At 67.5% G+C, this 55,333-nt stretch carries 56 protein-coding genes (2 of these 56 cut by a window edge); 36 read left to right on the top strand and 20 right to left on the bottom strand.

From position 1 onward, the window contains the following. Nucleotides 1–301: the final stretch of a sigma-70 family RNA polymerase sigma factor gene (locus C1932_RS05775; protein ID WP_108761505.1), read on the top strand. 917 nt of this gene lie to the left of the window's left edge; 301 of the gene's 1,218 nt are visible here — the last part of the coding sequence; the start codon falls outside the window, past its left edge; its stop codon occupies nt 299–301. 59 nt (nt 302–360) lie between these two features. On the opposite strand, the gene C1932_RS05770 is transcribed toward C1932_RS05775, so the two are convergent. Further along, nucleotides 361–930 (bottom strand): EF-hand domain-containing protein, encoded by a 570-nt coding sequence (locus tag C1932_RS05770; protein ID WP_108761504.1) that lies wholly within the window; start codon nt 928–930, stop codon nt 361–363. A gap of 153 nt (nt 931–1,083) precedes the next feature. Between C1932_RS05770 and C1932_RS05765 the strand changes: the two genes are divergently transcribed. The 3 genes from C1932_RS05765 (at nt 1,084) to C1932_RS05755 (ending at nt 3,471) form a co-directional block, all read left to right on the top strand. Beyond that, nucleotides 1,084–1,839: an arginyltransferase gene (locus tag C1932_RS05765; protein ID WP_108761503.1), complete on the top strand. Its 756-nt coding sequence runs from the start codon at nt 1,084–1,086 to the stop codon at nt 1,837–1,839. 38 nt (nt 1,840–1,877) lie between these two features. After that, the gene (locus C1932_RS05760) at nt 1,878–3,092 is read left to right on the top strand and encodes an endonuclease/exonuclease/phosphatase family protein (RefSeq protein WP_108761502.1); all 1,215 of its coding nucleotides are present in this window, start codon (nt 1,878–1,880) and stop codon (nt 3,090–3,092) included. Between the two features lie 139 nt (nt 3,093–3,231). Continuing rightward, nucleotides 3,232–3,471, top strand: a complete 240-nt coding sequence (locus tag C1932_RS05755) for a hypothetical protein (RefSeq protein ID WP_108761501.1) — start codon at nt 3,232–3,234, stop codon at nt 3,469–3,471. 45 nt (nt 3,472–3,516) lie between these two features. Here C1932_RS05755 and purT read toward each other — a convergent pair whose 3' ends face one another. Then, nucleotides 3,517–4,704 (bottom strand): formate-dependent phosphoribosylglycinamide formyltransferase, encoded by a 1,188-nt coding sequence (gene purT, locus C1932_RS05750; RefSeq protein WP_108761500.1) that lies wholly within the window; start codon nt 4,702–4,704, stop codon nt 3,517–3,519. A 129-nt stretch (nt 4,705–4,833) separates the two neighbouring features. On the opposite strand from purT, the gene C1932_RS05745 reads away from it, so the two are divergent. The 5 genes from C1932_RS05745 to C1932_RS05725 are packed head-to-tail and all read left to right on the top strand — an operon-like array spanning nt 4,834 to nt 7,558. Continuing rightward, on the top strand, nt 4,834–5,715 hold the full coding sequence (locus C1932_RS05745) for an SPFH domain-containing protein (RefSeq protein ID WP_108761499.1): 882 nt from the start codon (nt 4,834–4,836) through the stop codon (nt 5,713–5,715). A gap of 45 nt (nt 5,716–5,760) precedes the next feature. Further along, nucleotides 5,761–5,940, top strand: a complete 180-nt coding sequence (locus C1932_RS05740; protein ID WP_100439285.1) for an Arc family DNA binding domain-containing protein — start codon at nt 5,761–5,763, stop codon at nt 5,938–5,940. Beyond that, nucleotides 5,937–6,116 (top strand): DUF4177 domain-containing protein, encoded by a 180-nt coding sequence (locus C1932_RS05735; RefSeq protein ID WP_108761498.1) that lies wholly within the window; start codon nt 5,937–5,939, stop codon nt 6,114–6,116. The genes C1932_RS05740 and C1932_RS05735 overlap by 4 nt, the downstream gene beginning before the upstream one ends. Before the next feature lie 29 nt (nt 6,117–6,145). After that, a complete protein-coding gene (locus tag C1932_RS05730; RefSeq protein ID WP_108761497.1) occupies nt 6,146–6,739 on the top strand; it encodes a PH domain-containing protein in 594 nt (197 codons plus the stop codon). Nucleotides 6,740–6,748: 9 nt separating this feature from the next. After that, nucleotides 6,749–7,558, top strand: coding sequence for a M15 family metallopeptidase (locus C1932_RS05725; protein ID WP_108761496.1), 810 nt, complete (start codon nt 6,749–6,751; stop codon nt 7,556–7,558). A gap of 153 nt (nt 7,559–7,711) precedes the next feature. On the opposite strand, the gene C1932_RS05720 is transcribed toward C1932_RS05725, so the two are convergent. The 4 genes from C1932_RS05720 to C1932_RS05705 form a co-directional block, all read right to left on the bottom strand. Further along, a complete protein-coding gene (locus C1932_RS05720; RefSeq protein WP_108748927.1) occupies nt 7,712–8,083 on the bottom strand; it encodes a DUF423 domain-containing protein in 372 nt (123 codons plus the stop codon). Between the two features lie 105 nt (nt 8,084–8,188). Further along, nucleotides 8,189–9,262, bottom strand: coding sequence for an SRPBCC family protein (locus C1932_RS05715; protein WP_108761495.1), 1,074 nt, complete (start codon nt 9,260–9,262; stop codon nt 8,189–8,191). A gap of 233 nt (nt 9,263–9,495) precedes the next feature. Continuing rightward, nucleotides 9,496–10,137, bottom strand: coding sequence for a response regulator transcription factor (locus C1932_RS05710; RefSeq protein WP_108748925.1), 642 nt, complete (start codon nt 10,135–10,137; stop codon nt 9,496–9,498). Next, the gene (locus C1932_RS05705; RefSeq protein ID WP_108752472.1) at nt 10,137–11,342 is read right to left on the bottom strand and encodes a sensor histidine kinase; all 1,206 of its coding nucleotides are present in this window, start codon (nt 11,340–11,342) and stop codon (nt 10,137–10,139) included. The genes C1932_RS05710 and C1932_RS05705 overlap by 1 nt, the downstream gene beginning before the upstream one ends. Before the next feature lie 150 nt (nt 11,343–11,492). Between C1932_RS05705 and C1932_RS05700 the strand changes: the two genes are divergently transcribed. From C1932_RS05700 to C1932_RS05680, 5 genes are read left to right on the top strand one after another with little or no spacing between them, the layout of a single operon-like run. Further along, a complete protein-coding gene (locus C1932_RS05700) occupies nt 11,493–12,089 on the top strand; it encodes a GNAT family N-acetyltransferase (RefSeq protein WP_108748923.1) in 597 nt (198 codons plus the stop codon). Between the two features lie 2 nt (nt 12,090–12,091). Further along, the gene (gene minC, locus C1932_RS05695; protein ID WP_108748922.1) at nt 12,092–12,880 is read left to right on the top strand and encodes a septum site-determining protein MinC; all 789 of its coding nucleotides are present in this window, start codon (nt 12,092–12,094) and stop codon (nt 12,878–12,880) included. A 35-nt stretch (nt 12,881–12,915) separates the two neighbouring features. Further along, complete coding sequence (gene minD / locus C1932_RS05690; RefSeq protein ID WP_108748921.1) at nt 12,916–13,725, top strand: septum site-determining protein MinD; 810 nt, start codon at nt 12,916–12,918, stop codon at nt 13,723–13,725. Nucleotides 13,726–13,727: 2 nt separating this feature from the next. Then, the gene (gene minE / locus C1932_RS05685) at nt 13,728–13,988 is read left to right on the top strand and encodes a cell division topological specificity factor MinE (protein ID WP_005408532.1); all 261 of its coding nucleotides are present in this window, start codon (nt 13,728–13,730) and stop codon (nt 13,986–13,988) included. A 47-nt stretch (nt 13,989–14,035) separates the two neighbouring features. After that, nucleotides 14,036–14,515 carry a hypothetical protein gene (locus C1932_RS05680; protein WP_108761494.1) on the top strand — a complete coding sequence of 160 codons (480 nt, stop codon included), beginning with the start codon at nt 14,036–14,038 and terminating at the stop codon, nt 14,513–14,515. Between the two features lie 83 nt (nt 14,516–14,598). On the opposite strand, the gene C1932_RS05675 is transcribed toward C1932_RS05680, so the two are convergent. From C1932_RS05675 to C1932_RS05665, 3 genes are all read right to left on the bottom strand, one after another. Further along, nucleotides 14,599–15,822 carry a DUF819 family protein gene (locus C1932_RS05675; protein WP_108761493.1) on the bottom strand — a complete coding sequence of 408 codons (1,224 nt, stop codon included), beginning with the start codon at nt 15,820–15,822 and terminating at the stop codon, nt 14,599–14,601. Nucleotides 15,823–15,954: 132 nt separating this feature from the next. Further along, a complete protein-coding gene (locus C1932_RS05670; protein WP_108761492.1) occupies nt 15,955–18,033 on the bottom strand; it encodes a S9 family peptidase in 2,079 nt (692 codons plus the stop codon). Nucleotides 18,034–18,275: 242 nt separating this feature from the next. Beyond that, entirely contained in the window at nt 18,276–20,240 is a 1,965-nt protein-coding gene (locus tag C1932_RS05665; RefSeq protein ID WP_108761491.1) for an oligopeptide transporter, OPT family, read from the bottom strand. Nucleotides 20,241–20,440: 200 nt separating this feature from the next. Here C1932_RS05665 and C1932_RS05660 point away from each other — a divergent pair, with 200 nt between their 5' ends. Both C1932_RS05660 and C1932_RS05655 read left to right on the top strand, forming a co-directional pair. After that, nucleotides 20,441–21,589, top strand: a complete 1,149-nt coding sequence (locus C1932_RS05660) for a heparan-alpha-glucosaminide N-acetyltransferase domain-containing protein (RefSeq protein WP_108761490.1) — start codon at nt 20,441–20,443, stop codon at nt 21,587–21,589. A 110-nt stretch (nt 21,590–21,699) separates the two neighbouring features. Next, a complete protein-coding gene (locus C1932_RS05655; protein WP_108761489.1) occupies nt 21,700–23,454 on the top strand; it encodes an oligopeptide:H+ symporter in 1,755 nt (584 codons plus the stop codon). Between the two features lie 23 nt (nt 23,455–23,477). Here the strand turns inward: C1932_RS05655 and C1932_RS05650 are convergent, their stop codons facing one another. Both C1932_RS05650 and C1932_RS05645 read right to left on the bottom strand, forming a co-directional pair. After that, on the bottom strand, nt 23,478–25,463 hold the full coding sequence (locus tag C1932_RS05650; RefSeq protein WP_108761488.1) for a prolyl oligopeptidase family serine peptidase: 1,986 nt from the start codon (nt 25,461–25,463) through the stop codon (nt 23,478–23,480). Between the two features lie 171 nt (nt 25,464–25,634). After that, nucleotides 25,635–26,270 (bottom strand): LysE family transporter, encoded by a 636-nt coding sequence (locus C1932_RS05645; protein WP_108748912.1) that lies wholly within the window; start codon nt 26,268–26,270, stop codon nt 25,635–25,637. Between the two features lie 137 nt (nt 26,271–26,407). Here C1932_RS05645 and C1932_RS05640 point away from each other — a divergent pair, with 137 nt between their 5' ends. From C1932_RS05640 to C1932_RS05575, 14 genes are all read left to right on the top strand, one after another. Next, nucleotides 26,408–27,313 (top strand): LysR family transcriptional regulator ArgP, encoded by a 906-nt coding sequence (locus C1932_RS05640; protein WP_108748911.1) that lies wholly within the window; start codon nt 26,408–26,410, stop codon nt 27,311–27,313. Between the two features lie 106 nt (nt 27,314–27,419). Beyond that, entirely contained in the window at nt 27,420–28,004 is a 585-nt protein-coding gene (locus tag C1932_RS05635; RefSeq protein WP_108752463.1) for a hypothetical protein, read from the top strand. 85 nt (nt 28,005–28,089) lie between these two features. Beyond that, on the top strand, nt 28,090–28,536 hold the full coding sequence (locus C1932_RS05630) for a GNAT family N-acetyltransferase (RefSeq protein ID WP_108761487.1): 447 nt from the start codon (nt 28,090–28,092) through the stop codon (nt 28,534–28,536). Nucleotides 28,537–28,708: 172 nt separating this feature from the next. Then, a complete protein-coding gene (gene mqo / locus C1932_RS05625) occupies nt 28,709–30,406 on the top strand; it encodes a malate dehydrogenase (quinone) (RefSeq protein ID WP_108761486.1) in 1,698 nt (565 codons plus the stop codon). A 287-nt stretch (nt 30,407–30,693) separates the two neighbouring features. After that, nucleotides 30,694–32,883 (top strand): TonB-dependent siderophore receptor, encoded by a 2,190-nt coding sequence (locus C1932_RS05620; protein ID WP_108761485.1) that lies wholly within the window; start codon nt 30,694–30,696, stop codon nt 32,881–32,883. Nucleotides 32,884–33,107: 224 nt separating this feature from the next. Further along, nucleotides 33,108–34,751, top strand: coding sequence for a malonate decarboxylase subunit alpha (gene mdcA / locus C1932_RS05615; RefSeq protein ID WP_108761484.1), 1,644 nt, complete (start codon nt 33,108–33,110; stop codon nt 34,749–34,751). Nucleotides 34,752–34,761: 10 nt separating this feature from the next. After that, nucleotides 34,762–35,082, top strand: a complete 321-nt coding sequence (gene mdcC, locus C1932_RS05610) for a malonate decarboxylase acyl carrier protein (protein WP_108761483.1) — start codon at nt 34,762–34,764, stop codon at nt 35,080–35,082. Then, nucleotides 35,079–35,987, top strand: a complete 909-nt coding sequence (locus C1932_RS05605) for a biotin-independent malonate decarboxylase subunit beta (RefSeq protein WP_108761482.1) — start codon at nt 35,079–35,081, stop codon at nt 35,985–35,987. Before mdcC ends, C1932_RS05605 begins: the two co-directional genes overlap by 4 nt. Beyond that, complete coding sequence (gene mdcE, locus C1932_RS05600; RefSeq protein WP_108761481.1) at nt 35,984–36,694, top strand: biotin-independent malonate decarboxylase subunit gamma; 711 nt, start codon at nt 35,984–35,986, stop codon at nt 36,692–36,694. The genes C1932_RS05605 and mdcE overlap by 4 nt, the downstream gene beginning before the upstream one ends. After that, a complete protein-coding gene (gene mdcG / locus C1932_RS05595) occupies nt 36,687–37,328 on the top strand; it encodes a malonate decarboxylase holo-[acyl-carrier-protein] synthase (protein ID WP_108761480.1) in 642 nt (213 codons plus the stop codon). Before mdcE ends, mdcG begins: the two co-directional genes overlap by 8 nt. Then, a complete protein-coding gene (mdcB, locus tag C1932_RS05590) occupies nt 37,325–38,182 on the top strand; it encodes a triphosphoribosyl-dephospho-CoA synthase MdcB (protein WP_108761479.1) in 858 nt (285 codons plus the stop codon). The genes mdcG and mdcB overlap by 4 nt, the downstream gene beginning before the upstream one ends. Further along, on the top strand, nt 38,179–39,099 hold the full coding sequence (gene mdcH, locus C1932_RS05585) for a malonate decarboxylase subunit epsilon (protein ID WP_108761478.1): 921 nt from the start codon (nt 38,179–38,181) through the stop codon (nt 39,097–39,099). The genes mdcB and mdcH overlap by 4 nt, the downstream gene beginning before the upstream one ends. Nucleotides 39,100–39,197: 98 nt before the next feature. After that, the gene (locus tag C1932_RS05580; protein ID WP_108752453.1) at nt 39,198–40,565 is read left to right on the top strand and encodes an SLC13 family permease; all 1,368 of its coding nucleotides are present in this window, start codon (nt 39,198–39,200) and stop codon (nt 40,563–40,565) included. 246 nt (nt 40,566–40,811) lie between these two features. Further along, the gene (locus C1932_RS05575) at nt 40,812–41,531 is read left to right on the top strand and encodes a GntR family transcriptional regulator (protein WP_108752452.1); all 720 of its coding nucleotides are present in this window, start codon (nt 40,812–40,814) and stop codon (nt 41,529–41,531) included. A 165-nt stretch (nt 41,532–41,696) separates the two neighbouring features. On the opposite strand, the gene C1932_RS05570 is transcribed toward C1932_RS05575, so the two are convergent. Together C1932_RS05570 and C1932_RS05565 are read right to left on the bottom strand one after the other, a co-directional pair. Beyond that, nucleotides 41,697–42,011: a hypothetical protein gene (locus C1932_RS05570; RefSeq protein WP_108761477.1), complete on the bottom strand. Its 315-nt coding sequence runs from the start codon at nt 42,009–42,011 to the stop codon at nt 41,697–41,699. A gap of 31 nt (nt 42,012–42,042) precedes the next feature. Next, the gene (locus tag C1932_RS05565; RefSeq protein WP_108761476.1) at nt 42,043–42,498 is read right to left on the bottom strand and encodes a hypothetical protein; all 456 of its coding nucleotides are present in this window, start codon (nt 42,496–42,498) and stop codon (nt 42,043–42,045) included. Nucleotides 42,499–42,651: 153 nt separating this feature from the next. Between C1932_RS05565 and C1932_RS05560 the strand changes: the two genes are divergently transcribed. Further along, on the top strand, nt 42,652–43,599 hold the full coding sequence (locus C1932_RS05560; RefSeq protein WP_108761475.1) for a nucleoside hydrolase: 948 nt from the start codon (nt 42,652–42,654) through the stop codon (nt 43,597–43,599). 4 nt (nt 43,600–43,603) lie between these two features. On the opposite strand, the gene C1932_RS05555 is transcribed toward C1932_RS05560, so the two are convergent. From C1932_RS05555 to C1932_RS05535, 5 genes are all read right to left on the bottom strand, one after another. After that, entirely contained in the window at nt 43,604–44,863 is a 1,260-nt protein-coding gene (locus C1932_RS05555) for an MFS transporter (protein WP_108761474.1), read from the bottom strand. Between the two features lie 150 nt (nt 44,864–45,013). After that, a complete protein-coding gene (locus C1932_RS05550; protein ID WP_108761473.1) occupies nt 45,014–46,327 on the bottom strand; it encodes a HAMP domain-containing sensor histidine kinase in 1,314 nt (437 codons plus the stop codon). Further along, a complete protein-coding gene (locus C1932_RS05545; RefSeq protein WP_108748893.1) occupies nt 46,324–47,064 on the bottom strand; it encodes a response regulator in 741 nt (246 codons plus the stop codon). The genes C1932_RS05550 and C1932_RS05545 overlap by 4 nt, the downstream gene beginning before the upstream one ends. A 55-nt stretch (nt 47,065–47,119) precedes the next feature. After that, nucleotides 47,120–47,665, bottom strand: coding sequence for a redoxin family protein (locus C1932_RS05540; protein ID WP_108761472.1), 546 nt, complete (start codon nt 47,663–47,665; stop codon nt 47,120–47,122). Between the two features lie 3 nt (nt 47,666–47,668). Then, nucleotides 47,669–48,463, bottom strand: coding sequence for an alpha/beta hydrolase (locus C1932_RS05535; protein ID WP_108761471.1), 795 nt, complete (start codon nt 48,461–48,463; stop codon nt 47,669–47,671). Between the two features lie 342 nt (nt 48,464–48,805). Between C1932_RS05535 and C1932_RS05530 the strand changes: the two genes are divergently transcribed. The 5 genes from C1932_RS05530 to C1932_RS05510 all read left to right on the top strand — a co-directional run bounded on the left by C1932_RS05530 (nt 48,806) and on the right by C1932_RS05510 (nt 52,336). Further along, nucleotides 48,806–49,450: a DoxX family protein gene (locus tag C1932_RS05530; protein WP_108761470.1), complete on the top strand. Its 645-nt coding sequence runs from the start codon at nt 48,806–48,808 to the stop codon at nt 49,448–49,450. Nucleotides 49,451–49,544: 94 nt separating this feature from the next. Continuing rightward, on the top strand, nt 49,545–50,021 hold the full coding sequence (locus tag C1932_RS05525) for an EF-hand domain-containing protein (RefSeq protein WP_108755650.1): 477 nt from the start codon (nt 49,545–49,547) through the stop codon (nt 50,019–50,021). Between the two features lie 55 nt (nt 50,022–50,076). Then, on the top strand, nt 50,077–50,922 hold the full coding sequence (locus C1932_RS05520) for a DUF692 domain-containing protein (protein ID WP_108761469.1): 846 nt from the start codon (nt 50,077–50,079) through the stop codon (nt 50,920–50,922). After that, nucleotides 50,915–51,649, top strand: coding sequence for a putative DNA-binding domain-containing protein (locus C1932_RS05515; RefSeq protein WP_108761468.1), 735 nt, complete (start codon nt 50,915–50,917; stop codon nt 51,647–51,649). Before C1932_RS05520 ends, C1932_RS05515 begins: the two co-directional genes overlap by 8 nt. 51 nt (nt 51,650–51,700) lie before the next feature. Further along, complete coding sequence (locus tag C1932_RS05510) at nt 51,701–52,336, top strand: ferric reductase-like transmembrane domain-containing protein (protein WP_108761467.1); 636 nt, start codon at nt 51,701–51,703, stop codon at nt 52,334–52,336. Between the two features lie 236 nt (nt 52,337–52,572). On the opposite strand, the gene C1932_RS05505 is transcribed toward C1932_RS05510, so the two are convergent. Beyond that, nucleotides 52,573–53,736, bottom strand: coding sequence for a metallophosphoesterase (locus tag C1932_RS05505; protein ID WP_108763360.1), 1,164 nt, complete (start codon nt 53,734–53,736; stop codon nt 52,573–52,575). Nucleotides 53,737–53,918: 182 nt separating this feature from the next. Next, on the bottom strand, nt 53,919–55,333 hold the 3' portion of the coding sequence (locus C1932_RS05500; protein ID WP_108755645.1) for a TerC family protein. Its footprint extends 121 nt past the window's final position; the window shows 1,415 of its 1,536 coding nt (coding positions 122–1,536); the start codon falls outside the window, past its right edge; the stop codon is at nt 53,919–53,921.

Below are 55,333 nucleotides of genomic sequence, written 5' to 3'. Positions count from 1 at the left end.
CATGAACACCTGGACCGCCATGGCCTGCTGCCTGTCGGTGCTGGCAGTGGTGCTGCTGCAGACCCCGACCTGGGTGCATCTGCTGGTGCTGGTGCTCGGCTTGGGCCTGGTGAACTACCAGTGCCTGGGGCCGCTGCAGCGGATCATGGCGCCGCTGATCGCCCGCGATTCGGCGCGGCGTGGGCGCACCGGCACCAACTGGGTGTATGAATCGATGTATGGGCGTACCGGCGTCATCGCCATGAACATCATGGTGCTGGGCGTGGTGCTGTATGCGGTGGCCCATACCGGCGGCCGCTAGGCCCGCAACGCACGACGCCGGCAGTGCGCCGGCGTCGTGGTCGATCAGAACGCGCTGATTTAGCGCTGCGGCTTCGGCGGCATGCCGTCACGCGGGCCACCCGGGCGCGGGCCGCCGTGCATCGGGCCCTTGGCCGCATCGAATTCGGCCTTGCTCAACTGGCCGTCCTTGTTGGTGTCGGCCGCGGCGAACCAGGCGTCACGATGCTGCTTCATACGCAGCTCGCGGTCGGCCTTGTCCAGATAGCCATCCTTGTTGACGTCCATCTGGTCGAAGCGCGCGGCCAGGCGCGGATCGGCCTTGGCTTCCTCGCGGCTGATGCGGCCATCCTTGTTCACGTCCAGCTTGGCCATCCACGCATCGGGACCGCCATGGCCACCGCGACGGCCATGCTTCCAGCGCGGCAGCTCATCACGCGACAGCTTGCCGTCCTTGTTCTTGTCCAGTTCGTCGAACTTCGCCGCCAGGCGCGGGTTGGCCGCCGCTTCGCTGCGGTCGATCACGCCGTCGCCGTTGGTGTCCAGCTTCACCGGGCGCGGTGCCGGCGGGGCCGGGGTGTCGGCGGCCAGCGCGATACCGGTGGCGGAGGTGCCCAGCAGCAGGGCCAGCAACAGGGGGGTACGGATCATCGGGTCACTCCTGGTAGGGGTTGCGTCGGGGTGATCAGTTCACCCTCGGGGGACAACAACGCCTGTGCGGAGCGTCGGTTGACGCGCCACCCGGTTCCGTTCATCCGGCGGACAGTCGCGGCCGATGCGACACACTGGGGCTATGCTGTGCCCATGGCGATACATGGCGACAGAGACGACGAACTGCGGCTGTTCCAGACCGGCGAGCACCCGTGTGGGTACTGGCCGGACCGGGTGGCGCGCGATCTGGTGCTCGATCCGCAGGACCGCCGCCTGGGTGGGCTGTACCCGCTGGCGCTGAGCTGGGGCTTCCGCCGCAGTGGCGATCTGGTCTACCGCCCGCATTGCGCCCAGTGCCACGCCTGCGTGGCCGTGCGCATTCCGGTGGCCCGCTTCGCCGCAGACCGCAGCCAACGCCGCTGCGCGGCGCGCAATGCCGATCTGGAAGTGCGCATCACCGCAGCCATGCCGCGCCAGGACCTGTTCGATCTGTACCACCGCTACCTGGTACACCGGCATGCCAATGGCGGCATGGATGACCATGGCCCGCACGAGTTCGAGCAGTTCCTGATCGGCACCTGGTCGCATACCCGCTTCATGGAAATGCGCCTTCCCGCCCACGACGGCCAGCCCAGCCAGTTGCTGGGCGTGGCGGTGACCGATGTGACCGAGCACGGGCTGTCGGCGGTCTATACCTTCTTCGACCCCGCGCACGCCGCGCGCGGGCTGGGCACCTTCGCCATCCTGCAGCAGATCGAATGGGCCCGCCGCGAAGGCCTGCCCCATGTGTACCTGGGCTACTGGATACGCGAGCACCAGAAGATGGACTACAAGCGCCGGTTCCGCCCGCTGGAGGCCTACGACGGCCGCCGCTGGCACGATTTCGACAAGGAACTGGACGGCCGCTGACAAACCGCTGACACCGGGCCGGGTGCACAATACGGCCCATGAATATGACCCGCCGCCATCCCCTGATCCTCGCCCTGGCCCTGCTCTGCGGCGCCAGCGCCCCCGCCTTCGCCAAGCCCCCCGCGATGACCGAAACGCCGTCTGCAACGCTGCGCCTGGCCACCTACAACACCTCGCTGTATTCGGACGATGCCGGCGGCCTGATCAAGGAACTGGAAGGCGACAGCGAACACGCCCGCAAGATCGCCGCCGTGCTGCAGCAGGTGCGGCCGGACCTGGTGCTGCTGAACGAATTCGACTTCGACGATGCGCACCGCGCCGCCGATCTGTTCCAGCAGCGCTACCTGGAAGTGGCCCAGCCCGGCGGCGGCAAGCCGCTGCACTTCGCCTACCGTTACCTGGCCCCGGTCAACACCGGCGTGCCCAGCGGCCTGGACCTGGACGGCAACGGCACGGTGGGTGGCGAAGGCCGCAGCCGCGGCAACGATGCCTGGGGCTACGGCCTGCACCCGGGCCAGTACGGCATGCTGGTGCTGTCGCGCTACCCGATCGACGAGGCCAAGGTGCGCAGCTTCCAGCTGCTGAAGTGGAGCACGATGCCCGGCGCGATCCGTCCGGTCGACCCGCGCACCGGCAAGAGCTTCTACAGCGATGCCGTGTGGTCGCAGCTGCGCCTGTCCTCGAAGTCGCATTGGGACGTGCCGGTGCAGACCCCGACCGGCGTGGTGCATGCGCTGGTTTCGCACCCGACCCCGCCGGTGTTCGACGGCCCGGAAAAGCGCAATGCCGCGCGCAACCACGACGAACTGCGGCTGTGGCAGGAGTACCTGTCGGCCGGCGACAAGCCCTGGCTGTGCGATGACCAGGGCAAGTGCGGCGGCCTGGCCCAGGACGCGCGCTTTGTGATCTTCGGCGATCTGAACAACGATCCGGTCGATGGCGACGGCCGCCACGATGCCATCGTCAACCTGATCGAGAACCCGCGCGTGCTGCGCTACCCCACCCCGCGCAGCGTGGGTGCCGAACAGACCAGCCTGGCCTATGCGGCCAAGGGCATCGTGCGCAAGGGCGCACCGTTCCACGCCACCGGCGATTTCGGCCCGAAGTCGGGCACCATGCGCCTGGACTACGTGCTGCCCTCCACCGGTTTCCAATACGTGGGCAGCGGCGTGTTCTGGCCGGCCAATGAAAGCCGCGAAGCGAAGATTGCCGACGGCAGCGACCACCACCTGGTGTGGGTGGACGTGAAGTAACCCCGGTAGCGCCGGGCCATGCCCGGCGGCCTTTTTCGGTTCGCATCGCGCCGCATGGAAATCCGCCGGGCATGGCCCGGCGCTACCGGCTGCCAAAGCCCTTTGCTAGAGTCGCCAAAGACCCGGGCAAGGACTGCTGATGTTGAAGAAGAACCTGCTGATCATCGCCGGCGTTGCGGTGGTGATCGCACTGCTGTTCGTCACCAAACAAGGCAAGGCGCTGGACTTCCTGCCCATGGTGCTGATCGGCCTGCTGCCGGCAGCCGTGGCGTGCTGGAAGGGCTATGCCGACCGCTTCGGCACGTGGTGGATGTATGGATCGGTGCTGTGGCCGGTGGCCATGATCCACGTGACCGTGCTGCCGTGGCGTAGACGCTGACGGCAGCACGCTGCAAGCCGCCGGGCATGGCCCGGCGCTACCTTCTTACGGGCGCAGTTCCACGCCGATGGCATCGGCGGCATCGCGCGCGACCGCACGTGCCTCATCGATGGTTTCCGCACGCGCCAGGGTCACGCCTACGCGACGATGGCCATGCACGCTGGGCTTGCCGAACAGGCGCACGGCGGTATCGGGCACCTGCAGCGCGGCGGCCACGTTGTTGAAGTACGGCACGCCTTCGCCATGGGCCAGCAGCGCGCACGAAGCCGACGGGCCGCTCTGGCGGATGACCGGAATCGGCAGGCCCAGGATCGCGCGCGCATGCAGCGCGAACTCACTCAGTTCCTGCGATACCAGGGTGACCAGACCGGTATCGTGCGGGCGCGGCGACACTTCGCTGAACCACACCTCGTCGCCCTTCACGAACAGCTCCACGCCGAACAGGCCCCAGCCGCCCAGATCATCGGTGATTGCGCGCGAGATCTCCTCGGCACGCGCCAGGGCCTTGTCCGTCATCGGCTGCGGCTGCCAGCTTTCGCGGTAATCGCCGTCCTTCTGCAGGTGGCCGATCGGCGCGCAGAACGAGGTGCCGCCGGCGTGGCGCACGGTCAGCAGGGTGATCTCGTAATCGAAGTCGATGAAGCCTTCGACGATGCAGCGGCCGGCACCGGCACGGCCGCCGGTCTGCGCATAGTCCCAGGCCGGGGCGATGTCGGCCTCGCTGCGCAGGGTGCTCTGGCCCTTGCCCGAAGAGGACATGACCGGCTTAACCACGCACGGCAGGCCGATGGCGGCCACCGCAGCACGGTATTCGGCTTCGGTGTCCACGAAGCGGTACGGCGAGGTCGGCAGGCCCAGGGTTTCGGCGGCCAGGCGGCGGATGCCTTCGCGGTCCATGGTCAGGCGCGCGGCGCGCGCGGTCGGAATCACCCGCAGGCCCTGTTCCTGTTCCAGCTGCACCAGGGTTTCGGTGTGGATCGCCTCGATTTCCGGCACCACCAGGTGCGGCTGTTCCTGGGCGATCAGCGCGCGCAGGGCCATGGCGTCGAGCATGTCGATCACGTGCGAACGGTGCGCCACCTGCATGGCCGGGGCATCGGCATAACGGTCGGCGGCAATCACTTCCACGCCCAGGCGCTGCAGTTCAATGGCCACTTCCTTGCCAAGTTCGCCCGAGCCCAGCAGCAGCACACGGGTGGCGGAGGGGGACAGCGGGGTTCCAAGCTTGGCCATGAGGGTTCCAGCAGCGATGTGAAGGCGGGTGGGCATTCTAGCCGGTCCGGCCGGGTCGGCCGACGAACGGCACTTGCGATGTGATATCAATTTGATATCGTTCATTCGAACCCTCAAGGACGTACTGCCATGAAAGAGAAGTCGCTTTCCTCCCTCAACGGTCTGGGCACGCTGGCCGTCTCGCTGCTGGCCGCGCTGGCCGGTGGCGCGCTGTTCGTGCTGGGGGTGGCAGCCAAAGCCAGCACCGGCGCACCGAACCTGCTGATGATGCTGGCCGGCTTGCTGTTGGTCGTCGCCGCGGTGCTGGTGCTGGCCGGCCTGTACACGGTGCAGCCCAACCAGGCGGCGGTGCTGAGCCTGTTCGGCAAGTACGTGGGCACGGTGAAGGACAACGGCCTGCGCTGGAACAACCCCTTCTATTCCAAGCGCCGGGTCAGCCAGCGCGTGCGCAACTTCGAAAGCGGCAAGCTGAAGGTGAACGAGCTTGATGGCAGCCCGATCGAGATTGCCGCGGTGATCGTCTGGCAGGTGGTCGATGCCTCCGAAGCGGTCTACAACGTGGATGACTACGAAAGCTTCGTGCATATCCAGTCCGAATCGGCGCTGCGCGCGATGGCCACCAGCTATCCCTACGACCAGCACGAGGACGGCCAGCTGGCCCTGCGCAGCCACGCCAGCGAGATTTCCCAGCACCTGAAGAACGAACTGGCCGAACGCCTGGCCGACGCCGGCGTGCAGGTGCTGGATGCACGCATCAGCCACCTGGCCTACGCCGCCGAAATCGCCCAGGCCATGCTGCAGCGCCAGCAGGCCAATGCGGTGATCGCCGCGCGCACGCGCATCGTGGCCGGTGCAGTGGGCATGGTGGAAATGGCCCTGGCCGAACTGCAGAAGAACGGCGTGGTGCAGCTGGACGAGGAACGCAAGGCGCACATGGTCAGCAACCTGCTGACGGTGCTGTGCTCGGACCGCGGCACCCAGCCGATCGTCAACGCCGGTTCGCTGTACTGAGCCACCCTCGCAACGGGGCGCCACCGCGCCCCGCCAGGAGTTCGCATGAGTGAGAAGAAAGCCTATCCGCTGCGCATCAACGCCGACGTGCTGGCTGCGGCGCAACGCTGGGCTGACGACGAGCTGCGCAGCTTGAATGCCCAGATCGAATACGTGCTGCGCGACGCCCTGCGCAAGGCAGGGCGCCTGCCAAAACCCACGCCATCACCCGAGGACAAGGAATGAGCAAGCGCTGGAGCTACCAGACCATTGAAGTGAAGACATCGCTGATGGGCGTGCTGAAGGCCGAGGACATCCAGAACGAACTGACCCGGCAGGGGCTGCTGGGCTGGGAACTGGTGAACGTGATCATTCCCGCGCCGATGCGCCCGGCCATGCTGGTCTTCAAGAAGGAAGTCTGACCATGCGCGCCGCGCAAGGGAGCACCGCAATGAGTGGCAGCGACCCGCGTTCGTTCGATGTTGCCGAGAGTTCGCCACTGCGCGTGCTGTGGATCCTGCTGCCGCTGCTGATCGTGTTCGCGCTGTGCGTGTGGGCCGAACTGAAGCACGCGCCGGCCGCTGCGCCGTGGATGGAGATCACCCTGGCGCCGCCGTTCTTCCGCCTGTGGGGCAGCGCGGCATGGAGCCTGGTCGTGCTGGTGCTGATCGGCGTGGGCCTGGGCATGGCGTTCTTCCGCCGCCGGGTGGTGATCGATGGCAGTGTGCTGGACGTGCGCTCCACGCTGTACCGGCGCCGCACCCCGGTGGCGCAGCTGCAGCTGGAGCAGGCCGAGGTGGTGGACCTGGGCCGCGACCGTCGCTACGGCCTGCGCTACAAGACCAATGGCTATTCGATGCCGGGCTTCTATTCGGGCCACTTCCGCCTGCAGGGCGGCAACAAGGGGTTTGCCCTGGTGACCGACCGCCAGCGCACGCTGGTGATTCCGGTGCGCGGCGGCAGCACCCTGCTGCTCAGCCTGGAGCGGCCGCAGGCGCTGCTGGACGCGCTGCAGAAGGTGGCCGCCACCGCGCCACGGCAGTAAGCTGCGGGCATGCACCGTCGCGCCCCCCTGCTGATCAACACCGAGGCCGTGGAGCTGTGGCCGGCCGCCCTGCTGCGCGCGCGCAGCAACCTGGATGCACGCCTGCTGGCCCGCGCGCAGTGGGTGCTGCGGCGCAAGCAGGATGGCCGCTACCTGGCCGTGGTGCTGGACCACGGTGTGCACTCCCTGGTACCACGGCTGCCGCGCGAGCCCGGCGTGGAAGCGGCGCTGGCGCTGCTGGAACAGGCCCGCGCCCGCCCCTTCGCCGCAACGCTGCAAGACCACTGGCTGCCGCTGGCGGGCCTGCAGCAGCGCCTGCAGCAGCTGGGCCTGGATGCAGATGCCTATGCGCAGGACAGCGGCTTGCCGCTGGAAGCCGAGCCCTGCCTGCTGCACTTCGCCGGACGCGACCGTTTCGACCGCCCGCTGTGGCTGCGCCGCGCCGCCGCGCAGGGCTGGCGCCGCATGCGCCTGCACGCCGCGCGCGACGGCGTGGCCCTGGATGCGATTTCTGGTTTCCGCAGCCACGCGTACCAGCTGGGTATTTTCGAACGCAAGCGCGCGCGCGGGCTGAGCGTGGCCGAAATCCTGAAGGTCAACGCCGCGCCGGGCTTCAGCGAACACCACCGCGGCGATGCGCTGGATATCGGCACGCCGGGCGATTCGCCTGCGGAAGAAACCTTTGAAGCAACCGAAGCGTTTGCCTGGCTGCAGGCGCACGCCGGTGGCCACGGGTTCCGGTTGAGCTACCCGCGCGACAACCCGCATGGCATCGTCTACGAACCGTGGCACTGGTGCTGGGCACCGGCCAACGACTGAGGTAGAGCCGAGCCATGCTCGGCTGCGCATTTCCGGTAGAGCCGAGCCATGCTCGGCTGGTTTTGCCGAAGTCGAGCATGGCTCGACTCTACAAATGCGCTCTTCGAAGTCGAGCATGGCTCGACTCTACAGAGGCGCGCGGCCGGCGCTACCTCAGCGGCGCAGCGCGTTGATCGCCAGCAGCACCCAGGCGGCCATCAAGGTGGTGCCGCCCACCGGCGCCAGCCGGGTCGGCCACTGCCACAGCGCGCCACCCACCAGGCTGCCGGAAAACAGCAGCACGCCCAGCAGCAGCAGGTACAGGCCCAGGTGCGCGATCGCGCCCTGCGCGCGCGGGCCCAGCGCCAGCAGCACCGCGCCGTGGGCGAAGGCGTACAGCGCCGCCATGTTCAGGTGCTGCTGCGCCAGCGGATCGGCTACGCCGTGGGCGGCATAGGCCGACAGGCCGATTGATGCTGCCGCAAGCAATGCGCCCAGGCAGGCCAGCAGTGAAGGTTTACGCGCACGACGTTCGGCAGTGAACATGCTCTTTCCTTGCGCAGGGCCCCGACCACGGGGCACAGATGAAAAAAAACGCGCCGCAGGAAGCGGCGCGTTTTCGTGTCCAACACTACATGGGTCAGCCGAGGCTTACTTGACGGCCCAGTAGATGTCGTAGGTACCTTCCGGGGTGAACGACTTGTCCACGCCATCCTTCCAGGACTCGTACGGACGATCGACCACTTCCGAACCGTTGGTCACGGCCCAGGCACGCAGTGCGTTGCGGGCGATGTCCAGGCCAGCCATGTGGCCGGTGTAGGCCGCGTGGGCCGAACGGTGCGGGGCAACACGGACGTACTTCACCGGAGCGCCGCCGTCGATCTTGACGGACAGTTCTTCGGCAGCCGCGCCTTCAGCGCCCTTCTTCTTCACCGGCTGGGCGATGTCGAAGGCGTACTTCTCAGCACCGAAATCGGTGGTGATGACGCGGAACGGGCCGGCGGCTTCCAGGCCATTGGCCTCCATCACGCGCTTGATCCATTCCTGGTTGTCCTTGATGGACTTGGTGATGGTGTCCTGGCCGCGATCGACGTTACCGGCATTGACGACCAGCAGGTCTTCGGCCGGCACGTCCACGATGGCCAGATCGGTCAGCGGGGCTTCGGCGGTGCGGTAGTCAACGTTCGGCACGGTGGCCAGCATGTTGGCCATGCGCGACAGACCCATCTTGATGTCGTCGCCGATCTGGCGGCTGACATACAGGCCGGCGTAACGGCCGAACAGGTCGAAGCCGTACTTCACCGAGTAATCCTGGGTGATCTTGACGTTACGACCGCCCTTGCCGGTCGGCTCCAGGGTGAAGGTGGTGACCTTGTCGTGGCCCTTGGTCGGGTCTTCGACGGCGATCACAACGCGCTTGTTTTCTTCCGATTCGGTGATCTTCCAGGAACCGTTACCCAGGTCCTTGGAGGCGAAATCGAGGGTGGCACCCACGCCCGAGGCCGGGCCGGACAGCTTCAGGTCAACGGCGGGATCGCGCAGTACCAGCGGGTTCCAGTCCTTGAAGCGGCGCAGGCTGTTGACCGTGTCGTACACGATCGTCATCTTGCGGTTGGTCTCGATGCTTTCGGTGATGTGACGCTCGCCCGGCAGACATACGCCAATGATGACGAACAGGCCAGCCACGATCCCCAAGGCGATCAGGAACTCGATAATACGGGTCATTCAGAGAGTCTCCGGGGCCGATCCCACGGCCGGGTTGATTGAAGCGAAGCGCCAATCCTAGCAGGCTTCGCAGGCATTGTTTATCGGATTGGCGCACCGGTTTCCGTGCCGGCTGCGTATTTGTATGGACAAAGATTTTGAAGGGTAACGCATCTGGGGCCCCGGCAAGTAGGGGGGCACCCCGCCCCGGGCCTGAAAACACGACCCAAGCCCTTGTCCTGAAAGGATTTTAATCAAACCAACTGGAGTTCGAACGCCTTCAGCACCGCGCGGGTGCGGTCGCGCACGCCCAGCTTGGACAGGATGTTCGAGACGTGGTTCTTGATGGTGCCCTCGGCCACGCCCAGCGAATTGGCGATTTCCTTGTTGGAGAAGCCGCTGGCCATCAGCCGCAGGATCTCCGTCTCACGGTCGGTGAGCGGGTCCGGCCGGTCCAGGCTGACGAAATCGTTGCGCATGTGCTCCAGCCCGGACAGCAGGCGCTGGGTCACCGCCGGCTGCACAAGCGAGCCGCCGTCGGCCACAGTACGGATGGCCCCCACCAGCTGTTCCAGGGTCACATCCTTCAGCAGATAGCCCTTGGCGCCGGCCTTCAGCCCGGCCAGCACCAACTGGTCATCGTCGAAGGTGGTCAGGATGATGGTCGGCGGCAGCTGTTCCTGCCGCGACAGCACCTGCAGGGCTTCCAGGCCGGACATCACCGGCATGCGCATGTCCATCAGCACCACGTCCGGGCGCACCTGCGGCACCAGCTCGACCGCCTGCCGGCCGTCGGCCGCCTCGGCCACCACTTCAATGCCATCGTCGAGCGCCAGCAGGGAGCGGATTCCCTGCCGCACCAGGGTTTGGTCATCGACCAGGCAGACGCGAATCATCACCGTACTCCTTCAGGAACCTGGGTAAGTGCGGCCAGCACCGTGGCCGGTACCGTGGCACGCAGGCGGAAGCCGTCGCCAGGGCGGGTCTCCACCTGCAGCTGGCCCCCACATTGTTGCAGGCGCTCGCGCATGCCGCGCAAGCCATTGCCTGCATTGACCATTTCCGCGCCGACGCCGTCGTCGCGGGCCTCCACCACCACCTGCCCCGGCACTTCGCGGTAGACCCGGATCCACAGGTGGCGGGCATGGGCGTGGCGCACCGTGTTGGTGATGATTTCCTGGGTGCAGCGCAGCAGCACGTGGGCCCGCTGCGGGTCCTCCACGTTCAGCGGCTCCTCCACCTCCAGCTGGATGTCCAGCGAGGGCACGTTCTCGGTCAACGGGCGCAGCGCGGCGGCCAGGTCGATCGCACCGGTCTCGCGCAGCTGGCTGACCACTTCGCGCACGTTGCCCAGCAGCAGCTTGGCCAGGGTGTGCGAGCGCTTCACATGTTCCAGCGCCTTGCCCTCGGCCAGGTGGCCGGCCACCTCCAGGTTCAGGGTGAGCGCGGTCAACTGGTGGCCCAGCACGTCGTGCAGCTCGCGGGAAATGCGCGTGCGTTCGTTCACCCGCGCGCTTTCGGCCAGCAGGGCGCGGGTGGCGCGCAGTTCAGCATTCAGGCGGCGCTGCTCGTCGCGCGCTTCGGCCTGGCGCCGCGCCACCAGCGCGATGACGAACACGAAGCTGGAAAAGCCCATGTAGCCCATCGCCTGCAGCACGGCGATGACCGGCGGGAAGCCCAGCGGCTTGATGTAGACCGGCAGCACGGCCAGGTTGCTGGCCACCAGCCAGACCACGCCGATGCGCGGGCCCAGCAGCCAGGGCAGCAGCCCGGCCACCACCATCAGCAGGATGCTGCCCAGCGCGGTGCCGGAGAAATAGCTGACGCCGATGGCGCAGGCGGTGAGCAGGATCAGCGCGGCGTGGTCGAAGAAGCCGGGGCCACTTTCGCCCAAGTCGCGGGTCAGGCCCCAGTACACCACGCCGAAGGCCAGGTAGGCCGAGGCCCACGGAATGACCCGGTAGCCGGCTTCGCCATCCAGGCTTTCCAGGGTGAGCGAGACCGGATCGATCAGGTAGATCGCCAGCCATAGGCCAACGGTGCCCCAGGTGAACAACCCGGAGTAGCGCAGCATCGCATTGTGGTTCAGTCGGGCCAGCATGGCCCATCGTAGCCTGTGCGCGGTCTGCCCCAAGGGCATAAAGTCATGCTTGCCCCTGCCCCCTGTTCATGCCGCAGCCCACCCCGGGCATGCAATAATCGTGCGCAGGGTCCGTTCGCAGGACCAACCGCGTTACCCCACGGAGTCACAATGTCGATTGTCATCCGCGACGTGCGCGAGCACGAGCTCGATTCCGTCCTGGCGTTGAACAACAATGCTGGCCTGGCCATCCTTCCGCTGGATGCGGCCCGGCTGCACCTGTTCTACGAAACCGCTGAATATTTCCGCGTCGCCGAGCGCGACGGCAACCTGGCCGGCTTCCTGATCGGCTTCGGCAGCGACAGCCAGCACGACAGCAGCAATTTCGCCTGGTTCAAGCAGCAGCTGGACACCCCCTTCTTCTATATCGACCGCATCGTGGTCGCCAGCCGCCGCCGCGGCGGTGGCGTCGGCCGTGCGTTCTATGCCGATGCGCAGAGCTTTGCCGAACTGCGCTACCCGCAGATGACCTGCGAAGTGTTCCTGGACCACGGCGCCGATGCCGCCCTGCTCTTCCACGGCAGCTTCGGCTTCCGCGAGCTGGGCCAGAACACCATGCCGCACGTGGATGTGCGCGCCAGCATGCTGGCCAAGGAACTGTGCAGCTACCCCTGGGTGCAGGACACCTACGGCGGCAAGCTGCCCGATGTAGCGTGGGCGCGCGACCGGCAGCTGCCGGCGCAGGCACAGCGGCCGACGGGGACCTGAGCGTGGCGGTGAATTTTGATTACGAACAGGCCGGTGAACTGAAGATCGGCCAGGTGGGCATTGCCAACCTGCGCATCCGTACCCTTGATGTCGAACGCCTCGTGCAGGAAATGCAGGAGCGGGTGACCCGTGCGCCGAAGCTGTTCGGCCGCGCCGCGGTCATCCTCGATTTCGGCGGCCTGAGCCAGGTGCCGGACGTGGCCACCGCGCAGGCGCTGGTGGATGGCCTGCGCAGCGCCGGCGTGCTGCCGGTGGCGCTGGCCTACGGCACTACGGCCATCGATCTGCTGTCGCAGCAGCTGGGCCTGCCGCTGCTGGCCAAGTTCCGCGCCCAGTACGAACGCGCCGAGGCCGAACCGGCCCCGCCGCCGCCGCCGGCCGAACCGCGCCGCGCGGCCAAGGCCGAAGCCAAGCCCGCCCCGGCCACGCCGGTGGGCAAGGCCGCCGACGCCGCCGCGCCGCAGCCGGGCCGCATGCAGCTGGGCAACGTGCGTTCGGGCCAGCAGCTGTACGCGGAAAACTGCGATCTGACCGTCATGGCCACCGTCGGCGCAGGCGCCGAGGTGATCGCCGACGGCAGCATCCATATCTACGGCACCCTGCGCGGCCGCGCGCTGGCAGGGGCCCAGGGCAACACCGCGGCACGCATCTTCTGCCGCGATTTCCATGCAGAACTGGTCGCCATTGCGGGCCATTACAAGGTACTGGACGATGTGCCGGACAACCTGCGCGGCAAGGCCGTGCAGGTGTGGCTGGAACAGGACCAGATCAAGATCGCTGCGCTGGACTGACGCAGCACCCAAACAGAATCATCAGGAGAAGTCCTTTGGCTGAAATCATCGTAGTCACCTCCGGCAAGGGCGGCGTCGGCAAGACCACTTCCAGCGCGAGCCTGGCCTGCGGCCTGGCACGGCGCGGCAAGAAGGTGGCCGTGATCGACTTCGACGTCGGCCTGCGCAACCTCGACCTGATCATGGGTTGCGAACGCCGCGTGGTGTACGACTTCGTGAACGTCGTGCACGGCGAAGCCACCCTGAAGCAGGCCCTGATCAAGGACAAGCGCTTTGACAACCTGTACGTGCTGGCCGCTTCGCAGACCCGCGACAAGGATGCGCTGACCCAGGAAGGCGTGGGCAAGGTGCTGAAGGACCTGGCCGCCGACGGCTTCGACTACATCATCTGCGATTCGCCGGCAGGCATCGAAAAGGGCGCGTTCCTGGCCATGTACTTCGCCGACCGCGCGGTGGTGGTGGTGAACCCGGAAGTGTCCTCGGTGCGCGACTCCGACCGCATCATCGGCCTGCTGGATTCGAAGACCCACAAGGCCGAATCGGGCCAGAACGTGCCGGCCTTCCTGCTGCTGACCCGCTACACCCCGGTGCGCGTGGAAAGTGGCGAAATGCTCAGCATTGCCGACGTGGAAGAAGTGCTGGGCCTGAAGGCCATTGGCGTGATCCCCGAATCGGGCGACGTGCTCAACGCATCCAACAAGGGTGAACCGGTGATCCTGGATGTCGAATCCGCCGCTGGCCAGGCCTACGACGATGCCGTCGCGCGCATCCTGGGCGAAGAACGCCCGATGCGCTTCACCAGCGTCGAGAAGAAGGGCTTCTTCAGCAAGCTGTTCGGAGGGTAAGCATGGGCCTGTTTGATTTCCTCAAAGCGAAGAAGACCACCGCCGAAACCGCCAAGAACCGCCTGCAGATCATCATCGCGCAGGAACGCAGCCACCGCGGTGGCCCGGACTACCTGCCGCTGCTGCAGCGCGAGCTGCTGGAAGTGATCAAGAAGTACGTGAACATCGACGTCGATGCGGTGAAGGTCGACCTGGTGAAGGATGGCCAGCACGACGTGCTGGATATTTCCGTGGCGCTGCCTGAAGGCCCGGACAAGCCCTGACCCCGTGCCCCGCCCGTGCCTGCATGGGCGGGGCTGTGTGACCCCGCATGACCCACACTACACCCGAACCGAACGTGACCCGCGTTGGCGACATCGCCTTCGCCGATGCGCAGCAGCTGCTGTCCGCGCATGGCCTGCGGCTGCACCACGTGCCCGCCGGCGAAGCCATTCCTGGCAGCTACTGGGGTGAACCCGAGGCCGGCATCATCGCCAGCAACGTCTACGTGCGTGACGACACGCCGGTGCACTCGATGCTGCACGAAGCCTGCCACCTGATCGTGCTGCCGCCGGAACGGCGTGCGCAGGTGCACACCGACGCCACCGATTCGGTGCCCGAGGAAGATGCCACCTGCTACCTGCAGATCGTGCTGGCCGGGCAGCTGCCCGGCGTGGGCAGCGCGCGGCTGATGGCTGACATGGATGCGTGGGGGTATACGTACCGGTTGGGGTCCACCCAGGCATGGTTCGAACAGGACGCCGAAGACGCGAAGGCGTGGTTGATCGAACGCGGGTTGCCGGTGGCGTAACCGCCGTGAACCGGGGTCAGATCCCCGGCGCCGTTGGTAGGTGCGGACCTTGGTCCGCACCCTCCACGCATGGCGTGGATCTGCTACGTGGCCAGCGCGCGCAGGGTGATGCCGACCACATAGGCCAGATAGGTGCCGGTGGCATACCCCATCGTGCCCAGCAGCACGCCCACCGGCGCCAGTGCCGGATGGAACGCGGCGGCCACCACCGGTGCCGAGGCCGGGCCGCCGATGTTCGACTGCGAACCGATGGCGAAGTAGAAGAACGGCACCTTCAGCAGCTTGCCCAGGCACCACAGCAGGCCGATGTGCACGGCGATCCAGATCAGCCCCAGCAGGAACAGCCACGGCCGGTCCAGCAACGCCAGCAGGTCCATCTGCATGCCGATGCAGGCAATCAGGAAGTACAGCAGCAGCGAACCCAGCCGCGAGGCGCCGGCGCCTTCCAGCGTGCGCGCACGGGTGAAGCTGAGCCCCAGGCCCAGCGTGGTGGACAGCACCACCACCCACACGAACGGCGCATCCAGGCTGAACTGCGCGGCCCAGCTGACGTTGGCCTTGAACCAGGCTGCCAACGGCGCGCCGATGGCATGGGCCAGGCCCACGCCACCGAACGCCACCGCCACGATCAGCATCAGGTCGGTCAGGCTGGGAATGCGCTCGTGCTCGGCCTGGAAGCGTGCGATACGCTCCTTCAATTCATCGATGGCCGAGGTATCGGCGCCGCTGCGCGCATCGATCTTCGCCGCGCGCCCGGCCAGGAAGATCAGCGCGGCCATCCACACATAACCCACGCCTACATCGACCACCGCGAACTGGCCGAAGGTGGTGGCGTTGACGTCGAAGACTTCGCGCATGGCCAGCATGTTGGCGCCGCCGCCAATCCAGCTGCCCGCCAACGCGGCCATGCCGGCCCAGGTATCGCCGGCCATCGTATCGGGATGGATCGCGCGCATCACCAGGAAAGCCACCACCGCGCCCAGCATGATGCTGGCCGAGGCGCCCAGGTACATCAGCACCAGCTTCGGGCCCAACCGCAGGATGCCCTTGATGTCCACCGCCAGGGTGAGCAGGATCAGCGCCGCCGGCAGCAGGATGTCGCGCGCCACCGGGTTGTACAGCTTGGTGTTCTGCCCGTCGATCAGGCCGACGGTGTTGTAGATGCCCGGCAGCAGATAGCACAGCAGCAGCGCCGGCACGAAGGTGTAGAAGCGCTTCCATAGGCCCTGCTCGCGCGAAGCGGTCCAGAACACGGCGCCGAGGGTAGCGGCGATCAAACCGAAGACGACGATGTCGTTCTGGATCATGCAGGCGCTCTGGGTGCGGGGTCGGGTCTCTTTCGCAATGCGAAAGGGCCCTGACCCCAGGAACAGTCGATGGATCGGGTCGGATCCCATCCGCGCTGCGGATGGGCTCCGACCCCTTGGCGCTGCAGCGGCTTATTCGCCGATGTGCTGCTTCAGCCAGGCGTTGACGGTGTCATGCCACAGGATGCTGTTGGCCGGCTTCAGCACCCAGTGGTTCTCGTCGGGGAAGTACAAGAACTTCGATTCGATGCCCTGGCGCTGGGCGGCGGTGAACGCGGCCAGGCCCTGTTCGACCGGAATGCGGAAGTCCTGCTGGCCGTGGATGACCAGGATCGGCTTCTTCCAGTCAGCCACGTGGTTGACCGGGTTGAACTTCTCGTAGTTGGCCGCCTTCTGGTACGGGGTACCGCCCTGCTCCCATTCGGTGAACCACAGTTCTTCGGTGGCATAGCCCATCATGCGCTGGTCGAACACACCATCGTGGTTCACCAGGCACTTGAACGGGCCGTTCCAGTTGCCGGCGATCCAGTTGACCATGAAGCCGCCGTAGCTGGCGCCCAGCGCACAGGCCTTGTCACCGTTGAGGAAGGAATACTTCTTCAGCGCCGCGTCCCAGCCCTTCTGCAGATCTTCCAGCGGGCGGTCGCCCCAGTGCTGGCTGATCGCATCGGTGAAGGCCTGGCCGTAGCCGGTGGAACCGTGGAAGTCGATCATGACCACCGCGTAGCCCTGGCCGGTGTAGGTCTGCGGGTTCCAGCGGTAGCTCCAGCCGTTGCCGAAGCTGCCCTGCGGGCCGCCGTGGATCAGGAACGCGACCGGGTAGGACTTGCCTTCCTGGTAGTTGTGCGGCTTGACCACGTAGCCGTGCACGGTGTCGTTGTTCCAGCCCTTGAACTCGAACTGTTCGTAATCGCCGAAGCTGACGTCCTTCAGCACTTCACCGGCCGCCGGGGTCAGCGCGCGCAGCGGGCCCATGGTTTCGCCGGCGGCCGGCAGCAGGCCGACCAGCACCTGGTCGTTGCTCTTCAGGCTGTTGCGGGTGATAGCCACGCTGTTGCCGGCCACGCTGACCGAAGACACGGTGCCATCGCCGATGACCTTGGTGGCCTTGCCGCTGGCCACGTCGATCTGGAACAGCGGGTGCTCACCCAGGTCGTCGGTGGTGGTGAAGATGCTGGCGCCATCGGCGGACAGGGTGATCTCACCGGCCGAGCGGTCCCACTGCGGGGCGATTTCGCGGGTCTTGCCGCTGGCCAGGTCCATCGCCATCAGGCCGAAGCGGTCGGCTTCGAAGCCCGGGCGCTTCATGGCGCGGTAGAACAGGGTCTTGCCGTCGGCGCTGAACACCGGGCCGGCATCCCAGGCCGGGTTCGACGCGGTCAGGTTCACCGGCGCCTGCTTACCGGCGGCATCGAAGCGGTACAGGTCGAAGTTGGTCGACCACGGTTCCTGCTTGCCGGCCACGCGGATGCTGGCGACCACGCTGCTGCCATCGGGCGACCAGGTGAAATCATCATTGCCGCCGAACGGCTTGGACGGCGCGTCGCCATCAATGGTGGCGCTCAGTGCCGAGGCGCCCTTCACCGGGCCACCCTTGGCAACCGGCAGCGGGGCCACGAACAGGGTGTTGCGGCGGCCGTCGTTCCAGGTGTCCCAATGGCGCACGAACAGCGAATCGAAGACCTTGCCGCTGGCCTTGGCGCTGGCCACGTCCTTCAGCTTCTTTTCGGTGCAGGCCAGGTCGGAGGCGCAGGCCTGGAACACGCCGGCGCTGAACAGCACGCGGTCGTCCTGCGGCGAGACGTGGTAGCTGTCCACGTCCACCGGGAAGTCGGTCAGCTGGCGCGGGGTGCCGCCGCTGATCGGCTGCGCGTACAGCTGCTGGCTGCCGTTCTTGGCACTGAGGAAATAGACGGTCTGGCCATCGGCCGACAGCGAAGCCGAATTGACGTTCCAGCCAGCCGGGGTGATCTGCTTCGGCGGGGCCGCATCACGCGTGCGCAGGTTGCGCGCGAACAGGGCGGTGCTGGACTTCAGCGCGGCGTCGGTGCTGCGCTTGGCGAACACCACGGTGCTGCCATCGGCGGTCAGGACCGGGGCGGAGACGCGATCCATGGCCACCATGTCGCGGACTTCCAGGCCACGGGCAGCGGCAACGCTGGGCAGGGCGGCCAGCAGGCTCAGTGGCAGCAGGGCATGACGCAGTTTCATCGGGGTCTCCGCAGGACGGCAAAAAACCGATGGTAGGCCTGCGCGGGCGGGGCTGCCAAGGCCATCGGTCATGGCTGCCGGCCAGCGCCGATCCCGCCGCCAGAAACAGCAAACCCCGCCGAAGCGGGGTCTGTGGGGGCACGGGGGTCGGATCCGATTCCGCAGGAATCGGCTCTGACCCCAGAGACTGCCAGCCGGGGTCAGAGCCCTTCCCTGCGGGAAGGGATCCGACCCCTCGGGCATTACGCCTGCGCGCGCTTGCCGGTGCGGTAGATCAGCAGACCCACCAGGAACAGCACGGCCAGGCCGATCCACTGCGCGCCCGGCAGCGAGAACGGTGCGGCCAGCACGTCGGCCTCGCCACTGAGCACGATCGGAATCGCGATGGCGATGCCCATCAGGGCTTCGCCGGTGATCAGGCCGGCGGCGAACAGCACGCCCGGCTTGTGCACGCGGTCGCGGCCTTCTTCATCGTCGGCACGCACCTTGTGGAAGCGCTCGACCAAGTGGGCGATCAGGCCGCCCAGGAAGATCGGCACCATCAGTTCCAGCGGCAGGTAGATGCCGATGGCGGCCGCCAGCACCGGCACGCGGAAGCGTGCGTTGCGCGACTTCAGCCAGCTGTCGAAGGCGATGATGAGCGCGCCCACGCCGGCACCGATGCCGATGAAGGTCCACGGCAGTTCGCCACCAAACAGCCCCTTGGCCACCGAGGCCATCAGGTTGGCCTGCGGTGCGGCCAGCGCATTGGGGTGTTCGGCCGTCGGCGCGCCGATGCCGTAGGCGGTGGCCAGCAGGTTCAGCACCGGTGCCATGATCAGCGCGCACGAGAACGCACCGATGCCCAGCATCAGCTGCTGCTTCCACGGGGTGGCGCCAACGATGTAGCCCGCCTTCAGATCCTGCAGATTGTCGCCACCCACGGCGGCGGCGCAGCACACCACCGCACCGATCATGATGGCGGCCACCGCGCCCAGCGGCGCATGGCCTACGCCCACCGGCTTCAGGCCATCGGCGCCCAGCAGCACCACCAGCACCGCCGAAGCGAAGAGGATGGTGGAGATGGTGATGCCCGAGACCGGGTTGTTGGACGAACCGATCAGACCGGCAAGGTAGGCCGACACCGACACGAACAGGAAGCCGGCGACGATCATGATGATGGTCATCGGAATGGACACGTGCCACTGGCCGACGATGGCCTGGTACAGGGCCAGCAGCGGCAGCACGAAGGCCACCAGGGCCACCAGCATCCACTTCATCGGCAGATCGCGTTCGGTGTGGGCCAGCACCGGGCCGCCACTCTTGCGCGCGGCGGCGAAGCCGCTCTTGACGCCGTTCAGCAGCGACTTGCGCAGCGAAATCAACGTCCAGATGCCGCCGATCAGCATGGCGCCCACGCCCAGGTAGCGGATCTTCGCGCTCCAGATGGCGAACGCCGCATCGGTGGACGAAGCGCCGGCAATGGCGCTGGCCAGGCCCGGATCGGTCTGGGTGAAGAATGCCTGGTACAGCGGAATGGCGATGTGCCAGGACAGGATCGAACCGGACACCACCACGATGCCCACGTTCAGGCCGACGATGTAACCCACGCCCAGCAGGGCCGGCGACAGGTTGGTGCCGATGAAGGCGGTGATCTTGGAGCTGCCGAGGTAGGCCGAGGTGGCCCAGGCATCCGGAATCAAGCGCATGCCGCTGGCGGCGGCCAGCTTCACGAAGGCACCGATCACGGCCGACAGACCCAGGATCTTCAGGCCCGGGCCGGGGTTCTCACCGGCCTTGAGCACTTCGGCTGCGGCCTTTCCTTCCGGGAACGGCAGCGGGTCTTCGACGATCATCGAACGCCGCAGCGGCACCGAAAACAGCACGCCCAGCAGGCCGCCCAGACCGGCGATGCCCAGCACCCACCAGTACTTGAAGTCGGGCCAGTAGCCCATGATGACCAGCGCCGGAATGGTGAAGATGACACCGGCGGCGATGGACGAACCGGCCGAGGCGCCGGTCTGCACGATGTTGTTTTCGAGGATGGAACCACCGCCCAGCAGGCGCAGCACGCCCATGGAAATGACCGCGGCGGGAATGGCGGTGGCGATGGTCAGGCCTGCGAACAGACCGAGGTAGGCGTTGGCCGCTGACAGCACCACCGCCAGCACGATGGCCAGGGCCACTGCGCGGAAGGTGAGCTGCTTGGGCGCAGCGTCGTGGTTCATGGAAGCCCCTGCTGGCAAAAAATCCCTTGCACGCTAGCGTTCAGGGGGCGGCAAGTCCAGCGTGCCAAAGGATGGGGGCGCCTGTTGGAGCGTCCGCCACGGCCGTCGGCACCGCCAACGGGCCGAACCGGCAAACCCCCGTTGGGACTGACGCAAACGATATGTTATATCCTATCCAATTCGTTTGTTCCCCTTCCCGCATGACCTCTTCCCCCTCCCCCCGTCTGGCCTCCATCGACCAGCTGCGCGGCACCGTGATGCTGCTGATGCTGCTGGACCACGTGCGCGAGACCTTTTTCCTGCAGTACCAGGTGAGCGACCCGATGGATGCCGCCACGGTCTCGCCGGCCCTGTTCGCCTGCCGCCTGCTGGCCCACCTGTGCGCCCCGGTGTTCGTGCTGCTGACCGGCCTGTCGGCATGGCTGTACGGCCAGCGCCAGGCCGAACCGCGCCGGGCCACGGCGGCCTTCCTGCTCAAGCGCGGCCTGTTCCTGGTGGTGCTGGAGCTGACCCTGGTGAGCTTCGCCTGGACCTTCCAGTTCCCGCCGGACACCCTGTACCTGCAGGTGATCTGGGCGATCGGGCTGAGCATGATCGCGCTGGCCGGCCTGCTGTGGCTGCCGCGCCCTGCCCTGCTGGTGCTGGGCGTGCTGCTGGTGGCCGGCCACAACCTGTTCGATGGGGTGCGGGTGGAAGGCAATGGCGTACTGGCCGTGCTGTGGAAGGTGCTGCACCAGCGCGACTGGATCGACGCCGGGGTGATGCGCCTGCGCACCTCCTACCCGCTGCTGCCGTGGATCGGGGTGATCGCCCTGGGCTATCTGATGGGGCCGTGGTTCGCCCGCGACCGCGACCCGGCGCAGCGCCAGCGCTGGCTGCTGTGGGCCGGGCTGGGTGCGCTGGCGGCGTTCGCCCTGCTGCGCCTGGCCAACGGGTATGGCGAAGCGCCGTGGCAGCACCAGGACAGCGCGCTGCGCACTTGGATGAGCGTGTTCAACGTGACCAAGTACCCGCCGTCGCTGCAGTTCCTGCTGCTGACCCTGGGCGTCGGCCTGCTGTTGCTGCGCCTGTATGGGTGGGCGCCGCTGGCCCGCGCGCTGCAGCCGCTGGCCGACATTGGCGCCGCGCCGATGTTCTTCTACCTGCTGCACCTGTATGTGCTGAAGCTGATGTACCTGGCCGCGCTGACGATCTGGGGGCCGACCCATGGCAGCCTGTACGCGCTGGATTCGGTGGCCGGCCTGCTGCTGGTGGCCTGTGCGCTGGCGGTGGCGCTGTACCCGGCCACGCGCGCGTTCGGGCGGTTCAAGGCGCGCCGGCGCGATCTGGCGTGGCTGCGGTATCTGTGATCGACCGCGAGGGGTGAGCGTCATCCACGCATGGCGTGGACCTACTGGGGCCGCCGGGCATGGCCCGGCGCTATCCGGCGCGGGCCACAGCGCGCGCCTATAATCCGCCGATGAATTCCACCGCGATTGCTTCCGACGATTTCCTGGGCCACCCCAAGGGCGTCTACGTCTGCTTCTTCACCGAAATGTGGGAGCGCTTCTCCTTCTACGGCATGAAGGCGCTGCTGCTGCTGTACCTGACCAAGTACCACCTGTTCGGTGACAAGGCCGGGCTGGATCTGCTGGGTGCCTATGGTGGCCTGGTGTACTGCATTCCGGTGTTCGGCGGCATGCTGGCCGACCGCTGGCTGGGCATGCGCCGCGCGGTGCTGTTCGGCGGCATCCTGCTGGTGCTGGGCCACCTGGGCATGGCCTTCGAAGGGCACGCGGCGTACCGGGTGAACGGTGAGGTGGTGCGCGATACGTCGGCACTGGCGGTGACCTATCTCTCGCTGGCGCTGATCATCATGGGCGTGGGCTTCCTGAAGCCGAACATTTCCACCATCGTCGGCAAGCTCTACCCCAAGGACGACCCGCGCCGCGATTCGGGCTTCTCGCTGTTCTACGCCGGCATCAACCTGGGCGCGCTGTTCTCGTCGCTGGTCTGCGGTTTCCTGGGCGAGGCTTACGGCTGGAAGTACGGCTTCGGTGCGGCCGGCATCGGCATGCTGGCCGGCCTGGCCATGTTCCTGTGGGGCCAGAAGTACCTGCACGGCCACGCCGAGCCGCCGCAGCCGGCGGCATTGAAGCAGAAGGTGCTGGGCCTGCCGCGCGAGTGGCTGATCTACCTGTGCGCGGTGATCGGTGTGCTGCCAGTGGCCTGGCTGATGTGGGCGGCCGGCAACGGCGCCTTCGCGCTGGGCGGTGAAATCAGCCTGGCGCTGATGCTGATGCTGGTGGTGCTGGGCGGCGTGCTGGTCTGGTTCTCCTGGTTCACCGGCAGCCAATGCACGCCGGTGCAGCGCCAGCAGATGATCGCGCTGATGGTGCTGATCTTCATGGCGCTGGTGTTCTTCACGATGTACGAGCAGTCGTACGGATCGTGGGTCACCTTCACCGACCGGCTGCTGACCAAGGACATCGTGCCGGCGCTGGTGATTACCGAAGGCACGCCCCTGCCGTGGTCGATCGTGTCACTGCTGCTGGCGCCGCTGGGCTTCGTGGTCAGCGCGCGCCTGGCGGAGCGGCGCCCGGGTTCGAACGCACCGCGTGCGTTCTTCATCGCCATCGTGGCGCTGATGCTGGTGCTGTTGGTGCGCGACTGCCTGGTGATTCCGCAGACCGCCGGTTCGCTCACCTACCTGGGTGGGTTGTTCCTGGTGCTGCTGGCGCCGGCCTTCGCCGCGCTATGGACCTGGATGGACCGCCGCGGCTGGGAGCCGGGCAAGCCGGTGAAATCGGCCTGGGGCCTGGTAATCGGCGCGCTGTCGTTCGTACCGCTGGCGCTGGCCGCGCAGCAGGTGGGCGCCACCGGTGAGATGGCCAGCGTGTGGTGGCTGGTGCTGGCCTACTTCCTGCTGGCCAGCGGCGAAATGTGCCTGTCGCCGGTCGGCCTGTCGGCGGTGACCCAGCTGGCCGTACCGCGGGTGATGAGCCTGATGATGGGCACCTGGTTCCTGGCCACCGCGTTTTCGGAAACGCTGGCCGCGCTGTTCGGCAAGCTGGCGGCGATCGAGGTGCCCGAAGGCGAAGCGCTGGACATGGTGGCCGCCGCCGGTGCCTATGCGCACCTGTTCTGGCTGCTGATGTGGATCGGCCTGGGCTGTGCGGTGGCGGCCTTCGTTGCCGCCCCGCTGCTGAAGCGGATGATGCACGGGGTCAAATGACCCGCGCACCCGTGCCGCCGGACTCAGGGCGCCTTGCCCTTGACCGCCGGAACGCTGGCGCTGGCCGTGGCGCCGCCCAGGCTGCGCGACAGGAAGGCCAGCAGTTTTCCGTAGTACTCGCGCTTGTGTTCCAGCGTGTAGAAGCCGTGGCCTTCGGTCTTGTAGTACAGGCTTTCGACCGGCGTTCCGGCACGTTTGAGCGCCGCTTCCATGCGTTCGGTGTGCTGGATCGGTGCGCGCTTGTCCTCACCACCGGCAGCCAGGAACACCGGCACCTTGATCTGCGCGGCCAGGTTGACCGGCGATACCGCACCGAGCTTGGCCGGGTCGCCCAGCCATTCGCGCAGGTAGGTCATGCCCGACTTGCGGTCCTGCACGTCGCCGCGGTTGAACATCATGGGCAGGTCATACACCCCCACATAGCCGGCCGCGCACTGGTACAGGCCGGGTTCGCGCACGGCGCCCATCATGGCCGAATACGCACCGTAGCTGGCGCCGTAGATGCAGATGCGGTCCTTGTGGGCCACACCCTGGCTGATCGCCCAGCGGGTGGCGTCGGTCACGTCATCCTGCATGGCCTTGCCCCATTGCTCGGCCGCCGCCTGGCCGTGGGCGCGGCCGTAGTTGCCCGAGCCGCGGAAATTGACCTGCAGCACCGCGTAACCGGCCGCGGCCAGCATCTGCGCTTCGCGGTCGTAGCTGCCATCGTCGTAGATGCCAAGCGGCCCACCGTGCGGCATGACCACCATCGGCAGGTTACGGCCGTCGCTGCCATGCGGCACGGTCAGGTAGCCGTGCAGCGGCAGGCCGTCGCGGGCCTGCAGCTTGAACGGTTTGACCGTCGCGGTCTTTTCCACGTTGATCCAGTCGCTGCGGCTGATCAGGTAATCGGCCTTGCGCGCGGCGATATCGTAGACATAGAAGTCGCCGGGGTTGGAGCCGGACCAGACGCGCACCAGCACCTTGTTTCCGTCGCGGGTGCTGGAAGTGATGAAGACCGCCTGGCCGGGGAACGCCGCTTCCAGGCTGCGGTACAGCCGCGCGTCGGCCGAGGTCTCATCGAAGAAACGGGTGCGCGGGGTGTCGCCCAGGTACAGCGCACCGACCGGAATGCGGGTACCGGGGCGAACGATGATGCGGTACGGATCGACCACCTCGTCGCGCAGCACGGTCTTGCGCTCACGTGTCTGCGGGTTCCAGCTGACGATGGCATCGGGACCGCTGGACTGCTCGCTCTTCAGATAGGCCAGCTGCCCATCTTCGGAAAAGCCAATCGCGGTTTCGATGCGCGCGGACACACTCTCATCGTTCACCAGCGCCCAGTCGGTACCGTTGGCCGCGCGGTAGTACAGCTTGTTGACGTTGTCCGTGCCCGCGCCGTGGGCAAAACGCACCTGGCCCTGCGCATCGGTGGTGAAGTCGGCGCGGCGCACCGGCGAACGGGCCACCGTGGCGCGCATGCCGCTCTGTACGTCCAGGCGCTCGGCGCGGGTGTAGGGATCCTCGCTGAAGGGCCACACCGCGATCACCACGTTGCGCTCATCGTCAGGCAGGTCGTCGGACAGGAAGGCAGCGATGGCCTCCACCTTCTTCGGCTGGATGCGCGTGCCCGGCCCATTGCTGGTTACCCGGTAGCCCACCAGCAGTTCGGTACGGCCGCTTTCGGCGTTCATCGACAGCAACTCGCCGGTGGGCGACGGCTTGTCCAGGCTGCCGAACTTTTCAGCCACGCCGATCAGCAGGCGGGAGTCGTTCACCCAATGGAAATCGGTGGCGTGGTTGTTGCTCGGTGGCCGCATGCTGCTGACCACGGAATTGTCCGATGACCGCAGGATCGCCAGCGCGGTGAAATCCTCGCCCGGCACGGTGGTGGCGTAGTACTGGCCACTGGGTGAAATCTTCAGATCGCCGAACGCATCTTGGCGCACGAACGCATCCACATCGACTGCCATTGCCTTCCCCGGCAACAGCACGGCAGCCACCAGGGCAGCCAACAAGCACTTGCGCATCCTTCCCCCTTGAAGCGGACACCCTGTCCGCATCGCCGATTCTAGGCACGGCCGATTCCCGCCCGCCAGTGCTGGCGGCGACAAAAAAAGACGGCACCGTTGCCGGTGCCGTCATGGCCACTACCTTGGAGAGAGAGTCAGGACGTGGGTTCGGGGGGCGTGCGCGGTGGGTCAGTGGACCCCGCGCACCGCCAGGGTCAGGGCCAGGATGCTGAGGATCACGGCGATGGTGCCGTCCAGCACGCGCCAGGTGCTGGGCTTGGTGAACAACGGTGCCAGCAGGCGCGCGCCCAGGCCCTGCGCGGTCAGCCACAGGCAGCTGGCGGTGACCACGCCGGCGGCGAAGGCCATGCGCGCATTGCCGAAGTTTTCGGCAATCGAACCGATCACCATCATGTCCAGCCAGAAGTGCGGATTGATCAGCGAAAAGCCGACCGCCGCCATCAGCACCGCACGGCGGCTGCCGTCGTCACTGTCGGCCTCGCCCATGCCACCGCCACCGGCGAAGGCACGGCGCGCGGACTTCATGGCATACCAGGCCAGGAAGGCGACACCGGTCCACAGCACCGCGGTGGTCAGCCACGGCAGCGCCGTGGTGAGGGTGCGCAGGCCGGCCACGCTGGCGAAGATGAAGAACGCATCGATGGCCGCGCAGGTGGCGACCACCGGCACGATGTGCTTGCGCAGGATGCCCTGGCGCAGGATGAAGGCGCTCTGGGCACCGACCACGGCGAACAGGCCGATGCCGGTGGCTGCACCAGAGAACCAGGCACCGAGGCCGGTGCTGGCGGAGATGACCGAGAACATGGGATTCACTGCCTTGTCTTGCTGGGGGGACGGTGCCTCGCGAAGGCGGACAGCACCGGAATGGACGCTATTGTCGCGCCGCAACATTAAGAAGACGAGCTAAACTTACTAAACCAACATTAGCGGAGCTTAATCGGATGCGTATCGATCACGCCCAGCTGCGGGCCCTGGCCGCGGTGATCCGCGAGGGCAGCTTCGACCGCGCTGCGCAGGCGCTCAATGTCACCCCATCGGCCATCTCGCAGCGGGTCAAGGCGCTGGAAGACCGCATCGGCCGCCTGCTGGTGAAGCGCGGCACCCCGGCCACCGCCACCGCCGAAGGCCAGTTGCTGGTGCAGCTGGCCGAACAGACCGCCCTGCTGGAGCATGATGCGCTGCACCGCATGGGCCTGGCCGACGAGGACCTGCCCCAGGCCAGCATTCCGGTGGCGGTGAACCATGACAGCCTGGAAACGTGGTTTCCGCAGGCTGCGCACGCCTTTGCCCAGGGCACCGGCACCACCCTGGACCTGCGCGTGGAAGACCAGGACCACACCGTGGAACTGCTGCGCCAGGGCACGGTGCTGGGCGCGGTGACCACGCTGGACGAACCGGTGCAGGGTTGCCAGATCCATGCGCTGGGCAGCATCCGCTACGCCGCCACCTGCACACCGGAATTCCGCGACCAGCATTTCGCCAAGGGCGTGACCGCGCAGGCGCTGGCGCAGGCACCGGTGCTGGTGTTCAACCGCAAGGACGACATGCAGGCCCGGTTCGCCCGGCGCATGGCCGGCGACGAGCTGCCCAGCACCGCGCCGACCTGGTGGATTCCCTCCACCCGCGCGTTCGTGCAGGCCAATCTGGGCGGTCTGGGCTGGACCATGAACCCACTGCCGCTGGTGAAGCGGCACCTGGATGCCGGCCGCCTGGTCTACGTTCGCCAGCGCGCCTGGGAAGACGTGCCGCTGTACTGGCAGCACTGGAAGGGCGATGTGCAGACCATGGCCCTGCTGACCCGCGCCGTGCTTGATGCATCGACCGCGCTGGTGCGGCGGAAGCGCTGAGGCGGCCCGGGGTCGGATCCCGTTGCTGCGCAACGGGCTCTGACCCCATTCTGCGGGGCCTTTTTCTGTGCCAGCATCGCGGCAACCGACCTTGAGGGGCTGGGCGATGGGGACCGATCCGCTGTTCCTGCATATCCGCGTGGTGATGGGCATCATCCTGGGCCTGTCGATCACCACCCTGCTGAAGGGGCTGGCGCAGATCATCGAGCACCCGCAGCGGCGCGGCTGTTCGGCCCTGCACCTGTGCTGGGTGGCGTGGACCCTGGTGTCGCTGGTCACGTTCTGGTGGTGGGAATTCCGCCTGATCGAAGTGCACCGCTGGACGTTTGAAACCTATCTGTTCGTGATCGCCTACAGCGCAACCTGGTTCCTGCTGTGCGCGCTGCTGTTTCCCGACGACCTGCGCGACTACGGCAGCTACGGGCACTATCTGCTGCAGCGCCGGCGCTGGATCTTCGGCGTGATCGCCGTGCTGACGCTGCTGGATCTGGTGGACACGGCGATCAAGGGGCGCAGCCGCTGGCAGTTGCTGGGCGAAGCCTATCCGCTGCATTCGGCGCTGATGCTGGTGGTCTGCGTGCTGGGCTGGAACCTGCGCAGCGCCCGCGCGCACCTGCTGCTGGCCGCGGTGGCGCTGGTTTACCAGGTGGTCTACTTCGCGGCCGAATACTTCACTATTGGCAGTGATTGAACGGATCCGCCAGGCATGGCCTGGCGCTACCGTTCGTGGCCAATGCCTCCGCCGGGCATGGCCCGGCGCTACCAAGGGAACAGACATGACGATCCACTACCGCCCCGCCCGGCCCGATGATGCGGCCGCCTGCATCGACCTGCGCGGGCGAACCCGCGAGAACGCCTTCAGTGCGGCGCAACTGGCCGAGCTGGGCATCACCGCGGACAGCTGGGCCGAGGGCATTGCACAGGGCGACTTCATCGGCCACATCGCCGAAGACAACGGCACCCTGGTCGGCTATGGCTTCGCCGACCGTGACAGTGGCGAAGTGCTGGTACTGGCCTTGCTGCCGGATTATGAGGGCCGCGGCATCGGCCAGCGATTGCTGCAGGAAGTAATCGAACTTGCCCGCGCTGCCGGGCATGGCCGGCTGTTCCTGGCCTGTTCGGCCGATCCCCGCTCGCGCTCGTACGGGTTCTACCGTCACCTGGGCTGGCGAGCCACCGGCGAGGTGGACGAGGCCGGGGACGAGATTCTGGAGCTGGTCTGAGGGGAGTGACCCCGCGCTACCGCGCCAGGGCGGTCGGATGCTGCGTTGCACCAAATCCGGACCCGAAAGGGTTAGAATCCGCCCCTTGGATGCTGCAAGGCGTTGTTTCTTCACGCCCTTTCCCTACCCGGCGCGCATCCTGAACCCCTTCCCCACGCCATAAGTCACCCCCATGAAGAAATTTGGCAAGGCCCTTCTCGCCCTGCTCGTGCTGCTGTTGCTGGTAGCCGCGCTGTTCCTGTACTGGCCGCTGACCCAGCGCTCGGTGCCGGCGGCAAGCAACGACAAACCCGTCGACGTCGTCCTGGTCGGCGGCGGCATCATGAGCATCACCCTGGCCACCTACCTGCAGGAACTGCAGCCGGACTGGAACATCCAGGTCTATGAACGCCTGGATGGCGTGGCCAACGAAAGCTCGGACGGCTGGAACAACGCCGGCACCGGCCATTCGGCCTTCGCCGAACTGAACTACACCCCGGAACTGCCCGATGGCAGCATCGAGACCAAGCGCGCGGTCGGCATTGCCGAAAGCTTCGAGGTCTCGCGCCAGTTCTGGTCGCACCAGGTGAAGGAAGGGCGGCTGAGCCAGCCCAGCGACTTCATCAACCCGACCCCGCACATGAGCTTCGTCTGGGGCGATGACAACATTGCCTACCTGCACAAGCGCCAGCAGGCGCTGGTGAAGAACCCGCTGTTCTACGGCATGCAGTACTCGGAAGATCCGGCGCAGATCAAGCAGTGGGCCCCGCTGCTGATGGAAGGCCGCGACCCGAAGCAGAAGGTGGCCGCCACCTGGATGCCGCTGGGCACCGACGTCAACTTCGGCGTGATCACCCGCCAGCTGACCGCCGGCCTGCAGCGCAGCCCGAACTTCACGCTGCACCTGAACCATGAAGTGAGCGCGCTGCGGCAGAACGCCGACAAGAGCTGGAACGTGACGGTGAAGGACCTGAAGGCCAACACCGAAACCACCACCCATGCCCGCTTCGTCTTCATCGGTGCCGGTGGCGCCGCGCTGAAGCTGCTGCAGATGTCCGGCATTCCCGAATCGAAGGATTACGCCGGCTTCCCGGTGGGCGGCCAGTTCCTGGCCTTCCAGGGCCAGGACGTGACCTCGCGCCACGGCGTGAAGGCCTACGGCATGGCCGAAACCGGTTCGCCGCCGATGTCGGTGCCGCACCTGGATGCGCGCAAGCTGGACGGCAAGCCGGTGGTGCTGTTTGGCCCGTTCGCGCTGTACAGCACCAAGTTCCTGAAGCACGGCTCGTGGTGGGACCTGTATTCGTCGGTGAACCACAACAACGTTGGCCCGATGCTGGAAGTGGGCAAGGACAACCTGGACCTGGTGCAGTACCTGATGGCCCAGGCACGCCTGAACGACGCCGATCGCCAGGCCGAGCTGGTGAAGTACTTCCCCAACGCCAAGCCGGGCGACTGGAAGCTGATCACCGCCGGCCAGCGCGTGCAGATCATCAAGCGCGACCCGCTGAAGGGCCCGGTGCTGCAGTTCGGTACCGAGATCGTGACCGACAAGGACCACACCATCGCCGCGCTGCTGGGCGCCTCGCCGGGCGCGTCGACTTCGCCGCCGATCATGCTGGACCTGATGGCCAAGGCCTTCCCGGAACAGATGAAGGCCGGCTGGGAAGCCCGCCTGCGCGAGATCGTGCCGTCGTACGGCCGCAAGTTGAATGAAAGCGCCGCGCTGACCAACGAGATCCGCACGCTGACCAGCCAGACCCTGCACCTTCCCTACCTGGAAGTGCCGGCAGATGCTGCGGCCGCCCCGGCAGCCGTGCCGGCGGCCACGCCGGCCCCGGCGGCGGCGAAGGAAAAGCGCAACGCCAACGAGGAACTGCAGGCGCTGTAAGCCTGGTGTTTCCCACGCAGTAGAAACGGACGGCCACCTTCGGGTGGCCGTTCGCGTTTGTGGGCTGGAATGGGGTCTGAGCCCTTTGCCTGGGGCAAAGGGATCTGACCCCGCCGACGCCCCAGCCGTTGTCAGGAATTGTAATGTTGTTAAGAACGATTTACATTTGCACCCCGCGCAACTGACCTGCGCCCTCCCGCAGATGGAACTGACCCCGCCCGACGCCGCCGCTCGGGTGCCGGATGACTGTTGCCGCCCACCCTTTCCCTTCCCGCCCCGAGCCCTCCATGTCCCTCTACGCTTCCCGCCTGCCCCGCCGCGCGCCGCTGTCGGCCGCGCTGCTGTCCGTCCTGATCCTGTCGGCCCCTTCGGCGTTCGCCGCCGATGCCGGCGCTGATGCATTCGACGCCAAGACCCTGGACAAGGTAAGCGTGCGTGCCGACAAGGCCGCCCCGGCCAGCACCACGCGCCTGCCGATCACCCTGCAGGAAACCCCGCAGTCGTCCACCGTGATCGGCCTGCAGCGCCTGCAGGACGAATCGCTGTTCAGCATCAACGACGTGATGCGCAACGTGACCGGCGTCAGCGTGTCCTTCTATGACACCCAGCGCCCGCTGTACTACGCGCGTGGTTTCGCCATCACCGACTTCCAGGTCGATGGCATTCCCACCTACAGCGGCTCGACCAACCAGGAATACGACACCGCCTTCTACGACCGCGTGGAAGTGATCCGCGGTGCCAACGGCCTGCTCAGTGGCGCCGGTGTGCCGTCGGCCACGGTGAACCTGCTGCGCAAGCGCCCGGGCAAGGAGTTCGATGCCTCCTTCGCAGTCAGTGCCGGCAGCTGGGACTACCGCCGCATGGAAGCGGACGTGAACGCGCCGCTGACCAGCGACGGTCGCTTCCGCAGCCGCGTGGTCGCCGCATATACCGATCGTGATTTCTATTACGACCGCTACAAGGAAAACAAGATGGCCGGCATGGCCGTGCTGGAAGGCGATGTGACCGACAGCACCACGGTCACCCTGGGCTACCAGACCCAGGACAACAACCCGGTGGGTTCCACCTGGGGCACGGTGCCGTTCTTCGACAGCCAGGGCAACTTCGCCCACCTGCCGCGCTCGACCAACCTGTCGCCGAAGTGGAGCTACTGGCAGCGCGAGACCAGCACCGTGTTCGCCAACCTGGAACAGCGCTTCGGCGACGACTGGCTGCTGAAGATCAACACCGCCTACACCCGCGGCAACGTGCAGAACGTGCGTCTGTATGGCACCGGCAACCCGAACCCGGCCACCGGTTCGGGCATTTTCCTGCGCGCCGCCGCCGGCGACGCCGAAGACACCCGCCGCAACATCGATGCCTACCTGACCGGCACGTTCGAGCTGTTCAACCAGCAGCACGACCTGACCTTCGGCGCGCAGTGGGCCGACCTGGAAGCGACCACCAACACCACCACGCTGAACTTCCCGACCGACTGGGCCCGCTGCGGCAGCGAACGCTGCTACTACATTCCCAACGTGTACGACTGGAACGGCGATATTTCCGAGGTGACCTACACCCGTACCGGTGCGCGCCGCGTGGCCAAGACCACCCAGAGCGGCGTGTACCTGGCCGCGCGCCTGCACCTGGCCGACCCGCTCTCGCTGATTGCAGGCGCGCGTTTGAGCCGTTGGGAAACCCGTACCCGCGCGTTCAACGCGGCCGGCACCTATACCGGCACCAGCGGCGCCTACAAGGTGAGCGATGAAGTGACTCCGTACGTGGGTCTGGTCTTCGACATCACCCCGAATGTCTCTGCGTATGCCAGCTACACCGAAATCTTCAATCCGCAGAACTACAAGGACAAGAACGAGAACCTGCTGGCCCCGGTGCAGGGTTCGAACCTGGAAGCGGGCCTGAAGACCCAGTGGTTCGACGGCCGCCTGACCGCCAATGCCGCCGTGTTCGAGGCCAAGCAGGACAACTACGCGGTGCGCGACATGAGCGTGCCGGACGGTTCGCTCAGCGATGGCAGCTCGGCCTACATCGGCGTGAACGGCACCAAGGCGCGTGGCTGGGAAATGGACGTGAACGGCGAGATCCTGCCGGGCTGGACCGTCAACGCCGGCTTCACCCACGTGAAGGTGACCCGCGCAGCCACCGACCTGCTGTACGCCAACCCCGCCGAAGACCTGCTGCAGATCAACACCCAGCTGCGCCTGCGCGGCGCCCTGGAACGCCTGAGCGTGGGTGCCGGCGTGCAGTGGCAGAGCAAGGTGCAGGGCTACAACATTCCCTACCCGCTGGGTGGCACGGTCACGGTGAACCAGCCGGCCTATGCGCTGGTGCAGTTCAACGCCAATTACCGCATCAGCGACAACTGGACGGCCACGCTGAGCGTGCGCAACGCGCTGGACAAGACCTACTGGGCCAACCTGGACTACAACAACTACGGCGAACCGCGCTTCGTGGCCGCCAGCCTGCGCTGGAAGTTCTAAGGCAGCCAGCGGGGTCGGATCCCTTTCCGCAGGAAAGGGCGCTGACCCCATCGCGGGGCCCATCCACGCATGGCGTGGATCTACTGTGGGTGCCGACCGCTGGTCGGCACACGACCTGAATGGGCCCGCCTGCGTGCGGGCCCTTCTCTTTTGCTGCACTGCGAGTTGCGGCCCGTTCCGTAATTATGGCGTAATTATTTCCAACGCCATTCGGAAGCCGGTCGATGAACCCGAGCTGGGACACGTTGCAACGCAGCCGCCAGGCCCGCCTGGAACGGGCCGCGCCCTGGGCACGGGGCCGCCAGGTCGCCGCCGCCGATGTCGCCGACCTGCTGCATGCCCTGCTGGAACCGGGCGACAAGGTCTGCCTGGAGGGCAACAACCAGAAGCAGGCCGATTTCCTGGCCCAGGCGCTGGCCGACCTGGACCCGGCGCGGGTGCACGACCTGCACATGGTGCAGTCGGTGCTGTCCCTGCCCTCGCACCTGGATGTGTTCGAGCGCGGCATCGCCTCGAAACTGGACTTCTCGTTCTCCGGCCCGCAGTCGGTGCGGCTGGCCAACCTGGTGGCCGAAGGGCGCATCCAGATCGGTGCGATCCACACCTACCTGGAACTGTTCGGCCGCTACTTCATCGACCTGACCCCGCGCGTGGCCCTGGTGGCCGCGCAGGCCGCCGACCGCCACGGCAACCTGTACACCGGCCCGAACACCGAAGACACCCCGGTGATCGTGGAAGCCACCGCATTCGGCGGCGGCATCGTGATCGCCCAGGTCAACGAAATCGTCGACACCCTCCCCCGCGTCGATATCCCCGCTGACTGGGTCAACTTCGTGGTGCAGGCACCGCGGCCGAACCACATCGAGCCGCTGTTCACCCGCGATCCCGCGCAGATTTCCGAAATCCAGGTGCTGATGGCGATGATGGCCATCAAGGGCATCTACGCCGAGTACGGGGTGAACCGCCTCAACCACGGCATCGGCTTCGATACGGCCGCCATCGAGCTGCTGCTGCCCACCTATGCCGAATCACTGGGGCTGAAAGGAAAGATCTGCCAGCACTGGGCACTGAACCCGCACCCGGCACTGATTCCGGCCATTGAATCGGGCTTCGTCAAATCGGTGCATTCGTTCGGTTCGGAACTGGGCATGGAGAAGTACATCGCCGCCCGTGGCGATGTGTTCTTCACCGGTGCCGACGGCTCGATGCGCTCCAACCGCGCGTTCTCGCAGACCGCCGGCCTGTACGCGTGTGACATGTTCATCGGTTCGACCCTGCAGGTCGACCTGCAGTGCAACAGTTCCACCGCCACGCGCGATCGCATCGCCGGCTTCGGCGGTGCGCCGAACATGGGGTCGGATGCACGCGGCCGCCGCCATGCCAGCGATGCCTGGATCAGGGCCGGCCAGCAGGCCGCACGGCCCGGCGAAATGCCGCGCGGGCGCAAGCTGGTGGTGCAGATGGTGGAAACCTTCCGCGAACACATGGCACCGGCCTTCGTTGAACGTCTGGATGCCTGGGAACTGGCCGAGCGCGCGCAGATGCCGCTGCCGCCGGTGATGATCTACGGCGACGATGTCAGCCACGTGCTGACCGAAGAAGGCATTGCCAACCTGCTGCTGTGCCGCACGCCGGAGGAACGCGAACAGGCGATCCGCGGCGTGGCCGGCTACACCGCGGTGGGCCTGGGCCGCGACCGCGCGATGGTGGAAAACCTGCGCGACCGCGGCGTGATCCAGCGCCCGGATGACCTGGGCATCAACGTGCGCGATGCCAGCCGCGACCTGTTGGCGGCGCGTTCGGTGAAGGATCTGGTGCGCTGGTCCGGCGGCCTGTACGACCCGCCCAAGCGCTTCCGCAACTGGTAAGGGACAGAGCATGGAAACCCTCGACTATCGATTCGACGGCAGCCGGCCGGTGCAGTTCCCGCACGATGCGGTGCTGGTGGGCGTACTGGCCTCGGGCAATCTGGAAATCCTGCTGGAACCGGCAGCGCAGAACGGCGCGCTGACCGTGCGCGTCATCACCGCAGCGCAGGGCTTTGGCACCATCTGGCAGGCGGTGATCGCCGATTTCGCCCAGCGCCACCCGCTGCGTGACGTGCGGGTATCGATCAATGATGCCGGCGCGACCCCTGCGGTGGTCAGCCTGCGCCTGGACCAGGCAGTGGAAACCCTGCTGGGCGGAGGCACGCCATGATCCGGTTGCAACGCCACAGCTATTACGAAGCCGATGCGCGCGGGCGGATTGCCGGCCTGGTCGATGCCGGTTCCTTCCACGAATTCCTGGGCCCCACCCGGCGGGTGATGAGCCCGCACCTGGCCCAGCTCGACCAGCCGGCCGCCTTCGACGATGGCATCGTGGTGGGCGAAGCCACACTGCAGGGCAAGCGCGTACTGCTGGCCGCGCAGCAGGGCGAGTTCATGGGCGGCGGCGTGGGCGAAGTGCACGGCGCCAAGCTGACCGGCCTGCTGCGCCGCGCGGCGCAGACCCGCCCGGACGGCGTGCTGTTGCTGCTTGATACTGGCGGCGTGCGCCTGCACGAGGCCAACGCCGGGCTGATCGCCATTTCCGAAATCATGCGCGCCACCCTGGACGCGCGCGCCGCCGGGGTACCGGTGATCGCACTGATCGGCAGCGGCAACGGCGCGTTTGGCGGCATGGGCATCGTCGCCAGCTGCTGCACGACGGTGGTCATGTCCGAAGAAGGCCGGTTGTCGCTGTCCGGACCGGAAGTGATTGAAACCGTACGCGGCGTGGAAGAGTTCGACGCACGCGACCGCGCCCTGGTGTGGCGGGTGACCGGCGGCAAGCACCGTTACCTGATCGACCAGGACCAGGTGCTGGTAGCCGATTCCCTGCAGGCCTTCGCGCAGGCCGCCGTTGATGCGCTGCAGGCCGACACCATGAGCGCCGACACCGACACCGCGTTGAGCGCGCTGCAGGCACGCCACGCCGCATTGAAGGCACGCGTGCAGGCGTGGGGCGAGTGCAACGATGGCCTGCAGGTCTGGGCCCTGCAGGGCATTGCCGAACCCGAGCGTCTGCCGCTGCTGGACACCGCCGACTTCCTTGCCGCCACCGCCCAGCGGAGACTGCCATGACCCCGCCGCTGAACACCCTGCTCGATGCCCTGTTCCCGCGCGGCCATGCCGTTGCCGTGCACGATTCGGTGCTTGCCGGCAGCGCCACCACCGACGATGGCGAGGTGACCGTGATCGGCACCACTGACCGCATCGAAGTGGGCGTTGACCACGCGCTGGCGCTGGCCGACACCGTGCTGGCCAGCACCGCCGCCCACCCGCAGCGGCCGATCGTGATGCTGGCCGATACCGCTGGCCAGCGCTTGGCCCGTCGCGATGAAATGCTGGGCATCAACGGCTACTTCGCCCATCTGGCGCAGACGCTGGACCTGGCACGCCGGCGCGGTGCGCGCCTGGTGACCCTGGTCTACGGCGAATCGGTCAGTGGCGGCTTCCTGTCCTTTGGCCTGATGGCCGATCACATCCATGCCCTGCCCGACGCGCAGGTACGGGTGATGGACCTGCGCGCGATGGCGCGGGTGACCAAGCAGCCGCTGGAAAAACTGCAGGCGCTCAGCCAGAGCTCGCCGGTGTTCGCACCAGGCGTGGGCAACTATGTGGCGATGGGCGCCGTCGAATCGCTGTGGGACGGTGACCTGGCCCAGCACCTGCTGCAGGCACTGCGTACCCCTGCCGAAGGCGACCGGCGCGCAGCGCTGGGTGCGCAGCGTGGCGGCCGTGCACTGGCCGCCGATGTATCCATTGCGGTGGCCCGCGGCGATGCCTGACCGGCCCGCCCGCCACACGCTGGTCTGGCTGTCGGCGCACGCCGATTGGCGGGCCGACGTGGCCGCGCACGAACCGCGCCTGGCGGCGTGGTTCGCACAGGGGCTGCCGGCGATGGTGGCGCGGCGTGCAGTGGACGATCCCGATCCGCGGCTGCGGCTGGGTGTGCCGCTGCCGCCCAGCGAGGGCAAGCAGCGGCTGGCGCTGCGCGTACCGGTGCAGGACGTGCAGCGCATGCAGGCGCCGCCAGCGCTGGATGAGGTTCTGGCCACCGGCGTTCCCGCCGAGTGGAAGCACGCCCTGCTGGCGCTGGCAGAGATCGCGCCGGCACGCGTGTTTGGCGCCTTCGCCTGGCAGCATCTGAGCGGTCTGCCCTACGTGCATGCCGGCTCGGACATCGATCTGCTGTGGCAGGTGGATCTGAGCGCGCAGGCCGAGACCCTGGTCGATCAGCTGCAGGCGTGGGAACGCGCACAGGGCCGCCGGCTGGATGGCGAACTGTGCCTGGCCGACGGCGGCGCAGTGAACTGGCGCGAGTACGCCGGGGGCAGCCGCCAGGTGCTGGTCAAGCGCCTGCACGGCGCCGCACTGGAACCGCGCGAGCGCCTGTTCGTTGCCGCCGGAGTGGCCGCATGAGCGCCCTGGCCCACGTGCTGCGACCTGCTGCGCGCGATGTCGACGGCGCGCGCCTGGGCCGCCTGGCCATCGCCAGCCTGCACGCCGAACTGGCGTGCGCGCCCAAGCCGGGCCTGGTGACCCCCTTCAGCACCGGCAGCCATGACGACATGGATGCCGGCACGTTCCTGCGCAGCCTGTTCGCGCTGCGCCACTACTTCACCGACATTGCCGGCGCGGGCGCGGACGATGCGCCGTTTGCACGCTTGCGCACGCTCGGCATCGGCGCGGAAGCGGCCATGCTGCGCGCCAGCGGCGGCATCAACACCCATCGCGGTGCCATCTTCAGCCTGGGCCTGCTGGTGGCCGCTGCGGCACGCTGCCACCGCCAGTACGGCCACGCCGTGCCCGCCGCGCAGGTCTGCCAGGCGGTACAGCACTGGGCCAGCGATCTTGCCGCTGCGCCGCTGGATGCCGGCAGCCCCGGCCAGCGCGCGCGCCTGCGCCATGGCGTGCCGGGCGTGCGCGAGCAGGCCGCCGCCGGTTATCCGCTGCTGCGCGAGCTGGCCGTGCCCACCCTGCGCCACGCCCTGCACGCGGGCCTGCCGCGCGATGCAGCGCTGTGCCAGACCCTGATGCAGCTGGTTGCACGCGTGGATGACCTGAACCTGCTGCACCGCGGCGGTGCCGACGGCCTGGCCTGGGCGCAGCAGCAGGCACGCGGTTTTGTTGATGGTGGCGGTGCGTTCGCCGCTGGCTGGCAGGCACGCCTGCACCGCATCGGCGAGGGTTTCGTGGCGCGTCGCCTGAGCCCCGGTGGCAGTGCCGATCTGCTGGCGTGCAGCTGGTTCCTGCTGCAGCAGGAGGGCGCATGAGCCTGGCCCTGCTCTGCCCCGGTCAAGGCGCGCAGCACGCAGCAATGTTTGATCGCGTGCGCGACCTGCCTGCCGCCGGTGACGTGCTGGATGCCGCGCAGGCGGTGCTGGGCCGCGATGTCGTTGCGGCCGCCGCCGATGAGGCACGCTTCGACAACGCACTGGCGCAGCCGCTGCTGTGTGCGGCCACGCTGGCGCACTGGCAGGGCCTGCGCGATGCGCTGCCGGCGCCGGTGCTGGTGGCCGGCTACAGCATCGGCGAGTTGGCCGCGCATGCGGTGGCCGACAGCCTGGATGCCCGCGCCTGCCTGCAGCTGGCGGCCCGCCGCGCGCAGCTGATGGACGCTGCCAGCCCGGCCGACAGCGGCCTGCTGGCGGTGCTGGGCTTGCAGCGGCAAACGCTGCACGCACTGTGCGATGCACACGCCGTGCACATCGCCATCGCCAACGGCGCCGATCACTTCGTCGTGGGCGGCACGCAGGCGTCACTGCACACCCTGGCCGCTGCCGCGCGCGCGCAGGGCGCAGAGGTGCGCGTGCTGCCGGTGCATGTGGCCGCGCATACGCCGCTGCTTGCAGCCGCTGTTGCACCGTTCGCCGCAGCGCTGGAGGCGGCGTCGGTGCGCGCGCCGGCGCTGCCGGTGCTGGCCGGTATCGATGCGCGCCCGGTGCGCGATCGCGCGGCGGTGATCCACACCTTGTCGGCCCAGCTGGCACAGACCATCGAATGGGCACAGGTGATGCGCCAGGCCTTCGAGCGTGGCGCGCGGGTATTCCTGCAGCTGGGCCCGGGCACGGCGCTGGCGCGCATGGTGGCCGCGTCCTACCCGTGCTGCCAGGTGCGCGCGGTGGAAGAGTTCCAGGGCCTGGACGGCGCAGCGGCATGGGTCCGCAGCGCGCTGGACCGGCAGCAGTAACGGGTTCGAGCAGTACGTAGCACGCAGTACGACGCCTTACCCCGGGATGGCGGGTCTCCATCCGAGCTGTACCGCGAGTCACGTGTCTGGGAGGGCGCATGAGTCCACAAATCGCAACGATCATCGGCCTGGTGATCATGTTCATCGTCGCCACCGCCATGCCGATCAACATGGGCGCCGTGGCCTTCGCGCTGGCCTTCATCATCGGTGGCCTGTGGGTCGACATGGGCGGCAAGGAAGTGCTTGCCGGCTTCCCCGGCGACCTGTTCCTGACCCTGGTCGGCATTACCTACCTGTTCGCCATCGCGCAGAAGAACGGCACCATCGATCTGCTGGTGCATTGGGCAGTGAAAGCGGTGCGCGGCCATATCGTGGCCATTCCGTGGGTGATGTTCGTCATCACCGCCGTGCTGACCGCCTTCGGTGCGCTGGGCCCGGCCGCGGTGGCGATCATCGGCCCGGTCGCGCTGCGCTTTGCCAAGCAGTACAACATCAACCCGTTGATGATGGGCCTGCTGGTGATCCATGGCGCGCAGGCCGGCGGCTTCTCGCCCATCAGCGTGTACGGCAGCATCACCAACGGCGTGGTGCAGAAGGCCGGCCTGGAAGTGACCGAAATGGCGGTGTTCCTGACCAGCCTGGGCTTCAACTTCATGATGGCCATCATCTGCTTCGTAGCGTTCGGCGGCATCGCCCTGCTGCGCCGCGGCTCGATCACGGCCACCGGCGGCGTGGGTACGGCGGAACTGGCGATGGCCGGTGGACCGCAGGCCTCGTCGCGGCAGTTCGCCATTGAAGGCCATGGCGCACTGGTGGCGGCCGGCGGGGGGACGCTGTCCAACGATCCGGTAGCGCTGGAAGCCGTGGGCTTCACCCGCGAACGCCTGTTCACCCTGATCGGCCTGCTGGGCCTGGGCGTGGCCGCGCTGATCTACAACCTCAACGTCGGCCTGGTGTCGATCACCGTGGCCGTGGCGCTGGCGCTGCTGTCGCCGCAGAGCCAGAAGGGCGCGGTCGATGGCATCAGCTGGTCCACCGTGCTGCTGATCTGCGGCGTGGTGACCTATATCGGCGTGCTGGAACATGCCGGCGCGGTGGACTTCATCGGCCATGGGGTTTCCAGCATCGGCATTCCGCTGCTGGGCGCGCTGCTGGTCTGCTACGTGGGCGGCATCGTGTCGGCCTTCGCTTCGTCGGCCGCGGTGCTGGGCGCAACCATTCCGCTGGCGGTTCCATTCCTGATGCAGGGCCACCTGGGTGCGGCCGGCGTGATCTGCGCGCTGGCAGTGTCGTCCACCATCGTCGATGTCAGCCCGTTCTCGACCAACGGCGCACTGGTGGTGGCCTCGGCCGCGAAGGAAGAACGCGAAACCCTGTTCCGCCGCTTCCTGGTCTATAGCGGCCTGGTGGTGGTGTTTGGCCCGCTGCTGGCCTGGCTGGTGTTCGTGGTGCCTGGCTGGATGTGAGTAAGTGCGTGGGGCGCCGGACGATTCCGGCGCCCTGCTGCCGACTGGGTGGCGCCGGCTGGATCGTGGCGGCTGGGTAGAGTCGACTGTTAGTCGACTATCGCGCGCAGCGCGGGATTTGCCGACATCCGTGCGGAAAGCAGTCGACTAACAGTCGACTCTACCCAGCCGTTTTCCCCCGCCGTTTTCGCCAATCATTTCCGGCTGGTTTACAGGTTCCACGCAGGGAGGCAGTACACTTTCACCATGGCCATCGCTCCTGCTCCGCGTTCACCGAAGAAGCGCGCACCTCTGTATGAAGAGGTGGCCGAGCATGTGCGCGAGCGCATCTACGATTACCGGCTGCCACCGGGTGAGTGGATCGACGAGCCCGCGCTGTGCGAGGAACTGGGGATCAGCCGCACGCCGCTGCGCGAAGCGCTGAAGCTGCTGGCTGCCGAAGGTCTGGTGCAGATCGATGCCGGCCGCGGCGCGCGGGTCACCCGGCTGACCCTGGAAGACCTGAACCAGCTGTTCCCGGTGATGGCGATGCTGGAAGGCCGCTGCGCGCATGAGGCGGTGAAGCACATCGACGATGCCGGCGTGCAGCAGCTGGAGGACCTGCATGCGGCAATGGAAGCGGCGGCGGCCAACGGCAACATCGCCGAGTACTACCGCAACAACTACCTGATCCACGAAACCGTGCAGCACTACGCCGGCAACCCGTGGCTGATCCGCATCACCCACGATCTGCACCGCATCCTGAAGATGCACCGCGGGCGCCAGTTGCTGGCCCCCGGCCGCACCGCGCAGTCGCTGGCCGAACACCGCGAGCTGATGGACTGCTTCCGCCGCCGCGACGCAGCCGCGGCCGAGCGCACCATGGAACGCCACCTGCTGAGCCAGGGCCAGGCACTGGCCGCCTATGTGGCCAGCGGCGGGCTGCTGAACGTGCCGGCCCCGTTGCCGACCGAAGGCGGCGGCTGACGGCGGCTGACCGCTGTTCTGTGGCCGCCACGACGAACGACGGCTGGCCGCAGCTTGGTAGAGTCGAGCTTGCTCGACTGCTGTTGCGTGAAGCAGTCGAGCAAGCTCGACTCTACGAACGGCAGAAGCAGTCGAGCAAGCTCGACGCTACAAGATGCCTGCGCCTCAATCGCTGCAGCTACCACCACTGTCACTGCTGCAGTCCGATCCGCCGTGGCTGTGGCTGCTGTGGCTGTCACTGGAATAGCTGCCCGAGGAATCGTAGCTGCCACCGCCACTGCCATCGGCCCGGCTGCTGGACCCGTCGGCCGTGGCTGCGGCCATGCACAGGATCGCCCCCACCAACGGCAGCAGCCAGACCAGCAGCAGCTGCACCGCCCGCCCACCCGCCGACACCTCTTCGCGCCCCAGTACCACGAAGGTGGCGACGAGGTTCAAGCCCACTACCAGGGCGACCAGGATCAGGGTTACCACCAGCATGCTGTGTCTCCGTAAGCGGGAACTGGTCCGGTCATGGTGCCCCCATCAGTGCCTGGATCCGTGCGCGCTCCTCCAGCGGCCGCTGGAAATCCATCGGATACACCGGCGCATGGCGCTCGCTTTTCAGGAGGAAGATGCCTTCGCTGTGCAGATAGGCGCCCCGGGCGCGACCCAGGCTGTCATGCCACATCGTCCACAGCGGCACCCGGATCGTGCCCGGGACCTTGCCGGGCGAGCGCAGCACGTCCTGCACCTGCAGCACCAGGCGGATTTCATTGCTCACGCCCGGCCCCGTAGGGGCGTCTGGATCGGTCAGTGGCCGCCCCCTGCCATCGACCATTTCCACCGCCACCACCGTGGCCCGGACAATCTGGTCGGCCTCGGCAACCATCTCCTGCAGCGGCTTGGGCGCCACCGAGGTGGCCCGTGCCGGCATGGCCGCGCCCAGGCACAGCAGGCCAGCCAGCAGGATCGCGGGGGATTTCATGGCGGTACTCCGTCCTTGGATGCCCGCTGACGATAGCACCGCCGCGCCGGTTCGCCCTGCCTGTCATGAAGATGGGACAATGTAGGGCGCGCCGGCCCGGCCCCGTGGGTCCGCCGGCCCCCTTGCACCACACGGAAGAAGAAGAACAACAACATGCTGAAAGTCATTTTCGATACCGACCCGGGCGTGGATGACGCCCTGGCCCTGCTGTACCTGCACAAGCACCCGCAGATCGACCTGATGGGCGTGACCACCACCTTCGGCAACGCCTCGGTGGAATCGACCACCCACAACGCGCTGTACCTGAAGCAGGCCTGGGGCTTTGCCGCCCCGGTCGCGCGTGGCGCGGGCGGCCCGCTGCAGCCCGAGGCCACCCCGGAAGCCTGGCCGGTGCATATCCACGGCAACAACGGGCTGGGCAACCACCCGGTGCCCGCCACGCTGGACGTGGCCGCCGATGCGCGCCCGGCGCACCAGCTCATCATCGACCTGGTGCGCGCGCACCCGGGCGAAGTGACCCTGGTGGCCGTGGGCCGCATGACCAACCTGGCCCTGGCGCTGCAGCAGGCACCGGATATCGCCGGCCTGGTGCGCGGTGTGGTGCTGATGGGCGGCGCCTTCCACGTGAACGGCAACATCACCCCGGCGGCTGAAGCCAACATCTGGGGCGACGCCGAAGCGGCCGACATCGTGTTCACCGCGCAGTGGCCGGTGACCGCCATCGGCCTGGATGTCACCACCCGCGTGGAAATGGACCGCGATGGCCTGGACCAGCTGGCCGCCATCGGCGGTGCCGATGCCGAACTGGTGCGCGCGTTGTCGCAGGACTACGTGGACTTCTACCTGCAGGCCGGGCACAAGGGCATGGTGGTGCACGACTGCTGCGCCTGCATCGCGCTGACCCGCCCGGAGCTGTTCCAGTTCGAACGCGCCAGCGTGCGCGTGGCCACCGACGGTGTGGCCCGCGGCATGACCATTCCCAAGCCGGAAGGCCTGGCCTTCGGCCCCAGCGTGTGGGATGGCCACGTGCTGCAGTCCATCGCCATCGGCGTGGATGCGGCGGCGGTACTGGACGATATCGCGCAGACCCTGAAGGTCTGATCGCCTAGCGTCTGGCCCTGCCCGGGGTTGTCTCGGGCAGGGTCCACAGCACCGGCAGCACCAGCACGGCCACCAGCGCGATCATCGCGCCCGGCGCCGCCGCCCAGCCGCTGCGTTCCACCCACCACTGCGCCAGCCAGGGTGTGGCCCCGCCGAACACCGCCGTGGCCATGGTCACCCCCAACGCCAGCCCGCTGACGCGGCCCTCGCCGGGAAACTGCTCGGCCGTGGCCGGTGCGGCCACCGCGCTCACGCCACCAGCCACGCAGGCCAACACCACCGCCGCCAGCGCAATGCCCAGCGGCGAGGCCTGCGCCATCGCGCCGAACATCGACAGCGGCAGCAGCGCCGCCAGCGCGGTGAGTACCAGCAGCAGCGGACGCCGCCCGAAACGATCGGACAGCACACCGCACAGCGGCGTGATCGCAATCACGGCCACCGCCGCAACCGTGGACAACCACAGCGCATCGCCCTCATCGTGGCCCTGCGCATGCAGGAACGCCGGCACATAGGTGATGCCCACGTAGTAGGTGATCGACCCGAGCGCGGAAATCGCGAACGTACGCGCCACTGCGCCAGGATGGTGGCGCAGCACGTGCCGCAGCGGCGTGGCCGGAATGCTGCCCTCGCGCCGCTGCCGCTCGAATTCGGGGGATTCGTGCATGCCCGAGCGTGCGATGAGGATGACCAGTGCCAGCGCGGCGCCGACGAAGAACGGAATGCGCCAGCCCCAGCCATCCAGCTGCGCCGGCGTGAGCAGCGCCACCGTCACCGCGGAAATCGCCACCGCCAGCAGCGCGCCGACCTCACTGGCGGCCGACGCCAACGAGGTGACCAGGCCGCGCCGCCGCGCCGGTGCGCTTTCCAGCAGGTAGGCCACCACGCCGGTGTATTCGCCACCTACCGAAAACGCCATCACGCAGCGCAGGAGCAGCAACAGCACGCCGGCCGTAGCGCCTGCGGTGGCAGCCGTGGGCAGCAGTGCGGTCGCCAGCATCGCCGCGGCCATCAATGCCATCGAGGCCAGCAGCATCCAGCGCCGACCAAGACGATCGCCCAGGTGGCCGAAGCACAATGCGCCCAGCGGACGCATCAGATAGGAGACTGCGAAGCCGGCCAGGGTGACCAGCATGGCCTGCTCACCGCCACCAAAAAACACCCGTGACAGCACGGTGGCGAAGTACAGGTACAGGGTGAAGTCGTACCACTCCACCACGGTGGACAGGCCCGCCACCCACATCGAACGCCGCCGCGCCGCCGTCATCTCATTCATGGCCGCAGGGTGTCACGCGCGCAGTGACGGCGCGGTGCATCGGGGTCGGATCCCGTTTCCGCAGGAAACGGGCTCTGACCCCAGGTGGGCGATTGTGGGGTCAGAGCCCTTTGCCATGGCAAAGGGATCTGACCCCTGCTCTCACCCCGGCAGCTGCAGCAGTGCCTGCAGGCCGCCGCCGTCGCGGTTGCGCAGCTGCAGCGAACCGCCCAGCGACTGCGCCAGCTGCACGGCAATGGCCAACCCCAGCCCGGTGCCACCGGTATCGCGGTTGCGCGATTGTTCCAGGCGATGGAACGGCGCCAGTACCGCCTGCAGTTCGGCCTCGGGAATGCCGGGACCGCGGTCGGACACGGCGATCCACACCCTGCCCGCCGCATCGCGCCCGGCATTGATTTCGGCGCTGCCGGCGTAACGCACTGCGTTGTCGACCAGGTTGCCGACCACCCGCCGCAGCGGCTGCGGCCAGGTCTGCACGGTCAGGCCCGCGGCCGCGCCACCCGTAACCGGCTTGCCCATGTCTTCATAGTCGCCCACCACACTGGCCAGGAACGCGCCCAGATCCATCGCCACCGGCGCGCCGCTGGCAACATGGCTGCTGCGTGCATAGGCCACGCCTTCGCGCACCAGTTGCCCCAGGTGGTCCAGGTCATCCAGCAGGCGCTGCTGGGTGGCATCTTCGGGCAGCGTTTCCACGCGCAGCTTCATGCGCGTGATCGGCGTCTGCAGATCGTGCGAGATGGCCGCCAGAATCTGCAGGCGCTCGCTGACATGGCCACGGATGCGTGTCTGCAGGCCATTGAGCGCCGCGGCCGCGGCGCCGACTTCGGCCGGCCCATCCTCTGCCAGCGGCGCGGCATCACTGCCCGGCTGCAGTTGTTCAACCGCCTGCGACAGACGCGCCAGCGGCTTCATGGCCAGGCGCACCGCCAACCACGCGCACGCCAGCAACAGGGCCAGCTGCAGCAGCAGCACCGCCGGCAGCCAGCGCGCCAGCGGCAGCCCCGAAGGGGTTACTTCGATGGTCAACGGCGTGCCGTCGTGCAGCTTCAGCTCCACTTCGAAGCGCTCCGGCAGGCGCGCAACCTGGCGCGCCTGCAGCGGATAGCGATGTTCCAGGCTGTCATCGATGATCGCGGTGACCTGGCGCGCACGCTCGGTTTCCAGCGCCGGTCCCGCTGCCGCCGGGCGCAGCAGGTAGCGATACGTGCGCCGCTCCAACCGCGGTACCCAGGCCGCGCGCTCACGGGCCGGCAGGTGCTCCAGCAGGGCCACGCTCACCGCCACGTCTTCGTCCAGGTTGCGCAGCATCATGCTGCGGGTGGCCTGGTAGCGCTCGAAGAACAACAGGCCGAAGGACAACGCGTGCGCCAGGGTCAGCCCGCCCAGCAACAACAGCAGCAGGCGCGCGGACAACGTGCGCGGCCACGGCAGGCGGCGCGCGACGGCGTTCATTCCTGCGGCCCCAGCAACTGCACCGGTACGCTGAACACATAGCCTTCGCTGCGCACCGTCTTGATGTAGGTCGGTTCGCGCGCGTCATCGCCCAGGCGCTGGCGCACGCGGCTGACCAGCAGGTCGATGGAACGGTCGAACAGTTCGGCATCGCGGCCCTGGGTGAGGCTGAGCAGCTGGTCGCGGCTGAGCACGCGGTTGGCATGGTCCAGGAACACGCGCAGCAGACGGAATTCGGCACCACTGAGCGGATAGGCGGTGTCCTGCGCATCCAGCAGGTGGCGCGCCGTGGTATCCAGCCGCCATTCGCCGAAGGCCAACTGGCGCCCCGCTTCACTCACCTGCAGGTTCGGCGGCAGCATCTGCGTGCGGCGGATCACCGCATTGATGCGTGCCAGCAGTTCGCGCGAGGAGAACGGCTTGGTCACGTAATCATCGGCGCCCATTTCCAGGCCAATGATGCGATCGGTTTCATCATCGCGCGCGGTCAGCAGCACCACCGGCACCGCACGATGCTTGCCCGCACGCAGGTTGCGGCACAGGCTCAGGCCGTCCTCGCCGGGCATCATCACGTCCAGCACCACCAGGTCCACCGCGTGGGTATCCATCAGCGCGCGCATGGCCCGGCCGCCGTCGGCCTGGCTGACCCGCAGGCCGTTGCGCTGCAGGTAGTCGGCCAGCATCTGCCGGATGTCGCTGTCATCGTCGACGACAAGAATGTGCGGTACGTGGTTCATGGCGTTCTCGATGAAGGCAGGGAAAGGCCGCGCGGCGCGGCCATGGTAGCGCGGCTCAGGGGCTGGCCAGCAGGCGCTGGATCTCGCTTTCGGTACGTGCGTAGTCGCCTTCGCCGTAGTGCCGGTAGACCACCCGGCCCTGCCGGTCGATCAGGTACAGCGCCGGCCAGAAGCGGTTGCCCCATGCATTCCAGATCCGGTACTGGTTGTCCTGCACCACCGGCCAGGTGATATCCAGGCGACGGATCGCGTGGCGCACGTTGCCCTGCAGTCCCTCGTAGGCGAACTCGGGCGTGTGCACGCCCACCACGCGCAGGCCCTGCGGTGCGTAGCGTGCGTGCCACTGGTGCACGTAAGGCGCCACGTTCAGGCAGTTGCTGCAGGCATAGGTCCAGAACTCGACCAGCACCACCTGCCCGCGCAACTGCTCCAGGCGCAGCGGCGGGCTGTTGTGCCAGGGTCCGCCGCCGTCGAAACCGGCCGCGGCAACGGGCTCGGCCGGTTGCGCGTCCGCGGCGGGGCTGGGCCAGACCAGCAGCAGTGCCGCGCCACCGATCAGGGCCAACAGCAACGGCAGGGCGTAGGTGCGCAGCGTGGGCATCGCTCAGCCCCCCTGCTCGGCCAGCGGCAGCTCGGCCGGCTTCACCCCGGCCGCTTCCAGGATGGTGTCGGCCACCTGGGCCGGGTGCGAGAGCAGCGACACGTGGCTGCTGCCGACCGACTGCAGCTGTGCACCGATGCGCTTTGCGGTGGCGGCCTGCAGCTGCGGCGACAGCATGCGGTCGTCGCGACTGAGCACGTACCAGCTCGGCTTGCCACGCCAGGCGGCGGTGGTGACGGCTTCGCCAAGGGCGCTGGCCTTCAGCGGCACCTGGGTGCTGTACAGCAGCGCTGCGGTCTTCTTCATCACGTCCGGCGCGAAGTCCTGGGCGATGGCATCGGCCGGCAGGCTCAGGTAGCCATCGCGGTCCTGCAGGCGGGTCAGGCCCGGGCCCACCGGGAACCCCTCGCCCTGCTGTGCCGACGATTGGCCGACATCGGGTGCGAAGGCGGCCACGTAGACCAGCGCCTGCACCTTGGGATCGTTGCCCGCTTCGGTGATGACCGTGCCACCCCAGCTGTGGCCGACCAGCACCACCTTGCCGGGCGCCGCAGCGATCGCACGACGGGTGGCCGCGACATCGTCGGCCAGCGACGTGAGCGGGTTCTGCACCGCCACTGCCGGTACCTTCCAATCGTGCAGCGTGCTGATGACCTTGTTCCAGCTGGAGCCATCGGCGAAGGCGCCGTGCACCAGAATGACGGTGGGCGGCGCGCCGGCATCGGCCTGCGCGGCGAAGGCGGGGGTGGCGGCGCCGGCCAGGGCCAGGGCGGCGGCAAGCAGGGTGGTGCGGATCATGGGAGCACTCCAGGGTTGGGAGTGGCCATTTCCGCCTGCGGGTGTATCGGCGCTGTTTCGCTGCGGGGCCGAGTTGTACCGGACTGTAGGGCGGTGGCCGGTTCCTACAGTGGGATACATTCGGCCGCCGGGCATCCTCGCGCGTACGTGCGGGGAACGTTTACCACCCGGCAGCGCCGGGCCACGCCCGGCGAACACACGACCCGGCGTCTTTGTATCGGACTGTACGACCCCCCTGCCCCAGCCACAGTGGCTGACAAAACCCCGGGCAACGGCACACGTTGCCGATACCTGCGTGGCTCGAAATGGTCTCCATCGACCACTGGCCCGCAGGACACTTCCATGATCAGCACCGCCGCTTCGCGCTATACCCCTCGCCTGGATGCCGTTGGCCGCTGGCTCTCGCCGCTGGCCCTGCGTGCACTGCTGGCCTGGGAATTCTTCGAATCCGGCCGCGAGAAGCTGGGCGGGCAGAACTGGTTCGCCGATCTGGACGGGCGCTTCCCGTTCCCGTTCTCCACCCTGCCGGCATCGCTGAACTGGCAGTTGGCCACCTGGCTGGAGCTGGTCGGTGCGGTGCTGTTGCTGCTGGGCCTGGCCACGCGTTCGGTGGCCTACATCTTCTGGGTGCTGACCATCGTCGCCATTGCCGCCGTGCATTGGCCCGACCAGTGGAACGGCCTGGGCGAACTCTGGCAGGGCTATGCGATCACCGACCAGGGCTACGGCAACTTCAAGCTGCCGCTGCTGTTCCTGGCCATGTTGCTGCCGCTGATCCTCAACGGCGGCGGCGCACTCAGCCTGGATCAGCTGCTGGCCGGCCGACGGCGCGCCACGGTTGGCGATGACGGCCTGGGCTGGGGCGTCAGCCTGATCGCCCTGCTGCTGCCCGTCGCCGCGCTGCTGCCCGGCATCGGTTTCGGCGGCGCCGCGCTCGGCGGGGCTCTGCTGCTGGCCTACGCGCTGCGCCGTCGCCGCAGCGCCTGATCCAGCGCACTCACTGCGCATCCCTTTCGCTTTCCGTCGCGCCATGCGGCGTCCATCCCGCACGCCCTGCGTGCAATCCCAAGGAGTCACCACCATGTCCGTCTCGACCAAGAACACCTCTGCTTCCCGCCTGCCGCGCATCGGCGCCATTGGCATCGCCCTGGCCGGTGGCCTGCTGCTGGCCGGCCAGGCCGCTGCGATCCAACCGTTGGCGATCAGCGCGGTATCCATGAGCGCCGCCGCCGAAGGCAAGTGCGGTGAAGGCAAGTGCGGCGCCAACAAGGCCAGCACCAGCAAGCCCGCCGGCAAGGCCAAGGTGGCCGAAGGCCAGTGTGGTGAAGGCAAGTGTGGCGATGCCTCGTTTGCCCGCACCGACCGTGACCACGACGGCCGCGTGTCGCGGGCCGAGTTCAACGCCGTGGCCGGCGAGCGCGCCGCCGAGTTCGATCGCATCGACACCAACCACGACGGCTACATCAGCGAACAGGAAGCGCACGACTACCTGCGCAGCGTCTACACCGCCCACGGCAAGCCGATGCCGAAGGGTCTGTTCTCGCGCGTCAACGACTGATTGCCCCCCACCCGGCGCCGCCGCAACGGCGGCGCCATTGCCTTGGAGTAAGCGCATGCACACGCCCCTGCCCCCTGCCAGCGCCGGTCTTGGCCTGCGCCGAGGCCTGCTCGATGAACTGCTGGCCATGCCGGCCGATGCCCTCGATTTCCTGGAAGTCTCGCCGGACAACTGGATTGGCGTGGGCGGCGCCCACGGTGCCGCGCTGCGCCAGCTGAGCGAACGCCATCGCCTGACCTGCCATGGCCTGTCGTTGTCGCTGGGTGGGCCGGACCCGTTGGACCAGACCCTGCTGGCGCAGACCCGCGCCTTCCTCGATCTGCACCAGGTGCAGCTGTACAGCGAACACCTGAGCTACTGCGCCGCCGGCGGCCATGTCTACGACCTGCTGCCGCTGCCCTTCACTGCCGAAGCGGTACACCACGTCGCCGGTCGCATCGCCCAGGTGCAGGACATGCTGGGGCGGCGCATCGCGGTGGAGAACATTTCCTACTACGCCGTGCCGGGCGCGGACATGAGCGAGATCGACTTCATCAATGCCGTGCTGGACGAAGCCGATTGTGACCTGCTGCTGGACGTGAACAATGTCTTCGTCAACGCCTGCAACAACGGCTACGACGCCTTCGATTTCCTGGCCCGTGTACCGGCCCACCGCGTGGCGTCGCTGCATGTAGCGGGGCACTTCGACGAAGACGACGGCTTCAAGATCGACACCCATGGCGCGCCGGTGAAAGGCGTGGTGTGGGCGCTGCTGCGCGAGGCGTATGCGCGTGTTGGCGTGCGCCCTACCCTGCTGGAACGCGATTTCAATTTCCCGCCGCTGGCCGAGCTGCTGGCTGAGGTGGAACAGATCCGCCAGGCCCAGGTCGATGTGCTGCAGCCCGAGGTGGCCCATGGCTGAGGCACTGGCCACCCTGCAGCAGCGTTGGGCCGGGCATGTGCGTGACCCGTCCACGCCGGCACCGGCGGGCATCGACGCGCGGCGACTGGCGGTCTATCGCCGCCTGTGCATCGACAGCCTGGACAGCCTGCTGGCCGGCAGCCTGCCGCGCCTGCAGCAGCACCTGGGCGGGCCACGCTGGCGCGGCATGGTCGAGCATTACTACGCCCGCCATGCCTGCCATACCCCGTTGTTCCCGCATATTTCCGGCGAGTTCGCCGCCTGGCTGGCAATGCAGGACACGCTGGCACTGCCAGGCTGGGCCGCAGAACTTGCGCACTACGAAAGCACGCAGCAGGCGCTGCATATCGAGGCACGCGATCCCGGGCAGGCGCTCGAACAGGCCGCAACGGGCACGCATGTGCTGGCACTGTCCACACACGTGCGTGTGCTGGGCTACCAGTGGCCGGTGCACCAGGACGAGGCGCTGACCACGCGGCCCGAGGCGGCGCCGACTTTGCTGTTGCTGCATCGCCACACCGATTTCAGCCTGCACACGCAGGTGCTGGCACCGCTGGCCTACGCCCTGCTGACCGCACTGGGCAATGACGGCGCGCGCGTGGATGAGGCACTGCAGCTGCTGGCCGCCGCTCACGGTGTCGACCGCGGCGAACTGCAGGCCGCCACCGCACCGCTGCTCGCCCACCTGTGCACGACCGGCGTGCTGGTCGCAGCGCGCAGCGCCTGAACCCTGCGGCCACCGGCCGCCCTTCCCTTCTTCCTTCATCGAGGTCTGACCATGGCTGCTTCAACCCCTTCCTTCCTGCACGGCTGGCGCCTGTTCGTGGCCATCGCCGTGGTGCTGATCGCCTTCGCAATGGCCGCATTCGCTCTGCAACCCGACGTGGTGGAGGGCAGCCGCGCGGCCATCCGGGTGACCGCACGCACCTCGTTCGTGCTGTTCCTGGCCGCGTTCACCGCGTCATCGTTCGCCAGTCTGCTGCCCGGGCCAACCACCCACTTCCTGCTGCGCGAGCGCCGCATCATCGGCCTGTCGTTCGCGTTCTCGCACCTGCTGCATGCCGTGGCGATCACCACGTTCGGCATTCTGAACCCGGCGTTCTGGCCGGCGCGCTCGGCCCTGGCCAACCTGCCCGGCACGGTGGGCTACGTGGCGATCCTGGCACTGGCGATCACCTCGCACCGCGGCATCGCCCGGCGCATGGGGCCCACTGCATGGCGACGCCTGCACACCACCGGCATGTGGATCATCGCCGCAGTGTTCACCTACTCGTACTTCAAGCGCGTACCGGCCAACTTCTGGTACGCCGTGCCGTCGGCGCTGCTGTTCACTGCCTTCGTGGTGCGTGCCATCGCCAAGCGTGGGCAGTCACTGAAGCGCAGTGTGCGTGCGCGCCCGTTGCGGGCGGCGTGACGGACCGGGGGTCAGAGCCCTTTGCCGGTGGCAAAGGGCTCTGACCCCAATGCCCGTACTCAACCGCGCGGCGCGATAGCCGGTGGCTGCAGCCGCTTGATTTCATCGGCGTTGGCGCGGATCAGTCGTTCCAGCGGGGCGCGGGGTGGGCCATGGTTGCCGTGGTGTGCTGAATGTTGGGGTCAGAGCCCCTGGCGTTGCCAAGGGATCCGACCCCGGGGTTGGCTGGCGGTGGGTCAGAGCCCTTGCCCTTTGGCCAAGGGGTCCGACCCCGGGCGCAGGGTGATCAGGGTGATCTCCGAGGGTACGCCGATGCGCGCGGGGAAGCCCGCCCACAGGCCGGCGCCGTTGCTGACGTACAGGGTCATGTCATTGACCGCGTAGCGACCCGACACGTAGCCACCGTTGGCGCGCTTCACCAGCCGGTCCATGCCGATGATCTGGCCGCCATGGGTATGCCCGGACAACTGCAGCTGCACGCCGCGCTGGGCCGCTTCGCGCGCATTGCGCGGGCGGTGGTCCAGCAGGATCACTGGCGCGGCCGGGTCGGCACCGGCCAGGGCGGCGTCCAGATCGGGAAGCGGCAGGCCGTAGCGAGCCGCGACCGGATCGGTGACACCGGCCACGGTGATCGCTGCATCACCGCGACGCACCTGGGTATGGCTGTTTTCCAGCACCTGCATGTGCAGCGCGCGGAACGCCTGCATCCATTCGCGGTACTGCGCGTAGTACTCGTGGTTGCCGGTGATGGCGATCACCCCGTCGGGGGCCTGCAGTTCGCCCAGGGGTTGGAAATCATTGCGACGCGCAGCCACCGTGCCATCGATCAGGTCGCCGGTGATCACGATCAGGTCCGGCTTCAGCGCATTGCTTTCCGCCACGACCCGGCGCACCCAGTCGCCGGTCAGCAGGCGGCTGGCGTGGATGTCGGTGAGCTGTAGTACGCGGTAACCGTCGAAGGCCGCCGGCAGCCCGGCCATGTTCACTTCGATCTGCCGCACCTTGGGTACCGCCATGCCCTGGCTGACACCGTAACCACTGAGCAGCAGGGCCAGGCCAGCCGCCAGCGGCCGCAGCATGCGCGCGCGCAGCGCTGTCACCACGCGCGGCCAGCGCAGCAGGCGCGACAGCAGCAGGCCCGCATCCATCACCAGCAGGGCCAGAGCCAGCAGCAGCACGGCAGTGGAACCGGTGGCCAGCACGGCGATGGCCAGCTTGGGAATTTCCGGCGAGGCCATCGTGCCCCAGAAGGTGGCAACGATGCGCAGCTGCACCGCCAACGCCACCAGCAGCAGCGACAACAGCGCCTTGGCCCAGAGCGGCAGCCGCAGCGGCCAGAACAGGCGCCAGGCCACGTACAGGCCCATCAACAATCCAACAGTACTCAGCACAACGTGAATCCAGAACGTGGGGCGGCCATGGTGACCGACCAAGGTTGCAAAAGGTAGCGTCGAGCTTGCTCGACTGCCCCAAAGGTAGAGTCGAGCTTGCTCGACTGCCCCAAAGGTAGAGTCGAGCTTGCTCGACTGCTTTTCGCAGAAACAGTCGAGCAAGCTCGACTCTACGCAGAAGTTGCCGCGCGTTACGACGCCAACCGCTGCACGCGCAGGCGGGCGATGCGGCGGGTTTCCATGGCCAGCACGGTGATGCGGAAACCGGCCACGTCCACGCTGTCGCCCACGTCGGGCAGGCGTCCCAGCTGGTCCAGCACCAGGCCGGAAATGGTCATGTAGTCGGCGCTGCGCGGCAGGGCCACGCCAGTCATCCGCTGCAGGTCATCCAGGGTCAGCGCGCCATCGGCCTCCCATTCGTCATCGCCCTGTGCCACCACGCCGTAGCGCTCGTCCTGGGTGTCGGCCAGGTCGCCGGCAATGGCCGCCAGCAGGTCATTGGCGGTCACCAGGCCTTCCACGCTGCCGTACTCGTCCACCGCCACCGCCAGCGGCACCGGGTGCTGGCGGATCAGTTCCAGCGCCTGCAGGGCACTGGCGCTGGACAGCACGTACTGCGGCGCGCGCAGGTTGGCCTCCAGCTGCAAGGGCCGGCCCTGCAGCAGGTCGGCCAGCAGGTCGCGGCTCTGCACCACGCCCCGCAGGCTGTCCAGGTCGCCCTCGCCCACCAGCAGTCGGGTATGCGGCGATGCCACCAGGCGCGCCACCACATCCTCGTGGCCACGGGCCAGATCGATCCACTGCACGTCGGCACGCACGGTCATCACGCTGGACACCGGGCGATCGGCCAGGCCCAGCACGCTGCGGATCATCTCGTGCTCGGCCGGCTGCAGGCGCTCCTCGTCGGCATGTTCTTCCTCGCCGTGGCCGTCGTCGTGACCGTTGGCCGGGCGTGCCCCCAGCATGCGCAGCACGGCATCGGCGGTGCGCTGGCGGAACGGCTGGCGGCGCTCGTTGCGCTCACGGTTGAAACGCACCCACTGGTTGAAGGCTTCCACCAGGATAGAGAACGCGATGGCCGCGTACAGATAGCCCTTGGGGATCTTGTAGCCCAGGCCTTCGGCCACCAGGCTGAAGCCGATCATCAGCAGGAAGCCCAGGCACAGCACCACCACGGTGGGGTGCTTGTTGACGAAGCGGGTGAGCGGTTTGCTGGCCAGCAGCATCAGCGCCATGGCGATGGTCACCGCGGCGTACATCACGCCCAGGTTGTCGACCATGCCGACGGCGGTGATCACCGAATCCAGCGAGAACACCGCATCGAGCACCACGATCTGCGCCACCACCATGGCGAAACTGGCGTAGACCTTCTTGCCATCGTCGTGGTGCTGGCGGCCTTCCAGCCGCTCGTGCAGTTCCATGGTGCCCTTGAACAGCAGGAACAGGCCACCGCCCAGCAGGATCAGGTCACGCCCGGAGAAGCTGTGCTCGAACAGCACCAGCAGCGGCTCGGTCAGCTTCATGATCCACGACAGTGCCGCCAGCAGCACCAGGCGCATCAGCAGGGCCAGGGCCAGGCCAATCACCCGTGCGCGGTCGCGCTGGT

Source organism: Stenotrophomonas sp. YAU14D1_LEIMI4_1 (genome assembly GCF_003086815.1).
Lineage (GTDB): Bacteria > Pseudomonadota > Gammaproteobacteria > Xanthomonadales > Xanthomonadaceae > Stenotrophomonas.
Note: the sequence above shows the minus strand (reverse complement) of the source record. Positions and strands in the feature narration are given on the sequence as shown.

Bases quoted from the DNA above. Each gene is read 5' to 3' on its own strand.
- C1932_RS05770 (WP_108761504.1), bottom strand. From the start codon at position 930: ATGATCCGTACCCCCCTGTTGCTGGCCCTGCTGCTGGGCACCTCCGCC.
- C1932_RS05765 (WP_108761503.1), top strand. From the start codon at position 1,084: ATGGCGATACATGGCGACAGAGACGACGAACTGCGGCTGTTCCAGACC.
- C1932_RS05760 (WP_108761502.1), top strand. From the start codon at position 1,878: ATGAATATGACCCGCCGCCATCCCCTGATCCTCGCCCTGGCCCTGCTC.
- C1932_RS05755 (WP_108761501.1), top strand. From the start codon at position 3,232: ATGTTGAAGAAGAACCTGCTGATCATCGCCGGCGTTGCGGTGGTGATC.
- purT (WP_108761500.1), bottom strand. From the start codon at position 4,704: ATGGCCAAGCTTGGAACCCCGCTGTCCCCCTCCGCCACCCGTGTGCTG.
- C1932_RS05745 (WP_108761499.1), top strand. From the start codon at position 4,834: ATGAAAGAGAAGTCGCTTTCCTCCCTCAACGGTCTGGGCACGCTGGCC.
- C1932_RS05740 (WP_100439285.1), top strand. From the start codon at position 5,761: ATGAGTGAGAAGAAAGCCTATCCGCTGCGCATCAACGCCGACGTGCTG.
- C1932_RS05735 (WP_108761498.1), top strand. From the start codon at position 5,937: ATGAGCAAGCGCTGGAGCTACCAGACCATTGAAGTGAAGACATCGCTG.
- C1932_RS05730 (WP_108761497.1), top strand. From the start codon at position 6,146: ATGAGTGGCAGCGACCCGCGTTCGTTCGATGTTGCCGAGAGTTCGCCA.
- C1932_RS05725 (WP_108761496.1), top strand. From the start codon at position 6,749: ATGCACCGTCGCGCCCCCCTGCTGATCAACACCGAGGCCGTGGAGCTG.
- C1932_RS05720 (WP_108748927.1), bottom strand. From the start codon at position 8,083: ATGTTCACTGCCGAACGTCGTGCGCGTAAACCTTCACTGCTGGCCTGC.
- C1932_RS05715 (WP_108761495.1), bottom strand. From the start codon at position 9,262: ATGACCCGTATTATCGAGTTCCTGATCGCCTTGGGGATCGTGGCTGGC.
- C1932_RS05710 (WP_108748925.1), bottom strand. From the start codon at position 10,137: ATGATTCGCGTCTGCCTGGTCGATGACCAAACCCTGGTGCGGCAGGGA.
- C1932_RS05705 (WP_108752472.1), bottom strand. From the start codon at position 11,342: ATGCTGGCCCGACTGAACCACAATGCGATGCTGCGCTACTCCGGGTTG.
- C1932_RS05700 (WP_108748923.1), top strand. From the start codon at position 11,493: ATGTCGATTGTCATCCGCGACGTGCGCGAGCACGAGCTCGATTCCGTC.
- minE (WP_005408532.1), top strand. From the start codon at position 13,728: ATGGGCCTGTTTGATTTCCTCAAAGCGAAGAAGACCACCGCCGAAACC.
- C1932_RS05680 (WP_108761494.1), top strand. From the start codon at position 14,036: ATGACCCACACTACACCCGAACCGAACGTGACCCGCGTTGGCGACATC.
- C1932_RS05675 (WP_108761493.1), bottom strand. From the start codon at position 15,822: ATGATCCAGAACGACATCGTCGTCTTCGGTTTGATCGCCGCTACCCTC.
- C1932_RS05670 (WP_108761492.1), bottom strand. From the start codon at position 18,033: ATGAAACTGCGTCATGCCCTGCTGCCACTGAGCCTGCTGGCCGCCCTG.
- C1932_RS05665 (WP_108761491.1), bottom strand. From the start codon at position 20,240: ATGAACCACGACGCTGCGCCCAAGCAGCTCACCTTCCGCGCAGTGGCC.
- C1932_RS05660 (WP_108761490.1), top strand. From the start codon at position 20,441: ATGACCTCTTCCCCCTCCCCCCGTCTGGCCTCCATCGACCAGCTGCGC.
- C1932_RS05655 (WP_108761489.1), top strand. From the start codon at position 21,700: ATGAATTCCACCGCGATTGCTTCCGACGATTTCCTGGGCCACCCCAAG.
- C1932_RS05650 (WP_108761488.1), bottom strand. From the start codon at position 25,463: ATGCGCAAGTGCTTGTTGGCTGCCCTGGTGGCTGCCGTGCTGTTGCCG.
- C1932_RS05645 (WP_108748912.1), bottom strand. From the start codon at position 26,270: ATGTTCTCGGTCATCTCCGCCAGCACCGGCCTCGGTGCCTGGTTCTCT.
- C1932_RS05640 (WP_108748911.1), top strand. From the start codon at position 26,408: ATGCGTATCGATCACGCCCAGCTGCGGGCCCTGGCCGCGGTGATCCGC.
- C1932_RS05635 (WP_108752463.1), top strand. From the start codon at position 27,420: ATGGGGACCGATCCGCTGTTCCTGCATATCCGCGTGGTGATGGGCATC.
- C1932_RS05630 (WP_108761487.1), top strand. From the start codon at position 28,090: ATGACGATCCACTACCGCCCCGCCCGGCCCGATGATGCGGCCGCCTGC.
- mqo (WP_108761486.1), top strand. From the start codon at position 28,709: ATGAAGAAATTTGGCAAGGCCCTTCTCGCCCTGCTCGTGCTGCTGTTG.
- C1932_RS05620 (WP_108761485.1), top strand. From the start codon at position 30,694: ATGTCCCTCTACGCTTCCCGCCTGCCCCGCCGCGCGCCGCTGTCGGCC.
- mdcA (WP_108761484.1), top strand. From the start codon at position 33,108: ATGAACCCGAGCTGGGACACGTTGCAACGCAGCCGCCAGGCCCGCCTG.
- mdcC (WP_108761483.1), top strand. From the start codon at position 34,762: ATGGAAACCCTCGACTATCGATTCGACGGCAGCCGGCCGGTGCAGTTC.
- C1932_RS05605 (WP_108761482.1), top strand. From the start codon at position 35,079: ATGATCCGGTTGCAACGCCACAGCTATTACGAAGCCGATGCGCGCGGG.
- mdcE (WP_108761481.1), top strand. From the start codon at position 35,984: ATGACCCCGCCGCTGAACACCCTGCTCGATGCCCTGTTCCCGCGCGGC.
- mdcG (WP_108761480.1), top strand. From the start codon at position 36,687: ATGCCTGACCGGCCCGCCCGCCACACGCTGGTCTGGCTGTCGGCGCAC.
- mdcB (WP_108761479.1), top strand. From the start codon at position 37,325: ATGAGCGCCCTGGCCCACGTGCTGCGACCTGCTGCGCGCGATGTCGAC.
- mdcH (WP_108761478.1), top strand. From the start codon at position 38,179: ATGAGCCTGGCCCTGCTCTGCCCCGGTCAAGGCGCGCAGCACGCAGCA.
- C1932_RS05580 (WP_108752453.1), top strand. From the start codon at position 39,198: ATGAGTCCACAAATCGCAACGATCATCGGCCTGGTGATCATGTTCATC.
- C1932_RS05575 (WP_108752452.1), top strand. From the start codon at position 40,812: ATGGCCATCGCTCCTGCTCCGCGTTCACCGAAGAAGCGCGCACCTCTG.
- C1932_RS05570 (WP_108761477.1), bottom strand. From the start codon at position 42,011: ATGCTGGTGGTAACCCTGATCCTGGTCGCCCTGGTAGTGGGCTTGAAC.
- C1932_RS05565 (WP_108761476.1), bottom strand. From the start codon at position 42,498: ATGAAATCCCCCGCGATCCTGCTGGCTGGCCTGCTGTGCCTGGGCGCG.
- C1932_RS05560 (WP_108761475.1), top strand. From the start codon at position 42,652: ATGCTGAAAGTCATTTTCGATACCGACCCGGGCGTGGATGACGCCCTG.
- C1932_RS05555 (WP_108761474.1), bottom strand. From the start codon at position 44,863: ATGACGGCGGCGCGGCGGCGTTCGATGTGGGTGGCGGGCCTGTCCACC.
- C1932_RS05550 (WP_108761473.1), bottom strand. From the start codon at position 46,327: ATGAACGCCGTCGCGCGCCGCCTGCCGTGGCCGCGCACGTTGTCCGCG.
- C1932_RS05545 (WP_108748893.1), bottom strand. From the start codon at position 47,064: ATGAACCACGTACCGCACATTCTTGTCGTCGACGATGACAGCGACATC.
- C1932_RS05540 (WP_108761472.1), bottom strand. From the start codon at position 47,665: ATGCCCACGCTGCGCACCTACGCCCTGCCGTTGCTGTTGGCCCTGATC.
- C1932_RS05535 (WP_108761471.1), bottom strand. From the start codon at position 48,463: ATGATCCGCACCACCCTGCTTGCCGCCGCCCTGGCCCTGGCCGGCGCC.
- C1932_RS05530 (WP_108761470.1), top strand. From the start codon at position 48,806: ATGATCAGCACCGCCGCTTCGCGCTATACCCCTCGCCTGGATGCCGTT.
- C1932_RS05525 (WP_108755650.1), top strand. From the start codon at position 49,545: ATGTCCGTCTCGACCAAGAACACCTCTGCTTCCCGCCTGCCGCGCATC.
- C1932_RS05520 (WP_108761469.1), top strand. From the start codon at position 50,077: ATGCACACGCCCCTGCCCCCTGCCAGCGCCGGTCTTGGCCTGCGCCGA.
- C1932_RS05515 (WP_108761468.1), top strand. From the start codon at position 50,915: ATGGCTGAGGCACTGGCCACCCTGCAGCAGCGTTGGGCCGGGCATGTG.
- C1932_RS05510 (WP_108761467.1), top strand. From the start codon at position 51,701: ATGGCTGCTTCAACCCCTTCCTTCCTGCACGGCTGGCGCCTGTTCGTG.